Below are 57,671 nucleotides of genomic sequence, written 5' to 3'. Positions count from 1 at the left end.
GACCCAGATCAGGACCAGGATCAGCAGGAACGTGTTGAGGGGCTGTTCGAGGAGCCAGAGCCGGGGTTCGCCGCCGAACCACACGACGATCTGGTTGAGCAGGCCGTACTGCTCCTGGTCGGCGGGCCGGTAGGCGTACACGAACCGCCAGATGATGCTGGCGCCGACGAAGGAGATCGCCATCGGCATGAACACCATCGACTTGGCCAGGGACTCGAACCGGGAGCGGTCGATGAGCACCGCGTAGAGCAGACCGACGGCGGTGGCCAGGGCTGGGGCGAACAGCACCCACAGCAGGGTGTTGGACAGGACCTGGAGGATCTCCGGCCGCTGGAACATCCACTGGTAGTTGGCCAGCCCCACGAACGCGTCCCCCGAGCGGTCGTGGAAGGACAGCACGGTGGTGCGGACGACGGGGTGGACCAGCCCGCCCAGGAGCAGGAGGACGGCCGGTCCGAGGAAGAAGGCCGCCTGCCAGCGGTCCCTCCTGCTCCGGGGGGCGTCGAGCAGGACGAGCATCAGGCCGATGACGCCGAGGAACGCGGCGATCCCGATGAGCATCCAGACGAGCTTGGGCAGCTCGTCCAGGAAGGAGAACTCCATGGAAGACCCCTGGTGGTGCCTGGATGTGTGGGGGGTGGACCGGCCGGGGCTCCCGGAGCCCCGGCCGGAGGGCCGACCGCGTACGTCAGACCCGAGGGGGTGTCAGGCGCGGGCGCCGAACCCCGGGCCGAAGCGGAGCGCGGGCCTCGAGGATCACGGCCAGGCCGACTCCACGCTCTCCAGGACCGTCGCCGTGTCGGTCCCGGTGACCCAGTCGATCATGCCGCTCCAGAAGACGTTGGTGCCCACGGAGGAGGGCATGGCGTCGCTGCCGTCGAAGTGGAAGACGGTGTCGGGGTCGTTGAGGACCTCGGCGGTGAACTGGTCGGTGGGGTCGGACAGCACGGACGGGTCCAGGTCCTGGTGGGCGGAGACCCAGGAGCCGAGGGAGGCGCGCTGGTTGGCGTACCCGCCGGAGGACAGGTACTCGTGGACGGCGACCACCTCGTCGCGGTCGTCGAAGGCGACGACGAACTCCCCGCCGCCCATGATCGGGACCTCGGAGTCGGCCTCCAGCGGAGGCAGCACGAAGCCGTAGACGTCGCCGTCCTCACCGATCTCCACGTCGTCCTCGAACTGGGCTCCGTAGAAGGAACCCATCAGGTACATGGCGCAGCCGCCGTCCAGCAGCGGGGCCCCGGCCTCCTGGAAGGAGGTGACGGCGATGCTGTCCACGCCGCCGAAGGTGCCGTTGACGTAGTCCTCGTTGCGGATGACGCCGTCCGCGAGGTCGAAGGCCTCCTCGACCTCGGGGGCGTCGAAGGGGATGTCGTGGGCGATCCAGTCGTGGTAGACGTCCGTGCCCGAGGTGCGCAGGAGGGCGTTCTCGATCCAGTCGGTACCGGGCCAGCCGGTCGCGTCCCCGGACTCGAAGCCCACGCACCAGGGCCTGGTGCCGTCGGCGGCGATGGTGTCGCTGAGCTCGATCATGTCGTCCCAGGTCTCGGGGATCTCGTGCCCGTTCTCGGCGAAGAAGGAGGGGGAGTACCAGACCATCGACTTCATGTTGGCGCCGAGCGGGGAGCCGTACAGCTCTCCGTCGACGGTGGCGTAGCCCCGCCAGTCCTCGCTCCAGCCGGACTCGACGTTGCTCCGCACCCCGTCCGCGACGGGGACGGCGTGGCCGTCCGAGGCGGCGCGCTCCAACAGGCCGGGCTGGGGGATGAAGGCCAGGTCGGGTGCGTTGCCGCCGTCGAGGCGCACGGGGAGCTGGGCCTCGAACTCGCCGCTGCCCTCGTACTGGATGGTGATGCCCGTGCAGGCCGCGAAGTCCGCCCAGGACTGTTCCAGGCGGTCGCCCTCCTCGTCGCGGATGGAGGCGTAGACGGAGACGGTGCCGCCGGTGCCCTCCCACTGTTCGTAGGGGGAGCAGTCGATGCCGGAGGTGTCGGCGGCGCCGCCGTCGCCTCCGCTGAGGTAGGAGCAACCGGAGACGAGGAGCAACACGCCTCCGGCGGCCAGGGCGTGTCGGGTGACCGAACTCGGCATGGGGGGTCTCACTCCTTCGGCACGCACACCCACCGGGGGCGGGGGTGTGATCCATGTCATGCGCTTTCCGATGTAAGTCCCCTCCGAGGCGAATGTCCATAGCTCACGCAATTTCTTGCGTAACGATCCGAAATATTGCAGGACAACCGTGTGCGCTGCGCCTTTGTCAAGCTGCCCGGAGTCCCGTCGCCCCCTCCGTTCCCGGGGGCGGGTGCGCCGACAGCCCGGCGGTTCCGACGTGGCCGTACATTGGGGGGATGGCTGACGCACCCAGCCCTGGTCAGGGCCCACACGAAGGACCCGAGCTGCACGTGGCCCTGGTCGGCTACGGCAAGGGCGGGGAGGTCTTCCACGCGCCCCTCATCGACGCCGTCCCGGGGCTGCGCCTGTCCGCCGTGGTCACCGCGTCCCCGGAACGCGCGCGGGCCGCACGTGAGCGCTACCCGTGGGTCACCGTGTACCCGACCGTCGCGGAACTGTGGGCCGACGCCGGGCGGTACGAGATCGCCGTGGTCAGCACGCCCAACGACACCCACGCGCCGCTCGCGCGGGCCGCGCTGGAGTCCGGTCTGGCCGTGGTCGTGGACAAGCCGTTCGCGCTCACCGCCCACCAGGCCCGGGAACTCACCGACCTGGCCGACGATCTCGGGCACGTGCTCACCGTCTACCAGAACCGTCGCTGGGACGCGGACTTCCTCACCCTGTGGCAGCTGATCGAGGAGGGCGCCCTGGGGCGGGTGCACCGCTTCGAGTCGCGGTTCGAGCGCTGGCGGCCCCAGCCCAAGGGGACCTGGCGGGAGACCGGAGGCGTCGACGCAGGAGCCGGGCTGCTGTACGACCTCGGCCCGCACCTGATCGACCAGGCGGTCAACCTGTTCGGCCCGGTGGCCACCGTCTACGCGGAGATCGACGCCCGCCGCGAGGGGGTGAACGCCGACGACGACGTGTTCCTGTCCCTCGGGCACGCGCGGGGCACCCGCTCCCACTTGTGGATGAGCGCCCTCAGCGCCCAGAACGGGCCCCGGTTCCGGGTCCTCGGTGACCGGGCCGCCTTCACCAGTTTCGGACTGGACGGCCAGGAGGCGCGCCTGACCGGGGGTGAGCGCCCCGACGCCGCTGACTGGGGCGTGGTCCCGGAAGGGGAGTGGGGGATGCTCGGCGCCGACGGGGTGTCCACGCCGGTGCCCAGCGTGCGCGGCGCCTACCCGGAGTTCTACGCGGGGGTCCGGGACGCCGTGGGGGAGGGCGAGCCCCTGCCGGTGGATCCGCACGAGGTGATCCACGGCCTGGAGGTCATCGAGGCGGCCCGCCGCTCCGCCCGCGCCGACGAGGTCGTCCGCCTGCGCTGACCGGCTCCCGAACCCCCGCCTTGGCCCTATGTTGGACACAGGTCAGTGCAGGGATTCCAACGCCGAAGGAGCAGCACCGTGGCCCAGGTCCTCGTGGTCGCCGACGACCTCACCGGAGCCAACGCCACGGGCGCGCGGTTCGCCCGCACCGGTATGCGTGTGGCCACGGTGACCCCCGAGCACGTGAGCCGGGTCGCCGGGGACTACGACGTGGTGGTCGCCAACCTGGACAGCAGACACGTCCCGGCCGAGCAGGCCGCCGACCTGGTCACCGACGTCGTCGAGGCCGTCTGGCCGGTCGGGCTGGTGGTCAAGCGCACCGACACCACGCTGCGCGGGAACGTCGGCGCCGAGATCGAGGCCACCTACGACGCCGTCCGTGAGCGCCTGCCCGCCGGAACCCGCGTCCGGGTGCTGTTCGCCCCGGCCTTCCCCGGTTCCGGTCGCATCACCGAGGACGGTGTGCAGCTGCTCGACGGGGTGCCGCTGGAACGCAGCGAGCTCGCCAACGACCCGCTGTGCCCGATGACCACCAGCCTGGTCTCGGAGATCCTCGCGGCCCAGAGCGACCTCGCCGTCAGACACGTGCCCCTGCGGCGGATCACCCAGGAGATGCTCACCGCCGAACTGCTCGCGGGTGACGAGCCCGTCGTGCTCTGCGACGCCAGCACCGAGCAGCACCTCACCGACATCGCCGAGGCCGCTGCCGCCGCCCACCACGCCGAGGGCATCGTCTGGGTGGCCGTGGACCCCGGCCCCACCGGGGCACTGCTCGCCTACGCGCTGCGCCTGCGCGGCCAGGCCGGTTCCCGCGGGCCCCTCCTCGCGGTGGCGGGAAGTACGACCGACCTCACCCGCCGCCAGCTCGCCACGGTCGCCCGCACCGGCGCGGTCCGGTTCGTGGACCTGGACGCGGTGGCCCTCAGCGACCCCGACAGCGACCACCCCGACCAGGTGGCGCGTGAACTCACCGACCACCTCTCGTCCTCGGGCTTCCCCGAGATCTGCGTGCTGCGGGTGGTGACCACGGCCGCGCGCGTCCGTGAGCTGCCCGCCCAGGCCCGGGCCGAGCTGCCCGGCCGCGTCGCCCGTCTGGTGGCCGACGTGGTCAACGACCTGGCGGACTCGGTGGGCCCCCAGGCGCTGCCCAGCGGCCTCTACCTGACCGGGGGAGACCTGACCGCGAGCCTGCTGGACGAACTCGACGTGCACGCCTTCGACGTGGGCGGTGAGATCGTCCCGCTGGCCGTGCACGGGCACCTCAGCGGCGGTCCGCTCGACGGCACGCCCGTCGTCGCCAAGGGCGGACTGGTGGGCGACGACATCACGCTGGTGGAGTGCCTGGCCAAACTGCGCCGGTCCGTCCAGGCCCGCCTCCACCAGGTCCACTCCGAGGTGTCCGAGCACGTGATCCCCACCGCGACCCGCGACGCCTAGCGGCTCGCTCGACCCGTCCGCCGTCGGTGTCCGTCCGCTCGCGGGACGGTGTCCGGTCCCCGGTCACACGGAGGGGCGCGGTGCCGGCTCCGCACCGCGCCCCTCGGTATGTCGGCGCTAGGCCGTCGTGTCCTCGGTGATGTGGTTGGCGGCCAGCTTCCCGACCAGTTCGGCCAGGGTCGCGGGGGCCTCCAGGGGGCCCATGTGGCCGATGCCTGGGATCACCCGGACCTCGACGGGGTCCTGGACCAGCCCGCCGATGTGGTGGGCGTGCCAGGGAGGAGTCAGCTTGTCCTCGTCACCGCCGACGACGACGGTGGGCACCGCGATCTCCCGCACCGCGTCGTCCAGGTGCAGCCTGGTCATGACCCGGCCCCACTCGCCACGGGCGACTCCGCCGCACTCGTGCACCAACCGGGCGCACAGGCGCTTCGCGGCCGGGCTGCTCCCCTTGCCCATGACCAGGTACCGGAGCACGCTGGCGCTTCCGGCGTTGGCCGGGCCCAGGGGCAGCGGCGCGGTCAGGAAGACCTTCGCCCCCACCTTGCCGAGCGGGCCGGGCAGGGGGATCGCGGTGGACCGGTCGGGCAGCTCCGTGCACCCGGTGTTGGTCAGGAGCACCGCCGCCACCTTCTCCTTGAAGGTCGCCCGCGGCCCCGAGGCCATGATGGTCATCCCGCCCATGCTGTGTCCGGCGACCACGGCCTTCCGCCCGGCGGGCAGGGTCGCCTCCAGGACGGCGCACAGGTCGTCCGCGAGCTTCTCCGTCCCGTAGCCCGCCCGGGTCAGGGGGGTCTGGCTGCGGCCGTGGCCGCGCTGGTCGTAGAGGACCACCCGGAGGTCCGGGTCGAGGTCGCGGACCACGGGGCCCCAGGAGGCCAGGGACGTGGACCAGCAGTGGGAGAACACCACGGTCGGTCCGTCCGAGGGCCCGCGCACCTCGACGTGCAGCTGGGTGCCGTCGGCGGAGCGGACCCGGAGTTCCCGTGCCGCTCCCACGTGTCGTGTCGCCATGGGGGTCTGCCTCTCAGTCGTCGAGGTCGATGCGGGGGACGGCGAAGGGCGGTGTGCCCGACCCGTTCACCGGGAGCCCTCCCCACAGGTTGGGGCCGTCGAGTTCACCGACCCCCTCGTGGCCGTCGGGGGTGCGCACGGTCACCGTACGCGCCCCCTGTTCGTAGGCCCTGGTGAGCCCGGGCTCCGGGGCCAGGCGCCCCTTCCAGCGGTAGTCGCCGGTGAGCGGCGAGAAGTGCCCGGCGAAGTGCGCCCGGACCTCGAAGCTCTCCGCCGGTTCCGAGCCCTCGGAGTGCGGCTGGACCGTCACGGGTCCCCGGTACTCCTCTTCCTCGTCGTCGAACCCGCTCACGCGCTCTCTCCTCCGATCGGGACGGGGCGCCGGCCGCTGGGGGCGCGGCGCAGGTCGTAGTTGTGCGGGTCGAACCACCGGGTGCGCAGTGCGTAGTTCCAGGTGAAGGTGGGCCACAGCGTGGTGTTGCGGCCCTGCGCGTTCAGGTACCAGCTGTCGCAGCCCCCGGTCACCCACACGGTGCCCTTCATGGACCTGTGGACCATCTCGGTGTAGGCGCGTTGGGCCTCGGGGCGGGGCTCCAGGCGGTCCACCCTGTTGCGGCAGGCGAACTTCAACGCCTGCATGGTGTAGCGGATCTGCGCCTCGATCATGAACACCTGCGAGGTGTGCCCCAGGCCGGTGTTGGGCCCGGCGAGCACGAACGCGTTGGGGAATCCGTTCACGGTGGTGCCCCGGAAGGCCTGGACGTCGTCCCCCCAGTGCTCCGCGAGGGAGCGCCCCGAGGCGTCGTACACGCGGTGCGCGATGGGCGGGTCGGAGACCTGGAAGCCCGTGCCGAGGATGATCGTGTCCACCTCGTGCTCGGTCCCCGCGCCGGAGGAGTCCCTCGTGACCACGGAGTTCGCCCGGACCTCCACGATGCCGTCGGTGACCACGTCCGCGTTGGGACGGGCCAGCGCCGGGTAGTAGTCGTTGGACATCAGGATGCGCTTGCACCCGGCGCGGAAGGTGGGGGTGAGCTTGCGCCGGAGTTCGGGGTCCCTGACGCTGCGGTTGATGTTGGCCCGGCCGAGCCGTTCCACGACGCCGAGCAGTCCGGGGTTCTTCGCGAACCCGAGGACGTAGGTCTCGCGACCCCAGTAGATGCTCTTGCGGGCGACCTGCTGGGCGCCCGGGACGTTCCGGTAGAGCCACCTCTCGGCCCGGGTGATGTCCCGGTCGTGGCGGAACATCACCCACGGCGCGGTGCGCTGGAACAGCGTCAGCTTCTCCACCAGGGGTTGGATCCGGGGCACGAACTGGATCGCGGAGGCGCCGGTGCCGATCACCGCCACCCTGCGGCCGGTGAGGTCGTGGTCGTGGTCCCACTCGGCGGAGTGGAAGAGCCTGCCCTCGAAGGAGTCGAGCCCCTTGATGTCCGGATAGGTCGGGTCGGCCAGCGGACCGGCGCCGCTGACCAGGAACTGTGCGGTGACGGTACCGCTGGTGGTCTCGATCCGCCACCGGTTCTGCTCCGGCTCCCAGTGAGCGGCCCGGACGTCGCTGTCGTACCGGACGTGCCGGTCCACGCCGTGCTCACCGGCGACCCGTTTCATGTACTCCCAGATCTCCGGCTGCGGGGAGAAGGTCCGACTCCAGCCGGGGTTGAGCGCGAAGGAGAACGAGTACAGGTGCGAGGGGACGTCGCAGGCTGCGCCCGGATACGAGTTGTCGCGCCAGGTCCCGCCGATCCCGTCGGCCCGTTCGAGGATGACGAAGTCCCGGAGCCCGGCCTGGGTGAGGCGCACAGCCATGCCGATCCCGGCGAACCCGGAGCCGATGATGGCGACCCGGTGGTGCGGCACTTCTTCGGTCACGATGCTGTTCCCTTCGTACGGGCCCGGTGCGGCGGGCGCTCGCGTACCGACCGGTAAGTATGGGCCCCCGGGAAACGTGGCGCGTGACGTTCCCCGGGGGAGGGGGTGTCGGGGGCCGAGCGCGTGGCGCGTTCGCTCTCGGCCCCCGACGTCTGGGCCGCCGTCGGAAGACGTGGCGCGTTGCGCCTTCCGACGGCGGGGTTCCGGGGAGAGGTGTTCCTATCGGTGGCCTAGCGGCCGAGCAGTCCGGCCTTCTTCCAGAAGTACCGGCCCAGGCCCGTGATCGCACCCGCGGTGTCCAGCGTGTTGACGACCTTGCGGGCGGCCCAGGTCTTGGTCTCCACCCAGTGCGGGTTGGCCCTGGCGACCCGCTGGGCCTCCTTCGGGTCCAGCCCGACCTGTGCGTAGACCTTCGGGTTGATGAGCCGGGTCGCGGAGTAGTAGGTGACCAGGCCCAGCACGATCCGGCTGTAGGCCTTGTTGAGGGCGCCGCGCTCGGGCCAGTCCCGTTGGAACTCCTCGCGGGCGTAGCGCATGTGGCGCGCCTCCTCGGTCACGTGGATGCGGGCCACGGCGCGCACCAGCGGGAGGATCTGCTCGTCCGGGACGGCCTCGCGCTGGAGCTGGTCCAGGACCTCCTCGACGAAGAGCGCGCCCGCGAAGATCAGCGGACCGTGCGCGATCGCCTTGAACACGCGGCCGAGGTGGAAGGTGACCGGGTCCAGCCGGTGCGCCTCCCAGCCCAGTTTCCGCACCATCTTCGCGAACATGACCGTGTGGCGGCACTCGTCGGCGATCTCGGTGTAGGCGTACTGGACATGGAGGGTCGTCGGGTCGTTGTGGTAGGCGTGCCGGACCAGCATCTGCATGAGGATCGTCTCGAACCAGATGCCGATGGTGGCGACACTGGCGACCTCCAGCCGGGACAGCTCCTTGCGCTTCTCGTCGCTGAGCTGGTCCCACAGGTGGGTGCCGTAGAGGGAGATCCGCTCGGGGCGGATCGCCCACATGTCGGGATCGACGGGGGCGTCCCAGTCGATCTCGACCAGGGGGTCGAAGGAGGCCTTCGCGGAGCCGCGCAGGAGGCGCTTGGCGATGTCCTCGCGGTCGGTGAGCTTCGGCTTGGCGACGACGTCGGCGGTCATCTCGTTCCTCCTCAGGAGGCGCTGGTCTGGGCGTGCGGGGAACCGTGGCGCGCGTGGAGCCCCCGGGCGATCTCGGCGTCCGCGAAGGCTCCGTCGGTGAGGAGCAGGCCGAGCTGGAGCGACACGATCTGTTCGGTGGTTCCGGGGAAGTGCTTGGTCAGGTGCAGGGCGGCCGTTCCGAACGCCGTGCAGGCGACGTCGCGGGGGGCGCGCCGGGCACCGGCGGCGCGGACGACCGTCATCACGGTGTCGCGCTCGCTCTCGGCGGGCACCAGGCCGTCGAGCGAGGCGCCGGTGGCACGGGAGCTCTCGTGGATGGGGGTGTCCACGTAGCCGGGGTAGACGGTGGTCACACCGACATGCGTGCCGTACTCGGCGCGCAGGCTGTCCGCGTAGGCGGTCACCGCGCGCTTCGAGACCGTGTAGGCCCCGGCGAGCGGGAGCTGGAGGTTGGCCAGGAGCGAGGCGGTGACGATCACGCGGCCGCGGCTCCGGAGCAGCGCGGGCATCGCGGCGGCGGTGACGCGCCAGGTGCCGAGGAGGTTGACCTCCAGCGCCTGGTGGGCGTGGGAGTCGGGCAGGTGACCGATGTCCACGGAGGGCCCGACCCCGGCGTAGTGGATGAGCAGGTCCAGGCGTCCGCCGAGCTGGTCGATCGCCTGGGCGACTCCCGTGCGCACCTGCTCGTCGTCGGTGACGTCGCAGGCGATGACGCCGGGGGCGGGTTTGCGGTCGATCCCGACGACGTTGACGCCGAGGTGACGCAGGACCGCCACCGTGGCACCGCCGAACGCACCGGAGGCGCCGGTCACGATGGCGTTCTGGCCGGGCAGGCGGCTCAGGTGGCGAGGCAGGGGGGCCGTCATGTGATCTCCTCCACAGTCATTGCGGGAACGTTACAACGAGCATTGTCACAATGCAATGGGTAGAACCCGGAAATTTACTCGCGAGTAAGGTTCGTGTGCCAGGGCTGTTACGGAGGTGTGGGCGCACGGACGGGGCCGCGCACGGGCGCGGCCCCGTCGGTGTGGGGGCGGGTCCTACCCCCGCCCGAGCAGCCCCGCCCTCCGCCAGAAGTACCGGCCCAGGCCGGAGATGGCCCCGGCGGTGTCCAGCGTCCTGACCACCTTGCGGGACAGTTCGGTCTTGCTGTCGATGAAGTGCGTGTTACGACGGGCCGCCCGCTGGGCCTCGCGGGGGTCGAGGCCGATCCGCTCGTAGACCTTCGCGTGGATCAGCCGGGTCGTCGCGTAGTAGGTGACCAGGCCCAGCACGAGCCGCGAGTAGGCCCGGTCCAGGGGGCCGCGCCGCACCCAGTCGCGGTGGAACTCCTCGCGGGCGTAGCGGATGTGGCGCGCCTCCTCGATGACGTGGATGCGAGAGGTGGCCCGCACGACCGGTTCGATGCTCTCGTCGCTGATCATCTCCCGCTGGAGCTGGTCGAGGATCTCCTCGACGAAGAGCGCTCCCGCGAAGATCAGCGGCCCGTGCGCGATCGCCTTGAAGAGGTTGCCCAGCACGTGCGCCACCGGGTCCAGGCGGTGGGCGGTGGAGCCCAGCTTCTCGATGGCCCTCGCGAACATGACCGTGTGGCGGCACTCGTCGGCGATCTCGGTGTAGGCGTACTGGACGTGGAGCGTGGTGGGGTCGTTGTGGTAGACGTGCCGGACCAGCATCTGCATGAGGATCGTCTCGAACCAGATGCCCGTGGCCATGGTGCTGGCCATCTCCAGTCGGGACAGCTCGCGGCGCTCGTCCTCGCTGAGGCGCTCCCACAGGTGGGTGCCGTAGAGGGAGACCCGCTCGGGGCGCATCCCCCACAGGTCCTCCAGGGGGGCCTCCCAGTCGATCTCGACCAGGGGGTCGAAGGAGGCCTTGGCGGAGCCCCGCAAGAGGCGCTTCGCGATGTCCTCGCGGTCGGTGAGCTTCGGTGTCGGCGCGTTTCCCACGGACATGTGGACCTCCAGGGGGTTCCGTGCCGGAGGCGCGCCGAACGGGAGGTTCGAGTGGTGTGACCCCGTTCACTCCGATCACCTAGAACGTTACAATCTCCGTTGTCATCGTTCAACGGCGTCAGGGGAGCGGATTTACTGATGAGTACGGCACGACGGGGTCTCTAGGCTGGGTTCCATGGCGGAATACCGTATTGACGAACTCGCCCGGCTCGCCGAAACCACGGTGCGCAACGTCCGGGTGTACCAGGACCGAGGACTCCTCGCCCCGCCCCGGCGCCAGGGCCGGGTGGGCATCTACTCCGAAGCGCATCTGGCGCGTCTGCGGCTGATCGGCCAGCTCCTCCGGCGCGGCTACACCTTCGCGAACATCGGTGAGATGTTCCAGGTGTGGGAGCGCGGCGGCGACCTGTCCGAGATCCTCGGCTTCGAGTCCGCGGTCGGGGACGCCTGGAGCGACGAGATCGCCGACTACCTCGGCATGGGCGACCTCAAGGACCTGTTCGGCAAGGGGGTGACCCCCAAGACCATAAAGCGCGCCCTGGACCTCGGTGTCCTGGAGCGCGACGGGCTGCGCTTCCGGGTCCCCAGCCCGCGCCTGCTGCACGCCGGGGTCGAGCTGGTCAAGCTGGGGATGAGCGTGGGCGCCGTACTGGACATCGCGGAGAACCTGCGGGACAGGATCGGTGACGTCGCCGAGCACATGGTCCGCCAGGTCTCCGACCACATCATCGCGGAGCACGCCCCCGGCACCGTGATCCAGAGCGAGGAGGTCGCGCAGATCGCGGAGCTCATCCGTCGGGTGCGCCCCCTCGCGCAGCAGGCGGTGGACGCTGTCCTGGCCCAGGAGATGGCCCACCACCTCACCAACGTCATGGGCGACCACTTCGCGGACGCCATGGAGCACCTGAGGAACGAGGACCAGGCGACCCAGGACACGGACGGTCCCCACGGACCCTGAGACGAACCGGACCGTCGCACTCGCCGGACCCGCTCTCCGGCCCCCGGACCCGACCCCATCCCCCACCCCCGGGACCCCCACCCGAACCCCGAACCCCCACCCCTCGACACGGACCACGGGCCCGGACCCCAGCGCGGGTGTCCGGGCCCGTCCGTCGCCGCGGCCGGTCAGTCGTCGACCCTCGCCCCCTCGGGCGCGGGAGCGGTCGTGCCGTCGACCACGGTCAGCGGCAGCGACGTCGTGAAGCGCAGCTCCGCGAAGGCGCCGCGCGGCACCGCCGGGGACTCGGGGAAGACCGGCCGGACGCTCCGGTAGGCCTCACCCGGTGCCGGGCGGGTGTCCTCCCCGCCCTTGTTCGGCCACAGGGACATCGCCCGTTCGGCCTGCGCGGTGATGGTCAGGGACGGGTTGACGCCCAGGTTCGCGGAGACCGCCGAGCCGTCCACCACGTGCAGGCCGGGGTAGCCGTACAGACGGTGGTAGGGGTCGATCACGCCGGTCTCGGCACTGTCACCGATCGGGCATCCGCCCAGGAAGTGGGCGGTCATCGGGATGTTGAAGATGTCACCGACCGTGCCGCCCGCGTAGCCGTCGATGCGCTTGGCCAGCCGCGTGGCCACCTCCTGGCCCGCGGGGATCCAGGTGGGGTTGGGTTCACCGTGCCCCTGTCGGGAGGTGAGCTTCTTCCTGCCGCCCAGCAGTCCCCGCTTCACCGAGGTGGTCAGCGAGTTGTCCAGGGACTGCATGACCAGCCCGATGATGATCCGCTCGGACCAGCGCCGGTTGGAGAAGCTGCGCAGGAACACGGTCGGGTGGCGTGCGGCCAGTCCCAGGAAGCGCAGCCAACGCGGGATCGAGCCGCCGCCCGGGACCTGGATCGCGGTGAGCAGGCCCATCGCGTTGGAGCCCTTGCCGTAGCGGACGGGTTCGATGTGGGTGTTCTCGTCCGGGTGGATGGACGACGTGATCGCCACACCGTGGGTCAGGTTCTCCGGCGGCGGGACCTGCTTGCTCATGGCGCCCACCAGCGCCTCGGAGTTGGTCCGGGTCAGGGTCCCCAGCTTCTCGGACAGGCGGGGCAGCAGCCCGTCGGAGCGCATCCGGTGCAGCAGGGTCTGGGTGTTGTAGGTCCCGGCGGCGACCACGACCTGCCGGGCGGTGAACGTGCGGGCGTTGGAGCGGCGGCGGGGGGCGTCGGTGCGCAGGGTGTCCACCGCGAAGCCGCCGCCCTGGGACTCGGGGCGTTCCCGCAGCCGCTCGACCGTGGTCAGCGGGTGCACGTCGGCGCCTCCGCGCTCGGCGAAGTGGAGGTAGTTCTCGGTGAGGGTGTTCTTGGCGCCGTGGCGGCAGCCCGTCATGCACTCGCCGCACTCCGTGCAGGCCCGGCGCTCCGGGCCCGCGCCGCCGAAGTAGGGATCCCCGACCGACGCCCCCGGGGCCGCCTTGGAACCGTCGCCGTCCTGACCGTCGCCGAAGCACACCCCGACCGGGGTGAGACGGAAGGTGTCACCGACCCCCATCTCGTCGGCCACGGCCCTGAGATGGACGTCCGAGGGGGTGACGGTGGGGTTGGTACGGACACCGAGCATGCGGCGGGCCTGGTCGTAGAAGGGCGCCAGTTCCGACTTCCAGTCGGTGATGTGGCTCCACTGCGGGTCCTCGAAGAAGGCGTCCATGGGGTGGTAGAGCGTGTTCGCGTAGTTGAGCGAACCGCCGCCGACGCCGGCTCCGGCCAGGATCATCACGTCCCGCAGGAGGTGGATGCGCTGGATGCCGTACAGCCCGGCACCCGGGGCCCAGAGGAAGTTCCGCACGTCCCAGGATGATGACGGCAGGGTCTCGGGTGTGAAACGCCGCCCCGCTTCCAGGACGCCGACGCGGTAACCCTTCTCCGTGAGGCGTAGGGCGCTGACCGAACCGCCGAAGCCGGAGCCGATCACTACCACGTCGTAGTCGAAGGGGTCGTTCGTGGGGTTCGGACCTTCGGCGGGGTCTTCCGTGCGCTGAGGGGACATGGTGTGGTCTCTCTCCAGGTCGGATGCGGTGCTCGTCGTGCGCCGGAAACGAGTCCGCAACGATGAATGCGCCATCTAGAAATGTGACATTCGATATTGTAATGTTCGTCACTACCGCCGAGTAAGGTGTGTTCCATATAACACACGAGGCGTGCTTCGGCGCAAGTTTCGCTCCCCCTCGCCGCTCCCCCCAGCGGCGGACCACTGGAGGTTCACATGCCCAAGGCCCCCGAAGAGGTGCCCGAGGCGCCGCAGGACGCGCCTGAGCAGCACGAAGGCGGTGGCGGAACGCGCTGGCGCAGGTTCGCACTCGTGGCGGTGCCCGGGTTCCTGGCGGCCGGAGTGCTCGGCGCCATGACCACGCAGGGTCTGCTCGCCGCGTCCTTCGCGGTCTCCGGGGACAGCTTCAAGATGTCCGCGGACTCGCTCTCCGGAACGGGATTCAGCCAGTACGGCGACGTCGCCAACTCGGTCGACGGCTCCGCCCGCGCGGTCGGCCTGTCCACCGTGAACAACGCCGAGCTGGAGAACCTGTGCATGTCCTCCCTGTGGGACCTCCCCATCGGTGAGGCCACCCTCGTCATCAACGCCGGGGCCAGCAGCCCTGTCGAGGGCACCAACCTCGTCATCGACATCGAGCAGCTCCAGGGCAACGCCGAGTTCGGCGCCATCGAGATCGGCCGTGACGCCAGCACCCTGGACAAGGCCGAGGGCGGCCAGGGCCCCGCCGGTGGTTTCGGTCTCCAGGCCGACACGATCACCGTCTCCGAAATGGAGATGACCACCTGGGCGGTGACCTCGGGCTCGCTGCGCCTGAGCGGGCTCAACCTGGCGATCAAGCCGGGCAACCACGAGTGCTTCTGAGCCCATGGCGCACGCACTGACACCGATCCGCTCGGGGTGGACGTGGTTCCGTGACTGGCGACGGAACCGGCCGTTCTGGGGCGGACTCCTCCTCGTCGCGGCCGGGATCGAGCTGCTGGTCGCACCCGCCGCGCAGAGCCTCATCCTGCCGATCGACCTGGTCATCTACGCGGGCATCGCGGGGGTCTACGGGCCCCTCATCGCGCTCCTGATGATCTCCCTCGGCGTGCTGAGCTGGCTCCAGCCCGCGCAGCACGTGTTCTTCGGCCTGGTCGGGCTCATGCTCGCGCTCGTGTCCTTCCCGACCTCCAACTTCGGCGGGTTCGTCATCGGCATGCTGCTCGGCATCGTCGGCGGATCCCTCGTGTTCGCGTGGTCACCTCGGGTACGGCGTCGGCCCCGTCGTGCTCGCGGTGCCCGGACGCCCGGTGGGGAGTCCGACGCGGGTGACGACGAGGAGCCCGGGCCCGTCCAGGGGGACGCCGAGCCGGAGGAGACCGGGAGCCCGTCCGAGACGTCCGGCCGGGAGGACGCCCCGACCGTGGCCGTCGAGCCGCCCGTGCCGCGCGACCCGCCCCGCCACCTGGCGGCCCTCGCCCTGCCGCTCGCGGCCGCGGTCGCCCTCGCCTCGGCGCCCGCTCCCACCCTGGGCTGGCCCTGGGACTGGCTGATCCCCGGCGACGACAGGGAACAGAACGAGGAACAGCCCTCCGAGGAGCCCTCGGACGAGCCCACCGAACGGCCCGGCGGCACCGACCCCGGAGACGACCCCACGGAGGACCCGGTCGACGAGGACCCGGAGGAAGAGGAGGAACCGGAGGAGGAAGAGGAAGAAGAGGAGACCGAGCCGGACGAGGGCGACGCCGAGGACTGCGACCCTCGTGTCGGCGAGGACGCCCTGGTCGAGGACGAGGAGGAACTCCTCGCGGCGGTCCTGGCCTGCCAGGCCGCCCAGGACGAGGGACAGTACCCGGAGGTCGTGGTCGACTCCGACTACGACTGCTTCCGGGGCTCGGTCCGCGAGTCCGGCCTCACCGCCGACAGCCTCGCCATGTACGGCGCCCGCTACCGGGGCGTCGTGGAGTGCCCCACCGAGGACGGCCCCCAGCGCTACATCCGCCTCACCATGAGCAGCGGCGACGTCCGGGGCGGCGAACTGTGGTTCGACGACCTCGGCACCCGGCGGAGCCTCGGACTGCCCACCATGAACATGACCGGTGACGTGGAGATGCACGTGACCCGCATGCACGTCCGGCTGCTCGGGATTCCGCTGACCTTCACACCGGACTTCCCGCCGCCGCTCCTGCTCCCGATCATGTACCTCACCGACGTGGACGTCGACAGCCCGATGGCGTACACGGACTCGATGACCATCCCGGACCTCAACGGCCGGTACGGCGGCTAGGCCGTGGGCGGGCACCCACTCGGGGTGCCCGCCCGGTCAGCCGCCTCGCAGTCGCCCGCGTCAGCGGGCCCGGATCACCGGCTCTCCGCGATCAGACGGCTGGGCTGTCCCACGTGCGACACGTACAGGGCGTCGCGGGCACGGGTGCAGGCCACGAACAGCAGCGTCCGCTCCTGCTGACGCGCGTGCTCCAGGGCCACCTGGTCCCCGTCGGCCGCCTCCAGCGCGGCCTTGGGCGGCAGCAGGTGGTCACTCACACCGACCAGCGCCACGCAGCGGAACTCCTGGCCCTTCATGCTGTGCATGGTGCCGACCCGGACCGCGTCGGGGTCCGTGGCGCCCTCCAGGGGGGTGGTCCGCACACCCCGGGCCTCCAGTTCCTTGGCCACGCCGCGCACCACCCAGTGGTTGCGCCCGGCCACCGCGATCTCGGCCGGATTCACCCCGGCCTCCAGCCACACCCGGACCCACTCGCCCAGAGCGTGGAACTCCTCGGCGCGGCTGTCGCAGCCACGTACCACCGGGGCGGGGCCGCGCAGCAGCGAACGGTAGCCGGCCAGGGTGTCGGCGTCGTCGTCCATCCCGAGGGCCGACCCGCGCCCCAGGATCGGCATGCTCCAGTCCAGGATCTCCTGGGTCACCCGGTAGCTGACCCGCAGCCGGTGGCCCCGGCCGCGCACGTTGATGCCCAGTGAGGCCAGCGACACCCGGTTGTCGGACACCCGCTGGTTCGGGTCGCCCACGACGAACAGGTCGTCGGGGCCCTCCGCGACGGCGGCGCGCAGCATCCGCCACTGCGCCGGGTGCAGGTCCTGGGCCTCGTCGACCACCACGTGCCGGAACGGCGGGCCGGTGCGGCCCAGCAGTCGCGCGGCCTCACCAGCCAGCTGCGGGTGGGACCACAGCCCCTCCACCCGCATCGCGCCCACGTAGCGCCGGACCGTCTCCCACACCTGTCGCCGGTGCTCGGGTGCCAGGTGCTGGACGCGGCCGCTGCGCTCGCAGCGGATGTAGTCGGGCAGCAGCTCCAGGCCCTTGGCCAGGATCACCTGTTCCCACTCGTCCACGAGGAAGCGGCCGGAGAAGGGCAGGCCGTCCGCGAGCGCGACCGCGCGCCAGCGCTGGGCCAGCTCGTCCCTGCTCACCATGCGCGGGGCGACGCTGGTGTGGGACTGCACGACCGACCGGGCGATGCCGTCGACGGTGGCCACCCGGACCCGGGAGCGGGTGTCCGGGTCGGGGAGCAGCTGGTCGAGGCGCTCGGACAGGGACTGGGCCAGGGCGCGGTTGTAGGAGGTCAGGAGGATGGACTCGCGGTGCCCGCCCGGGTCCTCGGCGGCGTCCAGCTCGGCCAGGTGGGCGGCGCGGTACAGGGCCATCACGGTCTTGCCGGTCCCGGGGCCACCGGTGACCTGCGCCGATCCCCTGAAGGACGTGCTGACGACCCGGTGCTGGTCCGGGTGCAGGGTGATCCGCCACTGGGAGAAGGGCGCGCTGAGCGCGCCGGAGAGCTCGGGCGGACCGACGGGGGTGGGGTCGACGCTCTCGGACCCGGCGTCGGTGAGGGTGGCGGAGGTGCGCGGGCGCAGGCTCCGTGCGTAGCGGAGCGCCTCGTCGCGCGGGCGCACGGTGAGCAGCCGGTAGTGCGTGTCGTCGGAGTCGGCGGCCGGTTCGGCGTCGGGGTCGGGGACGATGACGCCGGACCAGTCGGGGGCGATGCTGACGACCCGGACCCGGGGGTCGGCGGCGCCCTCGACGGACTCCGCTCCCGGGTGGTCACCGGCCTGGTAGGCCCGCATCACGGCCAGGGTGTCGAGCTGGACCTCCGGCGTGAGGCGGCTGAAGTCGCTGAGGAAAGTCGGGGCGATCGCAAGGGCTGACACGTGGTGTGTTCCTCCGGTCTTCGACCTGGTGCTGGCTCTGGTGGACGGTCGGATCGGATGTGTCGTGGGAGGGAGTCGGTGGGCTCCGCTCTCACCTGAGACATGCTCGCGGCGGAATTTGGGCAAACGCCGCCAACGGGTGGATTCGGGGCGGCTTTCGGGAGTGGTGCCTCGTCCCTGTTGGTGCAGGTCAGGATGGTCCTTACGTAAGGGAGTTCGACCGCGTTCCGGAACTTCCTCGGGGTCCTCCAGCCGGTCTCGTCCGACCTGCGGTTTCCTGGCGGGGGGCGATAGCCACAAATGGGGTTCTGTAGTGGCCCGAAACCCGTGGTCCACGTGCGCGCTTCACTGTTCTCGCTGGGGAGTGCGGGGGGGGAGAGGGGGAAGGCCCGTGGGAAAGGGGTGACCGAAATCCGAGGTGGGTGCGGAGCGTGGGAGGAGCCTGAACATGAGAGGTCACCCGGGCCGGGCTCACACTCTGGCCAGTTTCGGACACGCTCTGTGCGGAGGGCCGTGCGGTGCGAGATCGTGTACGAACCCGGGGCGCATGACGCGTGGTTCAGGACTCTGCCGGGGTCCGTCCTACCCCGGCAGAGTCCTCAACCACCCGGAGGACACGGTCGTCGGCACGCGCACCGAGTGCGGCCGTCGACCGCTCCGGTGTGAGGGGACCCGACCACCCTAGAGAAGCGGTACCCCGTCCCCGCCCTCCCCAAAGCCCGGAGGCCGCCGAAAGCCCCGCTCCGTCGAGGGGTTCGCCCGACGTGGCGACGAACCCGGTCGCCGCCCGTGCTCCCTTCGCCGTGGCGTCGTGTTCCCCCTTCCATGCCGATCCGTCTCCTCATCCGCCGTGGCTCCCGTGCCGCGGAGGTCCGTCGCGGCCCCACCCTCCCCTCAGCACCGCACGGCAACCCCTCCCCGTCTTCGGACGGACCGGGCACGACCCCGGGCCGTCGGTCTCTGACACGTACTCTGCCGCGCGGGTGTGACAATCCGGCCCCGGCGCGTGACCACCGTGGTCGCGGGCCCGAACGCCCGTCCCACGGGGCGGCGCGGAGCGGGGGTCATGCTCTAACGTTGGTCACGACAAACCGGGCGGAAGGAGCGGGACGAGCACGTGGCCCCCAACGACAAGAACCAACTGCGTATCTCGGACACCGAACGCGACCAGGTCGCGGAGATCCTGCGCGAGGCCGCGGGAGAGGGCCGACTGGACCTCGACGAGCTGGACGAACGCCTCGGCGCCGTCTACGCCGCCAAGACCTACGCCGACATCCAGCCCATCGTGGCCGACCTCCCCGCGGGTGCGGGGGGCTTCGGCGGCTCCGCACCCGCCGGAACGCACCGCCCCGGCGGGCTCACACCCCAGGTCCCCAGCCCGGTCCCCTCCGGAGGGCAGACGCTGTACCTGACCGGCCAGGGCGACTCCGTCGTGCGCAAGAAGGAGTGGACCGTCCCGCAGCGCGTCGAGGTGAACGCGCGGTTCGGGGAGGTCAAACTCGACTTCCGCGAGGCCCGCCTGACCGCCCCGGTCACGGAGGTCTGGCTGGACGTCTCCTGGGGCTCGGGCGACCTGATCATCCCCGAGGGAGCCACCGCCGAGGTCAACCTCGAGACCTCCTGGTTCGGCAGTCAGCGTTCGGACGTGGACTCCATCGCCCGTCACGACGCCCCGCACTTCGTCATCACCGGCAAGAACCAGGGTGGCAGCCTCAAGGTGCGTCACAAGAGGTCAGGCGGCTGGTCCGACCTCTTCGGGTGATCCGGCGGCCCGAGGCCCGGTTCGCCCGCCCCCGCCGTGCGCCATGATGGTGTGGCCGCGCGGCAGGGGCCGCACGGGGAGTGGGAGGACTCGGGCTGTGGGTATCTGGATCGCGACGACCCTCGCGGGTGTGTGCGCCCTCGCGCTGGCCCCCTTCGCCTGGACCTACCTCGCCAGCGCGCGCCGTCGCGGCACCGTCGCGTCCGTGCCCCACCGGCCCGTCGCCGTGGTGCTCGGCGCCGCCGCCTGGCACGACGGCCCCTCCCCGCTGCTCGCCCGCCGCCTCGACCTCGCGGTCCAGCTGGTCGAGACCGGCAGGGTCGACCGCGTCATCGTCTCCGGGGACAACCGTGAGGTCTCCCGTCGGGAGACCGACACGATGACCGACTACCTGGTGGCTCGCGGCGTCCCCGCCGACCTGGTGACGGCGGACCCGTTCGGCTACCGCACCTGGGACACCTGCGTCCGTGTGCGCGGACTCTACGGAGTGGACGCCGCGACCATGGTCACGCAGTCCTTCCACCTGCCGCGCACCGTCTCCCTGGCACGCGCCGCGGGGATCGACGCGGTGGGCGTGGGCGACCCCAGCCTGGGGGCGCGCCGCCGTTCCACCCTCATCGGCTACGCGCGTGAGGTCGGCGCCGCGGCCAAGGCCCTCAAGGACGCAGTCCTGCGCCCCGAGCCCCTCCGAGGGGAACTCACCGACTCGGAGTCCTAGGGCGTGTTCCGTCGCCGGTGAGAAGCCCGACGCCCGGCGCCGATTCGCGCGCGGCCGCCGAGCCGGGATAATCGGCACATGAACGCGACCACGGGAAACGAACCACACGACAACGCGGCGGACACGGACTGGGCGGCCCTGGTCCCCGAGGGCGGTGAGCGCGTCCCCGAGCTGCTCGAACAGGTCGCGGCCAGCGACAGCGCCCTGTCCGACCTCCACGAGCTCATCCACTTCCCCGCCCCCGGCCACCGGGCCGCTCCCAGGGCCGTGGACCACCTGGTCGACGTCGCCATCGCCGAGGAGACCCTGCCCACCGACCGCTGGCGCCCCCTGAGCCTTCTCCTCGAACTGGTCAGCGCCCACGCCGAGGACCGCTTCCCCCAGCACCGCGACCTCGACCAGTGGCGCGACGAGGTGGCCTGGGCCGTCTCCACCGACGCGGAGAAGGTCCGCGAGCAGTACCGCGCCTGGATGGAGGAGGCCCCCGACGAACAGCACTTCCACCGAATGCGCAACCGCCTGGCCGTGATGGAGGCCGACGACGGCGCCGAGCTGCTCCAGGCCGAGCTGGACACCTACGAGGCGGTCCTGGCCCGCGTCCCCGACCTGGTCACCCTCCTCCAGGGCGGCGCCAACCGCGGCGGCCTCGACCGCGCCGGTGAATGGGTCAGCTACCTGCTCGGGTTCCTGCCCGCCGACGCCGAGCGGATCGCCTCCGAGATCACCGGGGCCTCCCAGGTGCTCCTCGCCAAGGACCTGCGCTCCGCCCCCAAGGCCCCCACCTCCATGCGCGAGATCATGACCCAGGGCCTGGACAGCGGCGAACCGCTGCCCGCCGAGCTGTTCGCCCTCGGCCAGGTCGCGGACCCCCGGGACGTCGACACCACCATCGGCCTCACCCACCAGATGGCAGGGGGAAACCTCTACAACTCCTTCGCCGCCTCGGTGGCGCTGGTGCTGATCCACGGGGAGAACACCCCGCGCGAGGGGCTGCGCCGGATCGGTCGCGGCGGCGGCACCACCGTGGGCTACGAGGGTCTGTTCAACGAGTCCTGGCCGCACTGCGGACAGCGTTCCCCGCAGGTCCTCGGCTTCCTGGCGCTGGGCCGCGCCGGTGACCGCGCCCGCCGCCTGCGTCTGGACATCCTGCCCGGGCTGATCAAGGGCGAGGACGACTCACGCGCCCTGGTCACCGGCGCCGGTCTGGAGATGGTCCTGGGCCCCCGGTCCAAGGGGCACACCGCCGAGGAGCACGCCCAGGCCGACTACGACGAGGAGACGCTGAAGGTCCTGTGGGCCATCGCCGAACTGCCTGCCTCCGCGTGGGAGGACGAGGAGTTCAGGGAGACCCTGCGGGCCTGGGCGCTGCCGGACGACGCCGAGGAGTACTGCGCCCTGGTCGGTGTGGAGCCCGAGCCGGAGGCGGAGGAGCCGCAGGAGACCGCGCCGCAGCAGCCCCAGGAGGCGCCCGCCGGTCTGTTCGGCCGTCTCTTCGGAGGAGGCCGCTGACCCGACCCCGCCGCCGAACCCGCTCCCGGGCGCCGAGGCCCGGAGCGGGTTCGCGTCAGGGGGTGCGGGCGGCGGCGAGGGCGTCGTCCACGCCGGTCTCGTAGTCGCCCAGGAAGCGCGGATCGGGCCGGAACACCACGGTGCCCAGCGCCGCCACCGCCGCCGGGACCTCTCGGACCCAGCCGTAGACCGTGGCGACGGCGCGCTGGTCCATGCTCGCCCCGCCCACCCCGACCGTGTCGATCCCCGCCGCCCGACACAGACGCACCGCGCGCGGCAGGTGGAACTCCTGGGTGACGACGGTGGCCTCCGCCACGCCGAACACCTCGTTGGCCCGCGCACAGGAGTCCCAGGTGGAGAATCCGGCGTGGTCTCCCACCACCCTCTCCTCCGGCACCCCGGCCGCCACCACGTAGTCGCGCATCGTGTCGGTCTCGTTGTAGTGCTCGGCCCCGTTGTCACCGGTGACCAGGACCGCCTGGACGCTTCCGGCCTCGTAGAGCTCCACCGCCAGGTCCAGCCTCTGGGCCAGCAGGTAGCTGGGCAGACCGTCGGGGCGGACCCCGGCCCCCAGGACGATGGCCACCGGCCGGTCGGGAACGGAGTCCACGGTGTGCCGCTGGCCGCCGGTGGAGGTCAGCACCCACACGAACGGCAGGCACCCCAGGAGCACCACGGCCACGGTCAGCAGGGCCAGACGCCGCCGTGTCCAGCGTCGCCGGGGCGCGTCGTCATCGGGGCCGTCGGTGGCGTCGGACCCGGGATCGGGTTCCTCACCGGGGAGCGGAGTCGCTGAGGTCGTCACACCAGGGGAGACGCACGGGGAACGACCGGAGTTCCGCGCCGGTCGGGCGTCCGACCCCGGGAAACCCACCTGTGTGACCCGGGTCCCACGGGCCAGGCCGTGTTTTTGTGGATGCTTTCGCCGGTGGCTGGCGGAGCCGCCATCGATGCGAGCGGCCGCCAGGCCATCTCTCGCAAGACGAGGAGCGAAGGCCAGCCCGGGGTTGGCTGTCCGAGCTTCATCGGCGCAGTGAGAGGCAGCCTGGCAACGCGAGCGCGGAATGATCCACAAAACACGGGCTAGGGTCGGCTCATGTCTGCACAGCCCCACGATCCCGCACCGTCCTCCCACGACGAACTCCCCCCGAGGCTGAGGGCCATCGCCGACCTCATGCCGGGCTCCCTGCGCGAGGGCGCGGGAATGCACGAGTACGACGGCAGGGCCGCCGACCTCTCCCCGGAGGGGGTGCGCGCCGCCCTGGCCGGCCTGGGCGGCGATCCCCTGGACGACCCTCACGACGAGGCCCACCTGACCGCCTTCGAGAACGGGCTCCGCTACGAGCTGGGTGAGCTGGAGACGCATCGGACCAACCCGCTCCACCACGTGGGCGAGATGGACGTGTCCAGCTACGAACGCGCCTACGCCCCCGAGGCCGAGCGCGCCGCCGCACGGATCGAGCACCTGCGGCTCTGGCCGACCCTCGCGGACCACGCGGTCGCCGCGCTGGACCGGCTCAGCGCACCCGTCGCCCGGTCGCTTCTGGGCGCTGTACGCGGCCTCGGGGAAGGGCTCCCCGACGACCTCCCCGACGCCGTGCGCCGCGACGCCCTGGCCGCGCACGCGCGCCTGCTCGCCCACGTCGAGCACGCCGCCGAACACGGCCCGGAGAGCGCCGCGCTGGGTGCCGAGGCGCTGAGCCGCCTGATGGGCACCGGAGAGGCCATGGAGGTGGACCTCGACGCCCTGGCGGCACGCGCCGACGCCGAGCGCGACCGCCTGCGCGCCGGGCTCGCCTCGGCCACTGGGCGGCTGGCCCCCGGTCGCGACCCGATGGAGTTCAGCCGGGAACTCACCCGTCGGCACCCCGACTCCGAGGGCGTCCTCGACGCGGCACGCACGTGGACCCGGATCGCGCTCGACTTCACCGAGGAGCGCGGCCTGGCCCCCTTCAACGACGGGGAGTGCCGGGTGGACGTCCCGCCGCCCGCGCTGCGCTGGGCCACCGCGATGATGGCCTGGTCCGGCCCCTGGGAGGCGGACAACCCGTCCTTCTACTACGTCACCCCGCCCGACCCAGCGCTGTCGGACCGGGAGGCCGCCGAGTGGTTGGAGCAGTTCAGCCACACCACCCTCCCGGCGGTGAGCGTCCACGAGGTGGCCCCCGGCCACTTCTCCCACGGCCGCGCCCTGCGCCGGGCACCGAGCGCGGTGCGCCGGGCCCTGCACTCCATGACCTTCGCCGAGGGGTGGGCCCACTACGCCGAGGAGATGTGCCTGGAGGAGGGGTTCGGCGCCTACGCCGCCGAGCGCCTGGGCGATCCCGACTGGACCGCCGACCACTACGAGATCGGCGTGTGGCTGGAGGCGCTCATCCGGGTGACCCGGCTGTCCGTGGCCATCGGCGTGCACACCGGCACGATGACCGTGGAGCAGGCGGCGGCGCGCTTCGCCGAGGACACCCCGTTGCAGGGGCCGGCGGCGCTCTCCGAGGCCAGGCGCGCCACCTTCGACCCCACGTACGGTCGCTACACCTGGGGCAAGCTGGAGATCCTGGAGCTCCGCGAGCGCGCCAGGGAACAGTGGGGGAGTGCCTTCTCACTGCCGCGCTTCCACCGTGCGCTGCTCCACCTGGGATCGCCGCCCCTGGGCCTGATCGGCGCGGCCCTGGACGGCTGACCTGCCGGGGTCCCGGACCGGCGGGGCCCGTGGACACCGGCGCGGTGACCACGGGCCCTCACCCGTCGGGGTGCCCTAGGAACCGGGGGTCTCCTGACCGGGCAGGCCCAGGTCGGCCAGCGCGGTCCGCACGCGGCCACGGGCCTTCTCCAGGGACCTCGCGGCCGTGACGGCGTCCACCTCGGCCAGCAGCGACACCAGGGCCACCCGGGTGTCGCCCTCGGCCTCGGAGAGCGCCTCGGCGCAGACCTCCTCGGTGAGGCCCGTGGCCTCCACCAGGATGGTCACCACGCGCCCGCGCAGTTTGCCGTTGGTGGCGTCCACGCCCACCATCAGGTTCGAGTAGGTCCGTCCGATCCGCACCATCACGGCGGTCGAGAAGGCGTTCAGCAGCAGCTTCTGTGCCGTGCCCGCCTTCATCCGGGTGGAACCGGCGATGACCTCCGCCCCCGTGGACACACCCACGTGCACGTCGGCGCCGGAGGCCAGCGGGGCGTCGGGGTTCGCGCTGATCAGCACCGTGGCGGCCGACCTCTCACGGGCGGCCTCCAGGGCACCGCCCACGTACGGGGTGCGGCCGCTGGCGGCCAGACCGACCACCAGGGCCCCCGGACGCACGGCGGCGGCGTCGATCCGGCCGGACTCCCAGTCGTCCTCGATCCCCTCGACCGCGCGGACCAGGGCCTCACCGCCGCCCGCGTGGTGGGCCACCACCCACTCCGGGGGGACGCCGTAGGTCGGCGGCAGTTCGGCCGCGTCCAGAGCCGCGATCCGTCCGGAGGTGCCCGCCCCGAAGTAGTGGATGCCCGCGCCGCTCTCCAGCGCCGCCACACCCAGCTCCACCGCCCGTGCCAGCTCCGGAAGCACCGCGGCCACCGCCGCCGCGACCGTGGTGTCCTCGGCGTTGATCTGCCGCAGCACGTCCAGCGCGGGGAGGAGGTCGATGTCGTAGGTGCCCGAGTTGCGGGCCTCCGTGGGCGCCCGCACGATCACGGCCCCACCGTCGGCCGCTCGCCCGTCTGATCCGTTTCCGTCCTGCTCCGTGCCACCGTGCACTGCGATCTCCTGTTCGGTCCGCACCCTCGTCCTTCCGCTCGGCCGCGCCCGGCGGGCGGGTCAGTCGTCGTTTCCGGCGGGGGTGTTCCTCGCGGCGGACGCCTCGTTCCGCCGTCGTCTGCGGTCGTCGCTCAGACGGAGACCACGGACCGCCTCGTAGGTGGTCTCCAGAGCGGTCCTGCTGTCCGTGTAGCGGATCTGCGCCAACCCGACGAACAGGCAGTCGACCACGGTCAGCTGGGCCAACCGGGAGGCCGTGGCACCTGAGCGGAACATGGTCTCCCGCGCCGCCGTGGTCAGCACGTGGTCGGCGAAACCTATCGGGGACCGGGGGAAGTTGGTGATCGCCACCGTGCGCGCGCCGCGTCGGCCCGCCTCGGTCAGCGCCTGCACGGTGTCGATGGTGGTGCCGCTGTGCGAGATGCCGATGGCGACGTCGCTCTCGTCGAGGAGGGCGGCGCTGGTCAGCATCACGTGCGCGTCCGACCACGCGAACGAGGTCAGCCCGATCCGGTGCAGCTTCTGCTGGAGGTCGGCGCCGACGAAGGCGCTCGCCCCCACCCCGTAGACGTCGACGCGTCGCGCGTTCGACATGGCGTCGATGACCGCGCGCAGCACCTCCACGTCCATGGCGGCGCCAGTCTCCTCGACGGCGCGGGCGTCGGTGTAGGCGATCTTCTGCACGACGGTGACGAGGGTGTCGTCGGGGTTGATGTCGCTGGCCAGCTCGGTCGTGTCACCGCGCGCGCCCCGGGCCTGACCGGCCTCGGTGGCCAGCGCCAGGCGCAGTTCGCGGTAGCCGCTGAAGTCGATCGTGCGGCAGAACCGGATGACCGTGGCCTCGGAGGTCGCGCAGTCCTTGGCGAGCTGGGTGATCGAGGAGGCGGCGGCGCGTTCGGGGTCGTCGACGACCCGCTGGGCCACGCGCTGTTCCGCCGGGGCCAGCGAGGGGAGTAACGACCTGATCCGCAGGACCGTCGTGGGGACCGGCGGTGGAGGGACGTCGCCACGGCCGCCAGACGGCTTCGGGATTTGCGCCATGGAGGAAAGTTTCTTTCGGTCGTGGTGCAGAGTCAACGCACTGAAGGGAAAAACCGGGAGATTCAAGGATTTCAAGGGACGGCCCGTGCGGCAAGTGCCCCTGTTCTGATTGCGATATCCCAGCTCAGGCGGCACCCTTGGAGCCGAGGCGGCACGTTCCCACCCAACACACCCGTGTCCGCCTCACAGGGGGGATGGAGCCTTGCCGCTGTACGACCCGCCAGAGGTTCGGGGCGCGGCGCCCGTCGACGCTGCCGTGACGGCCTCCCAGGGACTCCACGTCGGCCTCCTCGGCCGCTTCGGGGTCCAGGTCGACGGCGTCCCGCTGAGCCTGCGCGGCGACCGCCGCCGCGCGCTCCTGGCCACCCTGACGCTCAACGCGGGTCGGACGGTCTCCACCGACGAACTCATCGAACGCGTCTGGGACACACCGGGCCAGGCCGCCAGGGGCGCCCTCCAGGTCCACGTGGCCCGTGCGCGGGCCCTCCTCGAACGGCACCTGGGGGAGCCGCTCATCCAGGGCGCGGACGGCGGCTACCGGATCGACCTCGACGCTCACCGCTCCGACCTCCTGCTCTTCCGTTCCCTGGCCGAACGGGCCGAGCGCGCGGCGGCCCGGGGGGAGACCGACGACCACGCCGACCTGCTGTACCGGGCCCTGAGCCTGTGGCGAGGCCCCGTACTGGCCGACGTCACCGCTCCCGTACTGCACGCCCGGGACGTGGCGCGGCTGAACGAGGAGCTCCTCCGCGTGGCCGAGCGGGGGTTCGACGCGGCCCTGGCCCGGGGCGAGCACCAGCGCGTCGCCGCCCGTATCGGCCCCCTCGTCGCCGACCACCCCGAACACGAACCCCTCATCCGGGCCCAGATGATCGCCCTCTACCGTTCGGGCCGCCAGAGCGAGGCACTGCGCGTCTACGCCAGGACCCGGACGGTGCTCGCGGAGCGTCTGGGGGCCGATCCCGGACGCGAACTCCAGGAGACCTTCCACGGCGTCCTGCGCGGCGACCTCGACTCCCGGATCGGGGCCGGTCCGGCCAAGGCGACTCCACCCACGAGCACCCTCGTGCCGCGCCCGCGTACCCACAACGAGACCCGTCCCTGCGCCGCGCGCCGCGCGACGACCCGGCCGGGCAGGGGCCTCGTGCCCGCCGAGCTCCCGTCCGCGCCCCGCGCGCTGGTCGGTCGCGCCGAGGCCCTGGCCGAGCTCGACCGCCTCGTGGACCCCTGCTCTCCGGTGCCGGGCAGCGTCCTGGTCCGGGGGCCGGCCGGTGCGGGGAGCAGCGCCCTGGCCGTGCGATGGGCGCACTCGGTGGCCGCGCACTTCCCGGACGGTCAGCTGTACGTGAACCTGCGCGGCCCCGACGGCGGCCCGCGTCATCCGGGGGAGGTGCTGCGGCGCCTGGTCCGCTCGCTCTCCGCCGGGGTCGTGGACGCGGGGGACCCGGACGGTCCGCCGACCGAACCCGACGAGGTGGCGGCCCGGGTCCGATCCCTGTTGGCGGGACGCCGGGTGCTGATCGTGCTGGACAACGCCGCCACGGCGCACCAGGTGCGGCCCCTGCTGCCGGGCGGCCAGGGAAGTTGCGCCGTGGTGGCCAGCCGCACCTGGCTGACCGACCTGTTGGTCAGGGACGGGCTGCGGGCCGTGCCGGTGGGCGCTCTGTCGGAGGAGCACGCGGTCACCCTGCTGCGCACACTGCTGGGCCCGGACCGCTGTCCGCCCGAGGCGCTGCGGCGCGTGGCCGAGCTGGCGGGCTGCCTGCCGCTGTCCCTGCGGATGGCGGTGGCCTGGCTGGACGCCCACCCGGAGCGGCCCGCCTCGGAGCTGGTGGGTCTGGTGGAGCGTGAGGACCCGGCGCACGGCGTCTCGCCCACGGCCAGGATGGCCGCGGTCCTGCGCGCCGGGCCCCTGGGGGCGGGCACGGTCGCAGGGAAGTACCGACCGGGTCCGGAACCCCGGGCCTGAGTCTCCGGGATCCGTCTTACGGTCGGCTTTCATCCAGGCGAAGTCCTCGTGTGCGGCGTGGCCGGGCCGGTGGGAGCCGGAGCCGTGAGGTGACCTGGGACTTCCGGAAAGTCCGGGTATTGGTCAGACCAACAGAGGGTTGTGAGATCGACCGAATCCTTCCCCAGGGGTGCTCAGCGGTCGGATGAGTCGCTAGTGTCAAGGCCATGACGCAGAACAACGATCCCAGCATGGACCCGGCGGGAACCACGCAGCACTTCCGCCGTTTCGTCGACGAGAACCCCGAGCCCGAGGAGGCTCCGCGCCGCCCGATCCTGCCGCTGGTGCTCGCCGGCGTCGGTGTCGCCCTGACCGTCGGCATCATCGTCGCCCTGTTCGTGGCCTTCTTCTAGTCGGAGCGGTACGAGCCGTGCCCGGCGGGTTCACCCCTTCCGGGCCAGGGCGGCGATGTGACGGGGCCGACGCGTGGTCGGATCCGAACCGGTTCGCGGCCACCCCGTGGTCCTGCTAGAGTTAACTCGTTGCCGCAGAGAGCCGGAAGGCGCGAAGCGGAGACCGGCGTCATTAGCTCAGTTGGTTAGAGCAGCTGACTCTTAATCAGCGGGTCCGGGGTTCGAGTCCCTGATGACGCACAGCGAAGGGCCCTGGTGGGTGGAGTTCGTCTCCGTCGGCCAGGGCCCTTTTCCGTGTGCCCGGGGCCTCCGGGTGGGGGTCTCCTTCGTGTTCTGGGGCACATCGGCCCGTTTCCGGCCTCGGGCGCTCCGGAGTTCGGGTAGAGTTAACTCGTTGCCGCAGAGAGCCGGAAGGCGCGAAGCGGAGACCGGCGTCATTAGCTCAGTTGGTTAGAGCAGCTGACTCTTAATCAGCGGGTCCGGGGTTCGAGTCCCTGATGACGCACAGCGAAGGGCCCTGGTGGGTGGAGTTCGTCTCCGTCCGCCGGGGCCCTTTTCCGTGTGCCCGGGGCCCGGTTCGCCCTGGTCAGGACTGACCCGCAGGAGCGAGCTCACGAATCGGTCGAAACCTTCTCGCTCCGGGGCGCGTCTGGATAGGTACGCCGATACCCCTCCCGAGTCGGTGAGCAACCAGATACCCCGTGGAGTCGTCATGTTGTCCGAAGCGCACCGCCCCCTGCTTGGTCGAATGGCCCTCGTGGCCGTGGCCACCGGTGCCGCCCTGTCCCTGTCCGGGTGCGGTCTGCCGCTGCTGCCGCCCGCCCTCACCGGGGGCAGCGACGAGCCGGTCGAGGAGTACGACCCGGAGGCGGCCGAGGAGACCGAGTACGCGGAGGAGACCGAGACCGATCTGGACGTGCCGGTCGGGGCTGAGGACCAGGACGTCAACGAGCTCGCCGTGGGCGACTGCCTGAACGAGATGTCGGCCGAGATCGACGACTCCGTCAGTACGGCGCCCGTCATCGACTGCTCCGAGCCCCACGACATGGAGGTCTACCACGGTGGCTTCCTGGACAGCGCTCTCGACTACCCGGGCCGCGAGGAGCTCATCGAGATGGTCGACGAGCAGTGCCTCGACACCTTCCAGACCTTCGTCGGCACCGCCTACGAGGATTCGGCCCTGGTCTTCCAGACCCTCTTCCCGATGGAGGAGGGCTGGGAGATGGGTGACCGCGAGTACCTCTGCCTGATCAGTCAGATGGACGGATCCCAGACCACCGGCACCCTCGCCCAATCCCACCTGTAGGCGGCACTCGGACGCCCGGCCCTGACCGCGTCGGCCCCGGAACCTGAACGAGGCCCGTGCCGCGCGAAGGCGCGGGCCTTGTCCGCCGGGCGGTACCGGAGGTCGCCCCGCGCGAGCGCTCCGCCACGCCCTCCCCGAATGTCACCACCCCGCGAGATGATCAGTTCGGGTCCTGTTCCTTTCCATCGCGGGAAATCCGGGAATCGTCGTCACCCGACGGTTCCTTTCGTTTCCGCTGCCTCCCTCGGTCCCGTCTCACCCGGTGGGAAAAGGGCCCTCAGTGGCGTGCTGATGGCCGTGACATGCCAGGTCAGGAGTGTCGCGTTGCCCATGGTCGGTTACCTGGAGTATGCGAGTGCCACGCTTTCGTGTTCGCCGGAAAACCAGATTGACATCGTGCGCCACCTGGTGAATTCTTTCATCCTCGCCACCACCGTGCCGACGAGAATCCACAAGCAAGAATCCCCGGAGTTCCCTCATGTCTTCTCTCTCCCCCGCCGTCCGTGGAGCCGCCCTCGCGGTCGTCTCCGCCGGTGCCGTCGTCAGCCTGTCCGCCTGTGGCGTGCTCAACTCCGTCATGGGAGGGGGCAACGTGATGGAGATCGGGGTCGGCGACTGCTTCACCGAGAGCGAGATGCAGACGGCCATGGGCAGCGGAGAGGTCGAGGACATCCCCCTCGTCGACTGCTCCGAGTCGCACGACGCCGAGGTCTTCCACGTCGAGGAGCTGCCGGACGGTGACTTCCCGGGCGACGGGTCCGTGCAGTCCTCCATGGACGACATCTGCACCGGTACCGCCTTCGCGGACTTCATCGGTGTCGACTACGCGGATTCGGAGATCTACGTCGGCGGTCTCAGCCCGACCTCCGACACCTGGGAACTGATCGACGACCGCGAGATCGTCTGCTACGTCATCTCCGACGAGGCCGTCACCGAGAGCCTCGCGGGCGCCAGCCGCTGACCCGTCACCGGCCCCTCCGTACGGAAAGGCCCGCGCCGTGCGAACGGCGCGGGCCTTCGTGCCGCGGTGGGTCGGGTCGGCGGGGCCTCCTACCCCAGGGCGATCGGCAGCAGCCACTCCTTCGGGCGCTCGACGTCGGTCAGGACGACCGGCGGGTCCTCGTCGAGGGCCGACACCTCCGGTTCGGCCGGGCGGGGGATGCCACCGCACTCGGTGTCCTCCGGAACCGCGCCGTCGAGCAGGTAGGCGTCCACGACGTCGTTCACGCAGGGATAGCCCAGCTCGCCGGTGTACGGATCGGGCAGGAGATAGAACCCGTGGCCGCCCTCGTCCGTGACGGTGAGCAGGGGGCTCTCCAGTCGCTCGGCCATGGCCGGCCCGCCCGCGTAGTGCGTGTTGGCGTCGTGGTCCGCGGCGATCACCAGCGCCTCGGGGTAGCCGTCCCGCTCCAGCTCGACCGCCTTCTCGGTCGGCGCGTTCCGGGTGAAGGTGCACGCCTGCGGGGCGGTCCACAGGGCTCCCGTGCTGTACGGGTGCGCGTCCCGGTACTCACGCGACTGCTGGTGGTACAGGCCGAGCCGGTCGGGCCACTCGGCCTCGCAGACCACGGCGGAGAACAGGTCCATGTTCGTGTCGAAGACGGGGTCGAGCTCGGGCTGCTCCACCTCCTCGCCCGGGACCGGTTCACCCTCGACCAGCAGCTGGAGGAACCAGGCGTTGGCGTCCCAGTAGCCCTGGGCGCGTGAGGCGCCGAAGACCAGGCTGTCGAAGGCGGCCCCGTCGAGCAGCTCGACGTTGGGGACGTCGTCACGCGGTTCCTCGTCGAGCCGGGCCGAGGTCTCGTCGAAGAGGGCGACGATCTCCTCGGGGTCGGTCCCGAACCCGTACACGTCGTCGCGCTCCGCGAGCCAGGCGGTGTAGCGCTCCAGGTTGGCCGTTCCGGCCGGGGCCTGGCCCAGGAACACGTCCCGCCAGATCTCGTCCGGGTGCACGGACGAGTCCAGGACACTGCGGTCGAGCCGCTCCGGGAACAGGGAGCCGTACACCGGGCCCAGGTAGCTGCCGTAGGAGTAGCCGAGGTAGTTGACGGTGTCTTCGCCCGTCGCCGCGCGGAACACGTCCATGTCGCGCGCGGTGTTGGCTGAGGTCATGTGCGGGAACCGGTCGCCCTCGGCGGCGTCGCAGGCCCGGGAGTAGCGGATCTTCTCGCGCGTGTCCGCCGCGATCTGCGCGTCGCTGGCGCGGAAGCGGATCATCGGGAACTCGACACCGCAGTCGAGCGGTGAGGAGGCCCCGGTGCCGCGCGGGTCCATGCCGATGAGGTCGTAGGCACCGTGCGCGGGCGTTCCGGCCAGCACCAGCGGCATGAGGCGGGCAGCGCCGCCGGGGCCTCCGGGGTTGATCATGAGGATGCCGCGGCGCTCCTCGGGGTCGGTGGCGGCGGCGCGGCTGGCGGCGACGGTCAGCCTGGCACCGTCGGGGTCCGCGTAGTCGAGCGGGACCTCGAACTCGGTGCACTCCAGACCGGCGAGTTCGGCCTCGGGGCACTCGGCCCAGAGGATCTCCTGGTCATGGAAGGCGGCCAGGGCGGAGTCCGGCGGAGAGCCGGGGGAGAGGGGAGCGGTGACGGGGTCGGCCGCGGCCGGGAGCGTCGCCGCCAGGGACAGGGCCAGTCCGGTGGCGGTGGCCACCGCGACGGCGCGGATGGTGTTGCGTGCTCGGGGCACGGGGGGTTCCCTCCGATGTCCTGCCGCCGGGTGGGGGAGCGGGCCCGTTCCGGCAGGCGTGAGTGGTGTCCCGTGACAGTACGAAGCGCCCATGGGGCGGCAAAACCATCAAAAGTAGCGTCTTCTGGCGTCTTCGGAAGAGTGGCCGGATGCGGCCATGGGTGAGTTGGCTATTTGTAGCCCTATGTCATCTTTTGTTCTTTTTGTGATGCCGATCCTGTCGCACAAAAGACGCCGTTTGGTCACGAGGGTGGCGTGAGCCACACCGGTGGCGTTACCGTGCTGTTCTATTAGGAAAGTTTCCTAATTAATACGTGCCTGCCCCCACCCCCCTTCCCCCCACCGCCGTGCCCCCTGCTCGAAGGAGCCTCGTGGCCACCGAAATCGCGGCCTCCCCACCACCTCCGGACACGGGTGACCCCGGGCCCGCCGCCCCCCGGACGACCCAACGCCTCCTGAACCGGATCTGGCGCAACTACGTCTTCGTGAAGCTACGCAAGGCCTTCGTCGTGGTCTTCGTGGTGGCCAACGTGACGTTCTTCCTCGGCCGCGCCATGCCGGGCGACCCCATCGACGTCATGGCGGGCCGCCTCACCCAGGGCGGCATGTCGATGAACGAGGCGCGGGCCATCGCGATCCACTCGCTGGCCTACGACCCGGACGCGCCCCTCTTCCGGCAGTGGTGGGAGTTCATCTCCGGGCTGTTCACGCTCGACCTCGGCGGCACCATCAACCGCCCCGGCTTCAGCGTCACCGACGCCATCGGCGCCTACCTCCCCTGGACGCTCTTCAGCATCGGGGTCGGCACCCTCGTGGCGATCGCCCTCGGCCTCGCCCTGGGCATGATCATGGCCTACCGCCGCAACCAGGTCCTCGACCACGTGCTCAGCGTCGTGGCCTCGGTCCTCGGCGCCATCCCGAACTACCTCATCGCGATGGTGCTGGTCGTCGGCGGCGGCATGTACCTGGGCTGGTTCAACCCCATCGAACTGCGCGGCACGCTCAGCCCCGGTGTCCAACCCGAGTTCACGCTCAGGTTCGTCGGTGACGCGTTCTTCCACGCCGCCCTGCCGATCGGCACCTACGTCCTGGCCATCATCGGCACCTGGATGCTCGTCATGAAGGCCTCCACCACCGAGGTGCTCGGCGAGGACTACGTGACCGTGGCCCGGGCCCGGGGACTGCGCGACGGCCGCATCGCCACCGCCTACGTCGGCCGCAACGCCGTCCTGCCGCTGGTCGCCCAGATCGCGATCTCCTTCGGCACCCTCGTCGGCGGCGCGATCTTCGTCGAACAGGTTCTCGTCTACAAGGGCGTGGGCGGTCTGCTCCTCGACGCGGTCAACTACCGCGACTACCCGCTCCTCCAGGGGCTGCTCATCATCATCACCTCGTGCGTGGTGATCGCCAACCTCGTCGCGGACCTGCTGTACAGCAGGCTCGACCCGCGCATCCGGAAGTAGGGGGACGCACGCATGGCCGTCACCACCGCACCAGCGTCCGCGGGCGTCTGGGGCACCATCTGGCAGGGCCTCACCCGGAGCACCAGCGGCTTCATCGGACTCTGCCTGGTCCTCAGCGTCCTGCTGTTCTCCTTCGTGGGCCCGCTCCTGATCGACCACCACAACCCCACGGACGTCAGCAGGATCTGGGGTCCGATGAGCTCCGAGCACTGGCTCGGCACCAACCACGAGGGCAAGGACACCCTCACGCAGCTGATCCTCGGCGGGCGCGAACCGATCCTGGTCGGCCTCATGGCCGCCGTCATCACCGTCGCCATCGCCGTCGCCCTCGGCGCGGTCGCCGGGTACGTCCGGGGCCGGGTCGACCACTTCCTGCTCCAGCTGACCGACATCACGATGACCATCCCGTTCATCGTGCTGATGCTGGTCATCGCCTCCTTCTACCGCACCTCCTCCCCGCTGGTCGTCTCCCTCATCATCGGTCTGGTCACCTGGCCCTACCTGATGAGGTCCATCCGCGCGCAGGTACTCACCCTGAAGGAGCGCGAGTTCATCGAGGCCGCGCGCCTCCAGGACCTCGGCACTGCCCGCATCCTCTGCGTCGAGGTGCTGCCCAACATGGCGGGCTACATCTTCATCAACTTCATCATCGCCATCACCAACGCGATCTACGCGGTCGTCGGCATGTACCTGCTCGGCCTGCTCCCCAGCACCGCCGAGAACTGGGGCCTGATGATCCAGCAGGCCTGGGACAACAACGCCTTCCTCCTCCCGCAGGCGGCGCCCTTCCTGGTCGCCCCGATGGTGATGATCATGCTCTTCCAGATCGGTCTGGTCACCATGACCCGATCCCTGGAACAGGCCCTCAACCCACGACTCCGGGACAGGTGAGCCCCGTGAACGACCTTCCCACCACCCCGGACGACCCCGGCCCCCTGCTGTCCGTCCGCGGCGTCGACGTCGGCTACCGGACCGGTCGCAGGACCCAGGTCACCGCCGTCCACGACGTCTCCTTCGACCTCCACCCCGGCCAGTCCATGGCCCTGGTCGGTGAGTCCGGCTGTGGCAAGACCACCCTCGGCCTCGGCCTGTTGCGGCTGCTCCCGCGCAGCGGCGTCGTCCCCAAGGGCGAGATCCTCTTCCGCCGCAAGGACGGCACCCGCGTGGACGTGCGCACCCTGGAGAAGGAGAAGCTGCGCCGCTTCCGCTGGAACGAGGCGGCCATGGTCTTCCAGGGCGCCATGAACGCCTTCAACCCGGTGCTGCGGATCGAGGAGCACTTCCTCGACACCTTCCGGGCCCACGAACGCGCCGGGCGGCGCCGCCCCCGCAAGGAGATCCTCGAACGCTCCGCCGAACTGCTGGAGATGGTGCGGCTCGACCCGGCCCGCGTCCTCGGCAGCTACCCGCACGAGCTCTCCGGCGGCATGCGCCAGCGCAGCCTCATCGCCCTGGCCCTCGCGCTCAGGCCCCAGCTGATCATCCTCGACGAGCCCACCACGGCGCTGGACATCCTCACCCAGCGGTCCATCGTGGAACGCCTCGCGGAGCTGCGCGAGGAACTGCGGTTCTCGATGGTCTTCATCACCCACGACCTCGGTCTGGCCGCCGAACTCGCGGACCGGGTGGGCACCATGTACGCCGGACGGCTCATCGAGACCGGGACCACCCGCGACATCTTCTACCGCTCCCGGCACCCCTACACCTCGGCGCTGATCAACGCCGTCCCGCCGGTGGTGGGCGACCTGCACGTCCCCGAGTCCCTGCCCGGCGGGCCGCCCAGCCTCAACGCCCTGCCCCCGGGCTGCTCCTTCGCGCCCCGCTGCGCCCACGCCCTGGACGTCTGCACCACCACGCGTCCCACGCTCGACGTCCTCCAGCACCGCGACGCGGGCCTGAGCCACACCGCGGCCTGCCTGCGCTCCACCGACGCCGAACTCCACGCCGAGGGGGTCTCCCGTGATTGACCGGACCGTCAACCCCGCCCACGCAGAACCGCGCCCCGACGACACCGCGCCGCGTGCCGCCAGCACCGTCGGCCACGCCGGAGCCCCCGCGTCCACCGGCCCGGCACCCGGCAGCGTGCTCGACGCCGCCAGCGCGGCGGAGGCCGTCGAGGCCGACGAGCGGCGCGCCCAGCCCCCCGTGCTGACCCTCAGGGGAGCCCAACAGGTCTTCCGGACGGCCCGGGGCGACGTCCCGGCCGTCGCGGGGGTCGACCTCGACGTCCGGCCCGGCCAGGTGCTCTGCCTGGTGGGGGAGTCCGGCTGCGGCAAGACCACCACGGCGCGCATGGCCGCCGCCCTGTCCAGCCCCACCGCCGGGGAGGTCCTGTTCCGGGGCAGGGACGTGGCCACGATGGACCGCGGGGAGCGGGCGGCCTTCCGGCGCTCCGTCCAGTACATCCACCAGGACCCCTACGCCTCCCTGAACCCCGTGCGCACCGTCTTCTCCACGGTGTCCGCCGGATTGCGCCGCCACAAGCTGGTGAAGGACCGCCACGAGGCCCGCCGGGTCACCATCGAGCTGCTGGAGCGGGTCGAGCTCACCCCGGCCGAGGACTACCTGGACAAGTACCCCCACCAGATGTCCGGCGGCCAGCGCCAGCGCGTCGCCGTGGCCCGGGCCCTGGCGATGGAACCCGAGGTGATCATCGCGGACGAGTCCACGTCGATGCTGGACGTGTCGATCCGCGTCAGTCTCCTCAACACCCTCGGAAGGCTCCGCGACGACCTCGGCGTGAGCTTCCTGTTCATCACCCACGACCTCGCCGTGGCCAAGTACTTCGCCTGGCGGGGCGAGATCGCGGTCATGTACCTGGGCAAGGTCGTGGAGCACGGTCCCACCCCGCAGGTGGTGAACGACCCCCGGCACCCCTACACGCAGGCGCTCATCTCCGCGGTCTGCGAACCGGACCCGGACCTGGCGCGGACCAAGGAGCGGGTCCGGCTGCGCAGCTCGGACATCCCCGACCTCACCGACCTGCCCCCGGGGTGCGACTTCCACCCGCGCTGCCCCCTCTACGCGGAGGGCAGCTGCGACACCGAACGGCCGCCGCTGGTCCGCAGCCACGACCGGTTGCTGGCCTGCCACGTCGTGACCCGGGGGTGAGCTGAGCTGCTGTTGCTCATCGGACGCTTCGGCCTGTTCGTCGGAGCGTTCCTCACCCTCGCCTGCACCCTCATGGTCGTCATCACATCCCCCGGCACAGCCGAGTTCGTCATCAGCGTCGTCACCGTCGGTGTCGGCCTGGCCGTTCTCTCCCTCGGTCTGCTCGCCGTCCTTCTGGAAAGGAAGCGTCAAGAATGACCTCCACCCCCTCGCGCAACGCGATCCTGAACGATCTGAGCAGAAGGCGGCTCCTCAAGGCCGTCGGTTTCAGCACGGTCGGGGTGGCCGGCGCGGGTCTGCTGTCCGCCTGTTCCGCCGACGGCGGCGGGAACTCCGACGCCACTCAGTTCACCGGGGTCTTCGACTACGACCTCGACTCCATGACGCGCAACGTCCACCGCGAGGACGGCGCGCTGCTGCTCAACTCGGTCTACAAGGACCTGTTCCTCTGTCCGGGCGGCGTCTACAACTGGGCCGACCACGAGTGGGACTACCTCCTGCTGGAGGGCCACGAGTGGGACGGCGAGGACCTCGTCATGACCCTGCGCTCCGGGCTGAAGTGGAGTGACGGCACCGACCTGAACGCGGACGACATGATCCGCAGCTACGCCATGCGCGTCCTGGAGGCCCCGCCGTGGGGCTTCGGCTTCCCCCAGGTCCAGGACCTGGAGAAGCTGGACGACCTTAGCGTGCGCCTCGGGTTCGAGAACCCCTTCCCCAACATCGAGCGCAGCATCGTCAAGCACCGGATCGTCTCGAAGGTGACCTACGCGGACTTCGGTGAGCGGGCGGTCGAGATGGTCAACGACGGCGTCCGGCAGGGCGACGACGAGCACGCCGAGTGGAACTCCGGGTTCATCGAGTTCAACCCGGACGAGATCGTGTGCAGCGGCCCGTACATGTTCGACGAGGCGCAGATGTCGGACGCGCGCATCACGCTGGTGCGCAACGAGAACGGCTACCAGGGCACCGAGGTGAGGTTCGACGAGGTCGTCGTCCACAAGGGTGACAACCGGCAGTCGGCGCTGCTGGTCCAGCAGGGCGAGGTGGACTACTCCAGCCTGGCCCCCTCCGCCGCCGACCAGCAGGCCTTCCAGAGCGTCGAGGGCTTCCGCTGGGTCGAGCACGCGGGCTACGACGGCTGCGGCATCATGTTCAACCACAAGGCCAAGCCCGAGGTCCAGGACGTGCGCGTGCGCAAGGCGCTGGCCTACGTCCTCGACGGCGACCAGATCGGCCAGGTGGCCCGGGGCGAGGGCTACAGCCGCGTCACCCACTACGCGGGTCTGGCCGACATCCAGGCCGAGGAGATCCTCACGTCGGAGGAGCTGGCGGACTTCGAGACCTTCGACCAGGACCTGGACAAGGCCACGGAGCTGCTGGAGGACGCGGGCTGGACCAAGGAGGGCGGCAGGTGGCTCCTCCCGGACGGCGAGGAGGCCAGCTTCGAGGTCATCGGTGTCGCGGGCTGGGGTGACTTCGAGCTGACCGCCTCACAGGTCGAGGAGGCCTGGAACGCCTTCGGCATCAAGACCGAGGCGCGCAACGTCCCCGAGGACAACCCGTGGGGCATCTGGGGAGCCGGTGACTTCGAGGTGGCCGTGCGCCACTGGGGCAACCCGGAGCAGCCCGACTACTGGGGTGCCTTCCAGATGAACTTCCTGACCGAGAACGCCCGGACCGAGGACTCCCCGGGCCAGGGGTTCGAACTCCAGGTCGAGAGCCCCTCGCAGGGTGACGTGGACATCGAGGAGCTGGTGGACACCGCCCAGCGGGCCGAGACCGAGGAGGAGCAGAAGGAGGCCCTGAAGACACTCGCGATCGTCTTCAACGAGCTCCTGCCGCGCATCCCGATCTGGACCTACAAGTACCTCGCCCCGGCGGTCGAGGGCATCCGCGTGAAGGAGTTCCCGACGGACACCCCCACCTCGCAGAACGAGCAGTACCAGGACAACCACGTCATCCTGGCGCTGATCAAGGGCGAGCTGGAGCCGGTCGAGGGCTGAGCGACGGACGACCCCCGGTGGTGAGCCGGGGGTGACCGGGCCGGTCCCGGGCGGGGGCGGGTGCCTGTGGGCCCCGCCCCCGCCGGTGTGCCCGGACCGCACCGTGTGGTGACCGACGCGGTGGCCGGAGCGAGCCCGTCCCTGGTGTGACCAAGACCGTACCGCTCGACGAGGCATTACGGCACATCAGTTCTGTCGGCGATCAACCCTTCTGGAAAGGTGTGTCGTCGCTGTTCACGGTAGGTGTGGCGGGGGTCGGGATCGATATCCGGACGTCCCTCCCGGGGTCGACACGGAGTATCCTCCCAAGGAGGTGACACCCGGCAAGAATCAGACATTTCATGACAAAAGCACGTCTTCTGCTCTGGTCCGAGTGGCGTATTTTCGAGTGTTCTCGCACGTCACCAGGGTCGGGCTCGGTGCCCCTTCGTCGGATCTTCGATTCTTCTGTCAAGCTGGGCGTCCTTTGTTAGTCTGACGAACCGAACGACGGTTCCCGGTGGAAGTACGGGAATTGTGCGGAGCGGGGACACTTGTCCCCCGGATCGGCGCCCTCCGCCGACCCCGGCCGCACACCACGATCCCTCTCCCGCGAGAACCGTCGAGGCGTCCCCCCGGCGTTCGGGACGTCTGGTCGTCTCACGGGCCGAAAGGACCGAGAAGCGATTTCCTCCCTGGTCAGGGCGGTGGTGCGGGGCCACCGCCATCCGCCCACCTGATGCGAGGAGACGAGATTGTGGCACAGGCGTCACCGCAGGAACGCGATGACCACTCCCTGGCCAAGATGATGTCGACGGAGGAGGGGCGTGGAGCCAGGCGCGAAGGAAGGTTCCGCCGAGCCATCTCCCGGATGGTCAAGTCCCAGGAACCCCCGTCACCGGAGACCGAGCAAGGAAATCCCGTGCATCAGCCCGTGCATCCGCACTCGCAGAACCCCGACCGAACGTCGGACGGCGAGGAGACAGCCGCGACGGAGCCCCCCACCGGACCCTTCTCCGCGTCCGCCGAGAACGGTTACCGTCCCACCTCGCGGGTGAGCGTCCCCAACCCCTACACGACCCGGAGCCTGGAGATCGACGACGTCGACACCGGTGCCAACCAGGTCGGCCAGTGGCGCGGAGTCGGGCTCAACGAGCCGGAACCGCGCAGCCCACACATCCCCGCCACCACGGACACCATGACCGACAGCCCCACACCTTCAGAGCACACAGAGCGGCCCGAGGCCCCTGTGTCACCCACGGCACCGGCCACGCCGGACGCCACGGCCGCGCCACGGCACACGCCGGGTCCGCGCGCCGCCCATGAGACCGCGAGGACGGAACCTCCCCGAAGCACGTCAGGGGCGCCCGAGTCCGCCAGCGCCCAGCGCTTCACGGCACCCGCCGAGGCGCGCCGGCCCGCGGACGACCCCGCTGAGCCCCGTGCTCAGTGGACGGCCCCTCTGGGCGACCCCGCGCCCGCGCCTTACGAGCAGCGTCGCCCCGCCCCCGCCCACCCCCAGGGGTCGGAGCAGGGACAGGAGTACCGTCCGAGCGCGCAGGACCCCCAGGCCCCGTACGGTTACCAGGGCCACCCGGAGCACGGCGGCCACCCCCAGCACCCGGGGGCACGGAACCACCAGCCCTCCCAGGGGTACCCGGAGCCCTACGGTTACCAGGAGCCCCGTTACCGTCGCGACCACGGCGGCTACCAGGAGCGCCCCGGTCACCCCGAGCAGAGCCCCCAGGGCCAGGGATACCCGGGATACGGCTACGGCCGTCCGGAGGCCGTGCCGCCCGGCTACCAGCCGCCGCACGAGGCCCAGAGCCACCCGCCCGCCCCGTACGCCGGATACGCCGCGCAGCCGCCCGCGCCGCACTACGCGCCCTACCCGCCGCCGATGCCGTACCAGAGCGCCTACCCGCTGCCCTACCAGCCTCCCGGCTACGTCCTTCCGGGCCAGCCGGTGGTCTACCCGGGCCAGTTCCCGCCCTACGGGCAGATGAACCCCTACGGCCAGCCGGTCCAGCACGTGATCGTGCTCGCCGCTGGTCAGCAGCCGCAGGTGATCACCGCCGAGTCGGCCGCCACGCTCTTCTCCGAGCGCGCCGAGCCGTCCGTCTCCCCGGAGATCGGCCAGGACCGGGCGCTCACCCGCTCCGAGACCGGGACGGACGCGGACACCGCCACCGAACCGGCCAAGGAGTCGGCCGAGCCCGAGGCCCCCGCGCGGGAGCAGGGCGGCACGGCCGTCGCCGACGCACCCGCCACGGAGAGCGTCGAGGACACGCCCGCCGAGGCGGTCGGGGCCGTCGCCCCGACCGAGGACGGGCTCCGGGGAGACCTCCTCAACGAGGCGCTGGCAGGTCTGGCCATGCGCGACCTCTCCCTGGTCGACGCCCTGCTGGAGATGGTCGAGGCCCTGGAGACCGGCGCCCAGGACCCGGACCTGCTCGACAAGCTCTTCCAGATCGACAACTTCGCGACCCGTATGCGACGCAACGGCGAGAACTTCCTGGTGCTGACCGGGCACGACGGGGGCGAGTCCGACGCCCACGACGAGATCGTGCCGCTGCTCGACGTCGCCCGCGCCGCGACCTCGGAGATCAAGGACTACCCCAGGGTCAGCCTGGGCAAGATCCCGCAGGCCTCCATCACCGGTCTGGCCGCCGACGACATCAGCCACCTCCTGGCCGAGCTGCTGGACAACGCCACCGCGAACTCGCCCGAGCACTCGCAGGTGGTGATCAGCGCCCGCGAACTGGACGACGGCCGCCTCATGATCGTCGTCGAGGACGAGGGCGTGGGCATCCCCGAGGCCCAGCTGCGGGAACTCAACAGCCGTCTGGACGGCGAGCCCGTCCTGGACGACGAGGTGCCCAAGCACATGGGCCTCTACGTGGCCAGCCGGATCGCGCGGAAGCACAACCTGGAGACCAGGCTGGAGTCCCGCTCCTTCCGAGGGGTCAGCGCCTACACCATCGTTCCCCAGGAACTCCTGCGCGTGGCCACCCCCCGGACGCCCGGGCAGCCCCGCACCGCCACGATTCCCAGCACGAGCGCGCCCGTGACCTCGACCGGCCCGATCCCTCAGCAGCCTTCCGAGAACCGTGCGGTCAAGGGCACCAGCGGCCCCACGACCCCGCCGAAGCCCGCTCCCGGAGGGAACTCCGCGGTCACCTCGGCGGGTCTGCCCCGGCGCAGCGCCACCCCGCACGGTTCGCCGCTGCGGATGCTGCCGCACCCGGACGCACTGTCCGAGAACCCGCCGCCCCCGCCGAAGGGCCGGGGCGACACACCGCCCCGACTCACCGGCGAGGCCCGTGCGGAGCAGATCCGTGACGAGCTCGGTGACTTCCTCGACGGGGAACGCGCCGCGCTCGACGGCGAGGAGCTTGAGGACGACAAGGAATGACCCTCCCATCGGGGGCCCGGGAGTCCCGTCCGGGTTCCCACACCCCAGACCCCCAGCGAACACGACCTTCGGCCGAGGCAGGTAGAGCACAACCATGACTGAATCCACGAACGACAGCGTTGAGAACTTCTCGTGGCTCATCGACCGGTTCGTCCGGGACGTGCGCGGTGTCGAGCACGCCGTCGTGGTGTCCTCGGACGGCCTGGTCCTGACCCACTCCAGTGACTTCCCCGAGGTGCACGCCGAGCAGCTGGCCGCCATCGCGAGCGGGTTGCACAGCCTCGCGGTCGGCGGTGCCAGCCTGTTCCAGCGGGGGGAGTGCGAACAGCTCCTGGTGCGCTTCAACCACGGCCACCTGTTCATCATGGCCATCAGCGACGGTTCCTGCATGGCGGTGCTCACCGCACCCGGTACCGAGCTGAAGATCGTCGGTTTCCAGATGGCGAAGCTCGTGGACAACGTCGCCCACGTGCTCACTCCGCAGTTGCGCTCGCAGCTGCGCGAGGTCATCCAGAACTGACGACGGTGACCCGTAACGGTTCGGCAGGAATGAGGTTGCCGCGGCTATGAGCTTCCGCAGGCGAAGGAGTAACCGTGTTCGCCCGTTCACCTTCACGGGTGGGCGGACGCGGTCACGGCATCCGCTGATGGTGCAGACCCTGGTCTCGACGTCCGAGCCCGGGCAGGAACCTCCTGGCACCCTCATGCCGGAGTCGATCAGTATCTACAAACTGTGCCGGGAGACGCGGTCTCTCGCTGAGGTGTCGGCCGAGTTGAACATCCCCCTGGGTGTGACACAGGTTCTGGTCAGTGACCTGGCCGAGCAGGACCTGGTCTACATCCACCCGACCATCACCGGCAGCAGTCCGTCCGAAAACCAGGTTCTGGAGAGGGCTCTTCGTGGTCTCGAACGACTTTTCCAGTGACAACAGGTCGAATCGCAAGAAGATGTCGAGCAAGATCGTCATCGCCGGTGGCTTCGGTGCCGGCAAGACGACCTTGGTGCGCTCGGTGTCGGAGATTCCGCCGGTCACGACTGAAGCGATCATGACCGAGGCCAGCGTCGGACACGACGACACCTCGGTCACACCCGACAAGACGACGACCACCGTCGCGATGGACTTCGGCCGCATCACCATCGACGACGAACTGGTCATGTACATGTTCGGCACACCGGGACAGGCCCGGTTCTGGTTCATGTGGGACGATCTGGTCCGCGGCGCCGTGGGCGCCGTCGTCGTGGTCGACTGCCGGAGGCTCGCGGACTCCTTCGACGCGGTCGACTACTTCGAGACCAACAAGCGGATCCCCTACATCGTCGCGCTGAACAAGTTCGAGGGCCACCTGGACTACACCGCCGAGCAGGTCCGTGAGGCTCTGGAGGTCAGCCCGGAGGTGCCCATCATCGACTTCGACGCCCGACACAGGATGTCCGGCGGCGACGTGCTCAAGACCCTGTTGCGGTACGCGCTGGAGCACAACCGAGCGAGTGAGCCCGTCGCCTGACAGGCGGGGGGCGTTCGGTCTCCCCCTGACCGATCCTCCCCGCGGCCCCGTAGATTCCCAGGAAAGTTAGCGACACAATGCGCAAGATCCTTATCGTCGGCGCTGGCCACGCCGGCCTGCACCTGGCCCACGGTCTCCTGACCCATGGCTACGACGTCACGGTGATCACGGGGCAGTCCTCCACGGAGATCCGGACGGGGCGGCCGTCAGTCACTCAGTTCACCTTCCCGACCGCCCTGGACTACGAGCGCGAGTACGAACTGGATCTCTGGAGCGCCCTCAGCCCCCAGATCCGGCAACAGCGCATCCACCTGTATCCCGGGGCGGACCGATCGACGCTCTCCCTCAAGGGGCGGACCGGCAAGGCCAACGACTACATGGTGGCCGTGGACCGCAGGGTCAAGATGGCCGACTGGCTGGAGTTCTTCGAGGACCGTGGCGGCAAGGTGGTCATCCACGGTGTCACCGTGACGGATCTCGACTACTTCTCCCGCATGTTCGACCTCATCGTCGTCGCGGTCGGCCACGGGGAACTCGGCCAGCTCTTCGACTACGACGAGAGCCGGTTCACCGGAGCCCGCCCCCGCTCCATCGCGCAGGCCCAGATCTACGACGTCTGGCCGAGTTCCGAGGACGACGACAACGTCGGTTGGGCCTGCTCCGCCCGCGAGGCCGGGAACACCATCTTCATCCCCATGCTGAGCCAGGACGGCCCGTGCCACAACCTGCTCATGGTGGACAAGCGCGGTGGCCCCATGGACGCCTGGCCGGACCGGCCGGGCCCCGAGGAGCAGCTGCGCCGCATGAAGGACCTGCTTCGCCAGTACTCCCCGGAGTACTACGAGCGGGTCAAGGACGCCCAGCTGGTGGAGGGTGGCCGCAGCACCCTGATCGAGGACCTGACCCCGCAGGTGCGCAACCCCGTGGGCACGCTGCCGTCCGGTGGGAAGGTCCTCGGGATGGCGGACGTCGTCGTCACCATGGACCCCTACGTGGGTCAGAGCTGGAACAATTCCACTCGGTGCGCGAAGGCCTACCTGGAGGCCATCATCGAACACGGTGAGCGCCAGTTCGACGAGGACTTCCTGGTGAGGACCTTCGACAGGTTCTGGGAATTCGGTCTGCACAACCAGATGTGGTCCGAGATGAATTCCACGTTGTGGGACCAGGGTGACCTGCCCGCCCACTTCTATGAGCTGGTCGAGACGGCCTCGACGCACGCGGAGGTCGCCGACCGCTGGATCCAGGGCTGGGACTATCCTCCTGACTTCGCGTCTTGGCTCCTCGACCCGGAGGAGTCCAAGAAGTACATGGCCGAGGTCCGGGCGCGCAACGGGGGTTGACCCGTTACGAGCCCGCCTCGCAGTGCCCGATGTCCGCGGACATCGGGCATTTCCTTTTGGTAACAAGATCACGAAGTCCCCATTTTCGTCATGTTCTTAATTCGGTCAAATAAATGACCGAAAATAAGTGTTCCGTTGTCATCTGTCCTGAATCGTCGATACGATCCCCTCTGCGTATGGCTCAAAAGCGCATGTGGGGCGTCTGCTCCAGGCGTTCACGAAGCCGTGTGCGGCCTGCCCGTCCCTTCGGTCGGCCATCCGGGTTCCCGAACGCGGAGCCCGATCGGGGAACTCGTGCTGGTGGCCCACCGATCCGACCTTCGCGGACACGGCGGTGCGACTCCACCCACGCGAGACCGCGGGTCGACCCCGTAACATGCCCCGGGCCAGGACCCGTTCGGGGTGAGGACGTCGAGTTCGACCGGAGGAACGCGATGACCAGGGATGCTGACGGCGGCGACGTCTCCCGCGCGCCCATAGCCGTGGTGGGGCTGGCCTGTCGCCTCCCCGGAGCCTCGACCCCCGACTCCTTCTGGCGGTTGCTGTGCGAGGGGCGGGAGGCCATCTCCCCGCCGCCCGAGCGCCTCGGCTGGACCTCCTCCCAGCGGGACCACCACTGGGGCGGCTACCTGGACCGCGCGGAGGACTTCGACGCCGCGTTCTTCGGGGTCTCCCCACGCGAGGCCGTGGCCATGGACCCCCAGCAGCGGCTCATGCTCGAACTGAGCTGGGAGGCGATCGAGAACTCGCGCACCGCCCCCGACAGCCTGCACGGCTCCCGGACCGGCGTGTTCACCGGAGCGATCTCCTCGGACTACGCGCACCTCCTGCGCGACGTGCCCGCCTCGCACCACAGCCTCACCGGCGGCCAGCGCGGCATGATCGCCAACCGTGTCTCCTACACTCTCGGCCTGCGCGGGCCGAGCATGACCGTGGACAGCGGGCAGTCCTCGTCCCTGGTGAGCGTGCACGCGGCGATGGAGAGCCTCCGCAGCGGTGAGTGCGACCTCGCGCTGGCCGGGGGTGTCAACCTCATCCTCCTGCCCCAGAGCACCGAGTACGTGGAGCAGTTCGGCGGGCTCTCGCCCGACGGACACTGCTACACCTTCGACTCCCGCGCCAATGGTTACGTCCGGGGCGAGGGCGGCGTCGTCATCGCACTCAAGCCGTTCGACCGGGCGCTGGCGGACGGAGACCACGTGCACGCGGTGCTCTCCGGTGGGGCCGTCAACAACTCCGGCTCCACCGCCTTCCTCGCACGACCGGAGGCAGAGGGACAGGCGGAGGTCGTGCGCGCGGCGCACCGCCGGGCCGGGATCGACCCCGCCCATGTGGGCTACGTGGAGCTGCATGGCACGGGCACACCGGCCGGTGACCCGGTCGAGGCCGCCGCTCTCGGCTCGGTCTTCGCCGGGCGCCCCGCACCCGTGCGGGTGGGCTCGGCCAAGACGAACGTCGGGCACCTGGAGGGGGCGGCCGGAATCGTGGGCCTGCTCAAGGTGGTGCTCAGCCTCTCCCACGGACTCCTGCCCCCCACCCGGAACTTCTCCGCACCCAACCCCGCGATCGACCTGGAGGGCCTGGGGCTGCTGCCGCAGACCGCGCGGGAGCCCTGGCCGACCGACACCCCGTTGGCCGGGGTGTCCTCCTTCGGCATGGGCGGCACCAACTGCCACCTCGTCCTGGCGCCGCCTCCGCCTCGGCGCTCCCCCGACACCCCGCGGCAGTCGCCGGGGGAGGGGGCTCTGGACCCCGTGCCGTGGGTCCTGTCCGCGAGCTCGGAGAGTGCCCTGCGCGCCCAGGCGTCGGTCCTGCACTCCTTCGTGTCGAAGCGTCCCGGTCTACGCCCGGAGGACGTCGGCTACTCCCTCGTCAGCACCCGCACCGTGATGGACCACAGGGCGGTCATCCTGGCCGCTGGCGGCAGCGGCACCCGTGAACTGGAGTCGATCCGTCCTTCCGGCGCTCCGACGGCGGTACGGGACGGACGTGGACCGGTCATGGTCTTCCCGGGGCAGGGCGGACAGTGGGAGGGGATGGCGCGCTCGCTCCTGGACGGCGACGGCCGTCTGGCGAGGATTTTCGGTCGGCGGCTGCGTGAGTGCGAGCGCGCGCTGGACCCCCATGTGGAGTGGTCACTCAGCCGTGTGTTGCGCGGCGAGCCGGGGGCGCCGCGCTACGTCGGCCCCGGGGCGCGCGTGGACGTGGTGCAGCCGGTCCTGTGGGCGGTCATGGTCGCCCTGGCCCGGGTGTGGGAGGCCATGGGGGTGCGCCCCGCCGCCGTGATCGGCCACTCCCAGGGGGAGATCGCGGCGGCCCATGTGGCCGGGGTCCTGACCCTGGACGACGCCGCCAAGGTCGTGGCCCTGCGCAGCCAGGCGCTCGTCACCCTCGGCGGCAGCGGCGCCATGGCCTCGCTCGGCGTCTCGCCGGAGCGGGCCGGGGAACTCCTGGAGGACCTGCCCGACCTCCACCTGGCCGCTGTGAACGGGCCCGAGTCCGTGGTGGTCTCGGGATCCCCGACGTCCGTCCGTGCCGCCGTGGACCACTGTGTGGACGCGGGTGTGCACGCGGCCCTGGTGGACGTCGACTACGCCTCGCACTCGGTGCACGTCGAGAGAGTTCGCGAGACCCTCCTGGAACAGTTGGAGGGGATCTCACCACGCGAGGCCCGGACACCGGTGCTGTCGACCCTCACCGGCGGGGAGCTCGGCACTGACGGCCCGATCATGGACGGACAGTACTGGTACGAGGGTCTGCGTCACCCGGTCCGCTTCGCCGAGACCGTCTCGGCGGCCGTCGCCGACGGCCACACGACGTTCATCGAAGTCGGTCCGCACCCCGTGCTGGCTCACGGGATCGAGGGTGTGCTCGCCGCGCACGAGTCGCCGGGCTCGGTCCTGGCGACCCTGCGCCGTGCCCACGGGGACACGGCCCAACTGCTCACCGCCGCCGCTCAGGCCTTCACCTCGGGCCTGGACGTGGACTGGCGAAGCCTGTTCCGGGGGGCGGGAGCCCACCGGATCGACCTGCCCACCTATCCCTTCCAACGGACCAGGTACTGGCCGGAGTCGGTCCCCGCCGTCGAGCCCCGGGAGGCCGTGGTGACCGCCGAGGGCCGGGGAGAGGCCCCGGAGAGCGGTGGGACCGTCGGTCTGGTGACCTCGCTGTGCGCCAGGGTCCTGGAGCTGGACACGCTCACGCCCGCTGACGAACGACGGGCCTTCCGCGACCTCGGCTTCGACTCGATCATGCTGCTGGAACTGGCTGATCTGGTGGAGGACGAGACCGGTGTCCGGTTGGAGGACTCCGTCCTCTTCGAGCTCCCCACCGCGGTGGCCCTGGCCGAGCACGTCGCGAAGGAACTGGGCGAGAGTCCCACGGTCGCCGCGCGCCCCGAAGCCACGACGCGTCCGGCCGCGACCGTCTCCGCGTTCGTGCCCGGGACGGTCGACGACGATCCGATCGCCATCACCGCGATGGCCTGCCGCCTGCCCGGCGGCGTTCGCTCCCCGGAACAGCTGTGGCGACTGGTGGAGGAGGGCACCGACGCCATCGGTCCCTTCCCGGACAACCGGGGCTGGGACCTGGACGCCCTCTACGACCCCGAACCCGGAACCCCGGGACGCACCTACACGCGCAACGGCGGGTTCCTCCACGACGCCGACCTCTTCGACCCCGGCTTCTTCGGGATCAGCCCCCGTGAGGCCGACGCCATGGACCCGCAGCAGCGGTTGCTGCTGGAGACCTCGTGGGAGGCCATCCAACGGGCCGGAATGGATCCCGCCAGCCTGCGCGGAGAACAGGTGGGCGTGTTCGTGGGCGCGATGCCCACCGAGTACGGCGCCCGTCTGGCCGATCCCGCCAACAACGCGGACGGTGGGTACCGACTGACAGGGAGCACCCTGAGTGTGGCGTCCGGCCGCATCGCCTACGTGCTCGGTCTCCACGGACCCGCCCTGACCATCGACACCGCCTGCTCGGGCTCGCTGGTGGCCCTCCACCAGGCGGCCTCCGCCCTGAGGCGGGGGGAGTGCTCCATGGCCCTGGCCGGGGGCGCCACCGTCATGGCCACCCCCGGCATGTTCCTGGAGTTCTCCGCCCAGCGCGGGCTCTCCGCGGACGGTCGCTGCCGTGCGTTCGGCGCCGGGGCCGAGGGGACCGCCTGGGCCGAGGGGGCCGGTGTCCTCCTGCTGGAACGGGCCTCCCAGGCGCGTCGCAACGGTCGGCCGGTGCTGGCGCTGCTGCGCGGCAGTGCGGTCAACTCCGACGGCGCCTCCAACGGACTGACCGCACCCAACCCCGAGGCCCAGGAACGGGTGATCCGCCAGGCCCTCGCAGCCGCGGAACTCGACCCCGGTGAGGTGGACGCGGTCGAGGCACACGGCACGGGAACACGCCTCGGAGACCCCATCGAGGCCACCGCGCTGATGTCGGTGTACGGCGGCGAACGCGAACACGACCTCCTGCTGGGTTCCCTCAAGTCCAACATCGGCCACGCCCAGGCGGCGGCGGGCGTGGCCGGGGTGATCAAGACCGTGGAGGCGCTCCGCCACGGCCGCCTGCCCCGGACCCTGCACGCCGAGGAGCCCACGGACCGCGTGGTGTGGCGTGACAGCGGCGTACGCCTGCTGTCCGAGGAGGTCGCGTGGCCGGACACCGGGCGGCCCCGCCGGGCCGCGGTGTCCTCCTTCGGGATCAGCGGGACCAACGCGCACGTCGTGCTTGAGGGGGTGGCCGACGAGGGTGCCCCGGTCACGGTGCCGGACGACCCCTTCCGACGCTCCCGCCACTGGCTGCTGCCGAGCGGGCCCGAGGCCCCTCCGGTGGAATCGGTGGAGTCCCTGCTCGACGACGGCCTCAGCCTCGCCGACGGGGGAACGGTGTTCCGGGGCAGGGTCTCCGTCTCCCTTCACCCCTGGGCGGCGGACCACCGCGTGCTCGGAAGGGTGATGCTCCCCGGTACGGCGGTGGTGGACCTGGTCTCCGGGGCGGGGGCGGCCGTCGGCGCGGACACCGTCACCGACCTGGTGCTGGAGGCCCCCCTGACCCTGGCGTGGGCCGGAGCCGCCGAGATCCAGATCATCGTCGGTGCTCGCGACCCCCAGGGACACAGCGAGGTCAACGTGTACGCGCGCCGCGAGACGGACGACGCCTCGTGGGTGCGGTACGCCTCCGGCCTCGTCGCAGGACCGAACCCCGGTGGAGTGGCCGAGGTGAACGGTGCCCCGGGCATCGGTACCCTTCCCCCGAAGGGAGCCGAGCGGATTCCGGTCGACTACGCCCACCTGCGGGCTCTGGGCTACGACTACGGTCCGGCCTTCCGCGGATTGAGGTCGGTGCACCGGCACGGGGACGAACTCTTCCTGGAGGTCGAGCTTCCGGACTCCGTGCGCGGGAGCGAAGCCTTTCACGGCCCCCACCCCGCCCTGACCGACGCCGTCCTGCACGCCGCACTGCGGAACCAGGGGACCGAGCGCCACCGGGGGCCCCAGGTGCCGTTCGCCTGGAGCGGGGTCCGGCTGCTTCGGGCCGAGGACGAGCGGACGCCCCGGCGACTGAGGGCCCGGATCACCCCGTTGGGCGACGACCGCTACCGGTTGCTGGCCACCGGTCCTGACGGTGAGGGAACGCTCTGGTCCGTCGACGAGGTGGCCCTGAGGCCCCTGTCCGCGGAAACCCTCCCCGAAGCGGAGCCGGGCGAGGTCGCCGAACTGTACGAGCTTCAGTGGGATCGGGTGGAGCCCACGTCGAGCTCGGCCGCGGAGGTTCCGAGTCCCCACGCCCTGCCCTCACTGGAGGATCTGGAACCGGGGGCCCCGGTTCCCGCGCTCGTCTGTACCGAACTGCCCGCGCACGTCGTCTACGCCGGAAGCGACGCCCTTTCGGACACGGTCCGCCAGGGGCTGGAGTCCGGCCTGGAATCCGTCCGCGCGTGGTTGGCGGACGAGCGCACCGCCGACTCCCGCCTGGCTCTGGTCACCTGGAGGGCCGTGGCCACGTTCCCCGGTGAACAGCTCCCCGGTGCTGCCGCCGCTCCGGTCTGGGGCCTGCTCCGAGCCGCTCAGCGCGAGTTCCCCGACCGTCTGGTGCTCGTGGACTCCGACGGCTCCGAGGAGTCCCATCGGATGCTGCCAGCGGCCCTCGGTCTCGACGAACCACAGATCGCCCTGCGTTCGGGCGCCGTCCTCGTTCCCAGGCTGAGGCGGTCCTCGGACACGGGGACGGAGTCGGTGGTCCCCTCCACACGGTCGTGGCGGCTGGACACGAGGAGCCCCGGTTCCCTGGACTCCCTGGAGGCGGTGTCCGCTCCGGAGGCGGAGGACGCGTTGGCTCCTCGGGAGGTGCGCGTGTCCGTACGGGCCGCAGGTGTCAACTTCCGGGACGTGGTGGTCGCCCTGGGGCTGGTCGACGGGGAGACCGGGATCGGTATCGAGGGGGCGGGAGTCGTTCTCGACGTCGGCTCGTCAGTGTCGGACCTGGCGCCCGGCGACCGGGTGGTCGGCATGTTCGACGGTGCCTTCGGCCCCTTCGCCGTGGCCGACCGGGCCCGGTTGGCCCGCATGCCGGAGGGCTGGAGTTTCGAGCAGGCGGCAGCCGTCCCGGTGGCCTTCCTGAGCGCTTACCACGGGCTGGTCGACCTGGCCGCCGTGCGGCCCGGCGAGAGCGTCCTGGTGCACGCGGCCGCAGGGGGGGTCGGGACCGCCGCCGTCCAGCTTGCCCGCCACATGGGCGCGAAGGTGTTCGGCACCGCGAGCCCGCACAAGTGGTCGGCGCTGACGGACCATGGCCTGTCCCCGGATCGGATGGCGTCCTCCCGCTCACTGGAGTTCGAGGGCAGGTTGCGCGAGGCGAACGGTGGCGAGGGAGTCGACGTGGTCCTCAACTCGCTGACCGGCGAGTTCGTGGACGCGTCCCTGCGCCTGCTGCGCTCTCCCAGTGACGGCCGAGGTCCGGGCGGTCGGTTCGTGGAGATGGGCAAGACCGACGTGCGCGACGCCGAAACCGTGGCCGCCGACCACCCCGGTTGCTCCTACACCGCGTTCAGCCTGCCGGACGTGGATCCGGAACGCATCGGTCACATGCTCGCTCGGGTGATGGAGCTGTTCGAGGAGGGTGCCCTGCGTCCACTGCCCACGACCGTCTACGACGCGAGTGAGGCCCAGACGGCCCTGCGCGCCCTTCAACGCGGTGAGACCGTCGGCAAGCTGGTCCTTCGTGTCCCCGCTCCCTTCCCCCGGGAAGGAACCGTCCTGGTCACGGGAGGCACCGGAGGGCTGGGCCATCGCCTGGCCCGCCACCTGGTCTCGGGCTACGGAGTCCGGAACCTGCTGTTGCTCGGGCGCCGAGGCCCCGACACGCCCGGGCAGGCCGAGCGCACCGCCCAACTGGAGGCGCTCGGAGCTCGGGTGGAGGTGGTCTCCTGCGACGCGGCCGACCGCGAGGATCTGGCCCGTGTCCTGGACGCGGTCCCCGCTGACCGGCCGTTGCGTGCCGTGGTGCACGCCGCCGGGGCCCTCGACGACGCCACCGTCACGGCCCTGACCTCCGAACAACTGCGCGCGGTGCTGCGGCCCAAGGTGGACGCAGCCTGGAACCTGCACGAACTCACCGAGGACCTGTCGTCCTTCGTCCTGTTCTCCTCGGCCGTGGGCGTCCTGGGCAACCCCGGTCAGGCCAACTACGCCGCGGCCAACGTCTTCTGTGACGCCCTGGCGCACGTGAGGCGCGACGCCGGTCTGCCCGCCACGTCGCTGTCCTGGGGTCTGTGGGAGGGCGGCGGCATGACCGGCCACCTGGACGAGAACGACCTCGCCACCCTCAGCCGGAGCGGGCTCCTGCCGATGCGGCCGGAGGCGGCCCTCGACCTGTTCGACACCGCCATGGCCCGGGACCTGGTGCACGCGGTGCCCGCGTGGCTCTCCCCGGTCCCCGGCCTCAGCGTGCTCCGGGATCTCCTGCCCGACCCCGACTCGGAACGCTCCCCGATCCCGGTCACGGGGAAGGGCGCACCCGGTGAGGCGGGGAGCGGCGGGGAGGAACACGACCCGGCCGCGCGTTTCGCGGCGATGGACCCGGAGGAGCGTTCCCGGTCCCTGCTGCGCGAGGTCCGCGAGCACACCGCCGTGGTGCTCGGCCACCGGGCCGAAGCGGGCTCCGAGGTCGACCCGGACCGGCCCTTCACCGAACAGGGCACGGACTCGCTCACCAGTGTCGAACTGCGGAACAGGCTCAGCGCCGCGGTGGGTGTGCGCGTCCCGGCCACGGCCGTCTTCGACCATCCCAACCCCAGGGCGCTGGCGCGGTTCCTCACCGGACTCCTCACACCGGAGCTCCCGGCGCCGGAGGGGCGGACCGGCCAGGATCGGACCACCACGCCTCCCGGCACGGACGGCGACGGAGACGCCATCGACTCCATGGGCGTCGACGAACTGGTGAACCTCGCTCTGCGAGGCCCGAGTGTATGACGAGGAGGCTTGAGTTGAGCAGTGAAGACGAACGTCTGGTGACGGCTCTCCGGAGCGCGATGAAGGAGAACTCGCGTCTTCGCGCCGAGCTGGACCAGCGGTCCGAACCCGAGCCGATCGCGATCGTGGCGACCGGCTGCCGCCTCCCGGGCGGGGTCGACACCCCCGAACAGCTGTGGGACATGGTCTCCCAGGGGCGTGAGGCCCGGGGGCCCCTGCCGGACGACCGGGGATGGGACCTTCCAGGGCTGCTGGACGGTCTGGACGACGAACGGCGCCTCGCCATGGACCGGGGCTCGTTCCTGCGCGACGTCTTCGACTTCGACCCGGCCTTCTTCGGCATCTCGCCGCGTGAGGCCGAGGCGATGGACCCCCAGCAGCGGATCCTGCTCGAACTGGCCTGGGAGACGCTCGAACGCGCGGGCATCGCCCCGACCTCCCTGGCGGGTACCGACACCGGGGTCTACGTCGGACTCGCCTACCAGGAGTACGGGCCCCCGGTGCACGGGGTGACCTCGGACGGCGTCACCCTGACCGGTATCTCCGCGAGTGTCGCCTCCGGTCGCATCTCCTACTGCCTGGGGCTCGTCGGTCCCGCGCTGACCGTGGACACCGCGTGCTCCTCCTCCCTGGTCGCCCTCCACCTGGCCGTGCGCGCCCTGCGCGACGGCGACTGCTCGCTCGCGCTGGCCGGTGGCGCCACGGTCATGTCCGGGCCCGGCACCCTCACCGAGTTCACCCGCCTGCGAGGGGTGGCGGCCGACGGCCGCTGCAAGGCGTTCTCCGGGGGCGCCGACGGAGCCTCCTTCTCCGAGGGCGCAGGAATGGTCGTCCTGGAACGCCTCTCCGACGCACGCCGCCACGGGCACCCGGTCCTGGCCGTGGTCCGGGGCGGAGCGGTGAACCAGGACGGCGCCTCCAACGGGCTCACCGCGCCGAACGGTCCGTCACAGGCCCGCGTGATCGGCCGGGCGCTGGCCGACGCGGGACTGACCACCTCCGACGTCGACCTGGTCGAGGCGCACGGCACCGGTACGCCGCTGGGTGACCCGATCGAGGCGCAGGCGCTCATCGACACCTACGGTCGTGGTCGTCCCGAGGGGCGGCCCCTCTGGTTGGGATCGCTCAAGTCCAACATCGGGCACCCCCAGGCCGCCGCCGGGGTGGCCGCGGTGGTCAAGACGGTCGAGGCGCTGCGCCACGGCGTCATGCCGCCCACCCTGCACGCGGAGACGCCCAGCACGCACGTGGACTGGGACGGCGGGGTCCGGCTGCTCCACGAGTCCCGCCCGTGGGAGGACACCGGCGGGCCGCGCCGTGCCGGTGTCTCCTCGTTCGGCATGAGCGGTACCAACGCCCACCTGATCCTGGAACAGGCCCCCGAGCCTCAGGCCGTCGAGACGGCGACGGGGGAGCCCGCCCCCGTGGTCGGTGCGTCGGTGACCGGCGCCACCGCCTGGCCCCTCTCCGCCCGGAGCCCCGAGGCGCTCACCGCCCAGGCGGCCCGGCTCCGCGTTCACGTCAGCGAGCGTCCCGAGCTCGCGCCGAGCGACGTCGGCCGGTCACTGGCCACCACGCGATCGGCGTTGGAACACCGGGCCGTGGTCGTGGGTCGCGACCGAGCGGAGCTCCTGGCCGCGCTGGCCTCCCTGGAGTCCGGGACTCCGGGCGCGAGCACGGCGACCGGCCGGGCGCGACCCGATCGCCGCCCCGTGCTGGTCTTCCCGGGGCAGGGCGGGCAGTGGGAGGGCATGGCCGTCGACCTGCTCGACTCCTCCGACGAGTTCGCCCACCACGTCGCAGCCTGCGAGAAGGCCCTGGAACCCCACGTCGGGTGGAGTCTCACCGATGTGCTGCGCCGCCGGGAGGGGGCTCCCTCCCTCGACCGGGTCGACGTCGTCCAGCCCGTTCTGTGGGCGGTCATGGTCTCCCTGGCCCGCCTGTGGATGGCGCACGGACTCACCCCGGCCGCGGTGGTCGGTCATTCACAGGGGGAGGTCGCCGCCGCGCACATCGCCGGGGCCCTGTCCCTGGAGGACGCCGCGAAGGTGGTGGCGGTGCGCAGCTCCGCCGTGCTCGACCTGGCCGGTACCGGCGCGATGGCTTCGATCGCCAGTCCTGAGCGGGCCGTGCGCGACCGCCTGGCGTCCTCGCGGGGTCCGGTCTCCGTGGCGGCGGTCAACAGCCCGACGAACACGGTCGTGGCGGGTGCGCCCGACGCCGTGGCACGGGTGGTCGAGGAGTGCGAGGCCGACGGTCTCCGAGCCCGGACGATCGCCGTCGACTACGCCTCCCACACCGCCGCGGTGGACGTCCTGGCGGACCGTGTCACGGCGGGACTCGCGGGCGTCACCCCCGGACGTCCGATGATCCCCTTCTACTCCACCGTGACCGGTGCGGCCGTGGACGACCGTCCCCTGGACGCGGAGTACTGGTTCCGGGGTCTGCGCGAACCCGTGCGCTTCGCCGAGGCCACCCGTGCCCTGGTCGACGCCGGGCACGACGTGTTCGTCGAGGTGGGGCCGCATCCGGTGCTGACTCCGGCGGTCCAGGAGACCTTGGAGGAGGCCGGGGCACGCGACGCCGTGGCGCTGGCGACCCTGCGCCGGGACGAGGGCGGACCGGTCCGGTTCCTGACATCCCTCGGGCAGGCGCACTCCCACGGGGTCGAGCTCGACTGGGCGCCGCTGTTCGACCAGGGTGCCGCGCGGGTCGCCCTGCCCACGTACGCCTTCCAACGCCAGCGCTACTGGCGGCCGGGCCCCGGCTCGGTCCCGGAGCGGGGCACCGGTGCGGCCGACGCGTCGCTCGCTCCGCCCGACGGCTGGACCTACCGCGAGGAGTGGGTGGCCGTCCCGGAGGCGGCCGCGTCCCCCTCTCCCACGGCCGGGGGCACCTGGCTGCTGGTCGGGACCCGGCTCGGGCCCGCCCTCAAGGAGTGCGTGCGGAGCCTGGAGTCGCGCGGCCACCACGTCCGTGTTCTCGACCTGCCGGACGACGCGGATCGGCATGCCGTGAGCACGATGGTCGGTGCCGCGTGCGAGGGTGTCGGGGACGTCGCCGGAGTCCTGTTGGCCACCTCCGTGGGCGCTGGCCCCGGAGCGGTCCGCCCTCCGTCCGCCGCACCCGCCCACCGGGACGCCGTTCTCCTCCTCCAGGCCCTCCTCGACACGGGTGTCGCGGCGCCGCTGTGGTGCCTGACCAGCGGTGCCGTCGAGAGCGGCCGGGGTGTGAGCGACCCCGCCGCCGCGCTGCTGTGGGGCTTCGGCCG

At 71.2% G+C, this 57,671-nt stretch carries 40 protein-coding genes and 2 tRNA genes (2 of these 42 cut by a window edge); 28 read left to right on the top strand and 14 right to left on the bottom strand.

Annotated features, from left to right (window positions below; translation table 11 throughout):
* Together ACRWK8_RS05565 and ACRWK8_RS05560 are read right to left on the bottom strand one after the other, a co-directional pair.
* Positions 1–603, bottom strand: partial view of a carbohydrate ABC transporter permease gene (locus tag ACRWK8_RS05565; RefSeq protein ID WP_431868735.1) — the 5' portion only. The gene continues 375 nt to the left of window position 1, outside the view; only the first 603 of its 978 coding nucleotides appear in the window; it begins with the start codon at positions 601–603; its stop codon lies beyond the left edge, outside the window.
* Between the two features lie 153 nt (positions 604–756).
* Positions 757–2,091, bottom strand: a complete 1,335-nt coding sequence (locus ACRWK8_RS05560) for an ABC transporter substrate-binding protein (protein WP_378737489.1) — start codon at positions 2,089–2,091, stop codon at positions 757–759.
* A gap of 257 nt (positions 2,092–2,348) precedes the next feature.
* On the opposite strand from ACRWK8_RS05560, the gene ACRWK8_RS05555 reads away from it, so the two are divergent.
* Both ACRWK8_RS05555 and ACRWK8_RS05550 read left to right on the top strand, forming a co-directional pair.
* Positions 2,349–3,440: a Gfo/Idh/MocA family protein gene (locus ACRWK8_RS05555; protein ID WP_431868732.1), complete on the top strand. Its 1,092-nt coding sequence runs from the start codon at positions 2,349–2,351 to the stop codon at positions 3,438–3,440.
* A 78-nt stretch (positions 3,441–3,518) separates the two neighbouring features.
* Positions 3,519–4,877 (top strand): four-carbon acid sugar kinase family protein, encoded by a 1,359-nt coding sequence (locus tag ACRWK8_RS05550; protein WP_431868730.1) that lies wholly within the window; start codon positions 3,519–3,521, stop codon positions 4,875–4,877.
* Between the two features lie 117 nt (positions 4,878–4,994).
* On the opposite strand, the gene ACRWK8_RS05545 is transcribed toward ACRWK8_RS05550, so the two are convergent.
* From ACRWK8_RS05545 to ACRWK8_RS05520, 6 genes are all read right to left on the bottom strand, one after another.
* Positions 4,995–5,891 carry an alpha/beta fold hydrolase gene (locus tag ACRWK8_RS05545; RefSeq protein WP_431868728.1) on the bottom strand — a complete coding sequence of 299 codons (897 nt, stop codon included), beginning with the start codon at positions 5,889–5,891 and terminating at the stop codon, positions 4,995–4,997.
* Between the two features lie 13 nt (positions 5,892–5,904).
* Positions 5,905–6,243 (bottom strand): DUF4873 domain-containing protein, encoded by a 339-nt coding sequence (locus ACRWK8_RS05540; protein WP_378737481.1) that lies wholly within the window; start codon positions 6,241–6,243, stop codon positions 5,905–5,907.
* Positions 6,240–7,763 (bottom strand): flavin-containing monooxygenase, encoded by a 1,524-nt coding sequence (locus ACRWK8_RS05535; RefSeq protein ID WP_431868726.1) that lies wholly within the window; start codon positions 7,761–7,763, stop codon positions 6,240–6,242. Before ACRWK8_RS05535 ends, ACRWK8_RS05540 begins: the two co-directional genes overlap by 4 nt.
* A gap of 230 nt (positions 7,764–7,993) precedes the next feature.
* The gene (locus ACRWK8_RS05530) at positions 7,994–8,908 is read right to left on the bottom strand and encodes an AurF N-oxygenase family protein (RefSeq protein ID WP_378737477.1); all 915 of its coding nucleotides are present in this window, start codon (positions 8,906–8,908) and stop codon (positions 7,994–7,996) included.
* Positions 8,909–8,919: 11 nt separating this feature from the next.
* Positions 8,920–9,774 carry an SDR family NAD(P)-dependent oxidoreductase gene (locus ACRWK8_RS05525; RefSeq protein WP_378737475.1) on the bottom strand — a complete coding sequence of 285 codons (855 nt, stop codon included), beginning with the start codon at positions 9,772–9,774 and terminating at the stop codon, positions 8,920–8,922.
* Between the two features lie 174 nt (positions 9,775–9,948).
* On the bottom strand, positions 9,949–10,863 hold the full coding sequence (locus tag ACRWK8_RS05520; RefSeq protein ID WP_378737473.1) for an AurF N-oxygenase family protein: 915 nt from the start codon (positions 10,861–10,863) through the stop codon (positions 9,949–9,951).
* Positions 10,864–11,038: 175 nt separating this feature from the next.
* Between ACRWK8_RS05520 and ACRWK8_RS05515 the strand changes: the two genes are divergently transcribed.
* Positions 11,039–11,821, top strand: a complete 783-nt coding sequence (locus ACRWK8_RS05515; protein WP_378737471.1) for a MerR family transcriptional regulator — start codon at positions 11,039–11,041, stop codon at positions 11,819–11,821.
* A 167-nt stretch (positions 11,822–11,988) separates the two neighbouring features.
* Here the strand turns inward: ACRWK8_RS05515 and ACRWK8_RS05510 are convergent, their stop codons facing one another.
* Positions 11,989–13,836, bottom strand: a complete 1,848-nt coding sequence (locus ACRWK8_RS05510) for a GMC oxidoreductase (protein ID WP_431868723.1) — start codon at positions 13,834–13,836, stop codon at positions 11,989–11,991.
* Between the two features lie 216 nt (positions 13,837–14,052).
* Here ACRWK8_RS05510 and ACRWK8_RS05505 point away from each other — a divergent pair, with 216 nt between their 5' ends.
* Both ACRWK8_RS05505 and ACRWK8_RS05500 read left to right on the top strand, forming a co-directional pair.
* The gene (locus tag ACRWK8_RS05505; protein ID WP_378737467.1) at positions 14,053–14,700 is read left to right on the top strand and encodes a DUF6230 family protein; all 648 of its coding nucleotides are present in this window, start codon (positions 14,053–14,055) and stop codon (positions 14,698–14,700) included.
* A gap of 4 nt (positions 14,701–14,704) precedes the next feature.
* Positions 14,705–16,105 (top strand): DUF6114 domain-containing protein, encoded by a 1,401-nt coding sequence (locus ACRWK8_RS05500; protein WP_378737465.1) that lies wholly within the window; start codon positions 14,705–14,707, stop codon positions 16,103–16,105.
* A gap of 74 nt (positions 16,106–16,179) precedes the next feature.
* Here ACRWK8_RS05500 and ACRWK8_RS05495 read toward each other — a convergent pair whose 3' ends face one another.
* Complete coding sequence (locus ACRWK8_RS05495) at positions 16,180–17,988, bottom strand: UvrD-helicase domain-containing protein (protein ID WP_431868720.1); 1,809 nt, start codon at positions 17,986–17,988, stop codon at positions 16,180–16,182.
* Positions 17,989–19,105: 1,117 nt separating this feature from the next.
* On the opposite strand from ACRWK8_RS05495, the gene ACRWK8_RS05490 reads away from it, so the two are divergent.
* The 3 genes from ACRWK8_RS05490 to ACRWK8_RS05480 all read left to right on the top strand — a co-directional run bounded on the left by ACRWK8_RS05490 (position 19,106) and on the right by ACRWK8_RS05480 (position 21,977).
* Entirely contained in the window at positions 19,106–19,750 is a 645-nt protein-coding gene (locus tag ACRWK8_RS05490) for a DUF1707 SHOCT-like domain-containing protein (protein ID WP_431868718.1), read from the top strand.
* Between the two features lie 97 nt (positions 19,751–19,847).
* A complete protein-coding gene (locus ACRWK8_RS05485) occupies positions 19,848–20,468 on the top strand; it encodes a SanA/YdcF family protein (protein WP_378737459.1) in 621 nt (206 codons plus the stop codon).
* A gap of 78 nt (positions 20,469–20,546) precedes the next feature.
* Positions 20,547–21,977, top strand: coding sequence for a hypothetical protein (locus ACRWK8_RS05480; RefSeq protein ID WP_431868715.1), 1,431 nt, complete (start codon positions 20,547–20,549; stop codon positions 21,975–21,977).
* Positions 21,978–22,032: 55 nt separating this feature from the next.
* Here the strand turns inward: ACRWK8_RS05480 and ACRWK8_RS05475 are convergent, their stop codons facing one another.
* Positions 22,033–22,782, bottom strand: coding sequence for a SanA/YdcF family protein (locus ACRWK8_RS05475; RefSeq protein WP_431868713.1), 750 nt, complete (start codon positions 22,780–22,782; stop codon positions 22,033–22,035).
* 291 nt (positions 22,783–23,073) lie between these two features.
* Here ACRWK8_RS05475 and ACRWK8_RS05470 point away from each other — a divergent pair, with 291 nt between their 5' ends.
* Positions 23,074–24,657 (top strand): DUF885 family protein, encoded by a 1,584-nt coding sequence (locus ACRWK8_RS05470; RefSeq protein ID WP_431868711.1) that lies wholly within the window; start codon positions 23,074–23,076, stop codon positions 24,655–24,657.
* A gap of 75 nt (positions 24,658–24,732) precedes the next feature.
* Here ACRWK8_RS05470 and ACRWK8_RS05465 read toward each other — a convergent pair whose 3' ends face one another.
* Both ACRWK8_RS05465 and ACRWK8_RS05460 read right to left on the bottom strand, forming a co-directional pair.
* Entirely contained in the window at positions 24,733–25,737 is a 1,005-nt protein-coding gene (locus ACRWK8_RS05465) for an N-acetylmuramic acid 6-phosphate etherase (protein WP_431868709.1), read from the bottom strand.
* A gap of 36 nt (positions 25,738–25,773) precedes the next feature.
* On the bottom strand, positions 25,774–26,754 hold the full coding sequence (locus ACRWK8_RS05460) for a MurR/RpiR family transcriptional regulator (protein ID WP_378737449.1): 981 nt from the start codon (positions 26,752–26,754) through the stop codon (positions 25,774–25,776).
* A gap of 202 nt (positions 26,755–26,956) precedes the next feature.
* Here ACRWK8_RS05460 and ACRWK8_RS05455 point away from each other — a divergent pair, with 202 nt between their 5' ends.
* The 6 genes from ACRWK8_RS05455 (at position 26,957) to ACRWK8_RS05430 (ending at position 31,382) form a co-directional block, all read left to right on the top strand.
* Positions 26,957–28,723 (top strand): AfsR/SARP family transcriptional regulator, encoded by a 1,767-nt coding sequence (locus tag ACRWK8_RS05455; RefSeq protein WP_431868707.1) that lies wholly within the window; start codon positions 26,957–26,959, stop codon positions 28,721–28,723.
* 206 nt (positions 28,724–28,929) lie between these two features.
* Complete coding sequence (locus ACRWK8_RS05450; protein ID WP_378737445.1) at positions 28,930–29,115, top strand: hypothetical protein; 186 nt, start codon at positions 28,930–28,932, stop codon at positions 29,113–29,115.
* Between the two features lie 166 nt (positions 29,116–29,281).
* A tRNA-Lys gene (locus ACRWK8_RS05445) sits at positions 29,282–29,355 on the top strand.
* A gap of 191 nt (positions 29,356–29,546) precedes the next feature.
* A tRNA-Lys gene (locus ACRWK8_RS05440) sits at positions 29,547–29,620 on the top strand.
* A gap of 207 nt (positions 29,621–29,827) precedes the next feature.
* The gene (locus tag ACRWK8_RS05435) at positions 29,828–30,421 is read left to right on the top strand and encodes a septum formation family protein (RefSeq protein WP_378737443.1); all 594 of its coding nucleotides are present in this window, start codon (positions 29,828–29,830) and stop codon (positions 30,419–30,421) included.
* A 478-nt stretch (positions 30,422–30,899) separates the two neighbouring features.
* Positions 30,900–31,382 (top strand): septum formation family protein, encoded by a 483-nt coding sequence (locus ACRWK8_RS05430; RefSeq protein ID WP_378737441.1) that lies wholly within the window; start codon positions 30,900–30,902, stop codon positions 31,380–31,382.
* Between the two features lie 89 nt (positions 31,383–31,471).
* On the opposite strand, the gene ACRWK8_RS05425 is transcribed toward ACRWK8_RS05430, so the two are convergent.
* The gene (locus tag ACRWK8_RS05425) at positions 31,472–33,109 is read right to left on the bottom strand and encodes an alpha/beta fold hydrolase (RefSeq protein ID WP_378737439.1); all 1,638 of its coding nucleotides are present in this window, start codon (positions 33,107–33,109) and stop codon (positions 31,472–31,474) included.
* Between the two features lie 371 nt (positions 33,110–33,480).
* Between ACRWK8_RS05425 and ACRWK8_RS05420 the strand changes: the two genes are divergently transcribed.
* The 13 genes from ACRWK8_RS05420 to ACRWK8_RS05360 form a co-directional block, all read left to right on the top strand.
* Positions 33,481–34,572, top strand: a complete 1,092-nt coding sequence (locus ACRWK8_RS05420; RefSeq protein ID WP_431868704.1) for an ABC transporter permease — start codon at positions 33,481–33,483, stop codon at positions 34,570–34,572.
* A 12-nt stretch (positions 34,573–34,584) separates the two neighbouring features.
* Positions 34,585–35,463, top strand: coding sequence for an ABC transporter permease (locus ACRWK8_RS05415; RefSeq protein WP_378737435.1), 879 nt, complete (start codon positions 34,585–34,587; stop codon positions 35,461–35,463).
* Between the two features lie 5 nt (positions 35,464–35,468).
* The gene (locus ACRWK8_RS05410; protein WP_431868702.1) at positions 35,469–36,539 is read left to right on the top strand and encodes an ABC transporter ATP-binding protein; all 1,071 of its coding nucleotides are present in this window, start codon (positions 35,469–35,471) and stop codon (positions 36,537–36,539) included.
* Positions 36,532–37,683: an ABC transporter ATP-binding protein gene (locus tag ACRWK8_RS05405; RefSeq protein ID WP_431868700.1), complete on the top strand. Its 1,152-nt coding sequence runs from the start codon at positions 36,532–36,534 to the stop codon at positions 37,681–37,683. Before ACRWK8_RS05410 ends, ACRWK8_RS05405 begins: the two co-directional genes overlap by 8 nt.
* 6 nt (positions 37,684–37,689) lie before the next feature.
* Entirely contained in the window at positions 37,690–37,881 is a 192-nt protein-coding gene (locus tag ACRWK8_RS05400) for a hypothetical protein (RefSeq protein WP_378737636.1), read from the top strand.
* On the top strand, positions 37,878–39,689 hold the full coding sequence (locus ACRWK8_RS05395; RefSeq protein WP_431868698.1) for an ABC transporter substrate-binding protein: 1,812 nt from the start codon (positions 37,878–37,880) through the stop codon (positions 39,687–39,689). Before ACRWK8_RS05400 ends, ACRWK8_RS05395 begins: the two co-directional genes overlap by 4 nt.
* 901 nt (positions 39,690–40,590) lie before the next feature.
* Positions 40,591–43,083 carry a sensor histidine kinase gene (locus ACRWK8_RS05390; RefSeq protein WP_431868696.1) on the top strand — a complete coding sequence of 831 codons (2,493 nt, stop codon included), beginning with the start codon at positions 40,591–40,593 and terminating at the stop codon, positions 43,081–43,083.
* Between the two features lie 94 nt (positions 43,084–43,177).
* On the top strand, positions 43,178–43,603 hold the full coding sequence (locus tag ACRWK8_RS05385) for a roadblock/LC7 domain-containing protein (protein WP_017543700.1): 426 nt from the start codon (positions 43,178–43,180) through the stop codon (positions 43,601–43,603).
* Positions 43,604–43,649: 46 nt separating this feature from the next.
* Complete coding sequence (locus ACRWK8_RS05380; RefSeq protein WP_013151545.1) at positions 43,650–44,009, top strand: DUF742 domain-containing protein; 360 nt, start codon at positions 43,650–43,652, stop codon at positions 44,007–44,009.
* A gap of 22 nt (positions 44,010–44,031) precedes the next feature.
* Entirely contained in the window at positions 44,032–44,589 is a 558-nt protein-coding gene (locus ACRWK8_RS05375; RefSeq protein WP_110048007.1) for a GTP-binding protein, read from the top strand.
* 77 nt (positions 44,590–44,666) lie between these two features.
* Positions 44,667–45,932 carry a styrene monooxygenase/indole monooxygenase family protein gene (locus ACRWK8_RS05370; protein WP_378737424.1) on the top strand — a complete coding sequence of 422 codons (1,266 nt, stop codon included), beginning with the start codon at positions 44,667–44,669 and terminating at the stop codon, positions 45,930–45,932.
* Positions 45,933–46,366: 434 nt separating this feature from the next.
* Positions 46,367–54,400: an SDR family NAD(P)-dependent oxidoreductase gene (locus ACRWK8_RS05365; protein ID WP_431868692.1), complete on the top strand. Its 8,034-nt coding sequence runs from the start codon at positions 46,367–46,369 to the stop codon at positions 54,398–54,400.
* 14 nt (positions 54,401–54,414) lie between these two features.
* Positions 54,415–57,671: the 5' portion of a type I polyketide synthase gene (locus ACRWK8_RS05360; RefSeq protein WP_431868690.1), read on the top strand. It continues 1,531 nt past the right edge of the window; the window shows 3,257 of its 4,788 coding nt (coding positions 1–3,257); the start codon lies at positions 54,415–54,417; the stop codon falls past the right edge of the window.

This window comes from Nocardiopsis eucommiae (assembly GCF_965344335.1).
Classification (GTDB): Bacteria; Actinomycetota; Actinomycetes; order Streptosporangiales; family Streptosporangiaceae; genus Nocardiopsis; species Nocardiopsis eucommiae.
Note: the sequence above shows the minus strand (reverse complement) of the source record. Positions and strands in the feature narration are given on the sequence as shown.

Coding starts and splice junctions, on each gene's coding strand:
- ACRWK8_RS05560 (WP_378737489.1), bottom strand. CDS start 2,091: ATGCCGAGTTCGGTCACCCGACACGCCCTGGCCGCCGGAGGCGTGTTG.
- ACRWK8_RS05555 (WP_431868732.1), top strand. CDS start 2,349: ATGGCTGACGCACCCAGCCCTGGTCAGGGCCCACACGAAGGACCCGAG.
- ACRWK8_RS05545 (WP_431868728.1), bottom strand. CDS start 5,891: ATGGCGACACGACACGTGGGAGCGGCACGGGAACTCCGGGTCCGCTCC.
- ACRWK8_RS05530 (WP_378737477.1), bottom strand. CDS start 8,908: ATGACCGCCGACGTCGTCGCCAAGCCGAAGCTCACCGACCGCGAGGAC.
- ACRWK8_RS05525 (WP_378737475.1), bottom strand. CDS start 9,774: ATGACGGCCCCCCTGCCTCGCCACCTGAGCCGCCTGCCCGGCCAGAAC.
- ACRWK8_RS05520 (WP_378737473.1), bottom strand. CDS start 10,863: ATGTCCGTGGGAAACGCGCCGACACCGAAGCTCACCGACCGCGAGGAC.
- ACRWK8_RS05515 (WP_378737471.1), top strand. CDS start 11,039: ATGGCGGAATACCGTATTGACGAACTCGCCCGGCTCGCCGAAACCACG.
- ACRWK8_RS05510 (WP_431868723.1), bottom strand. CDS start 13,836: ATGTCCCCTCAGCGCACGGAAGACCCCGCCGAAGGTCCGAACCCCACG.
- ACRWK8_RS05505 (WP_378737467.1), top strand. CDS start 14,053: ATGCCCAAGGCCCCCGAAGAGGTGCCCGAGGCGCCGCAGGACGCGCCT.
- ACRWK8_RS05500 (WP_378737465.1), top strand. CDS start 14,705: ATGGCGCACGCACTGACACCGATCCGCTCGGGGTGGACGTGGTTCCGT.
- ACRWK8_RS05480 (WP_431868715.1), top strand. CDS start 20,547: ATGAACGCGACCACGGGAAACGAACCACACGACAACGCGGCGGACACG.
- ACRWK8_RS05470 (WP_431868711.1), top strand. CDS start 23,074: ATGTCTGCACAGCCCCACGATCCCGCACCGTCCTCCCACGACGAACTC.
- ACRWK8_RS05460 (WP_378737449.1), bottom strand. CDS start 26,754: ATGGCGCAAATCCCGAAGCCGTCTGGCGGCCGTGGCGACGTCCCTCCA.
- ACRWK8_RS05450 (WP_378737445.1), top strand. CDS start 28,930: ATGACGCAGAACAACGATCCCAGCATGGACCCGGCGGGAACCACGCAG.
- ACRWK8_RS05435 (WP_378737443.1), top strand. CDS start 29,828: ATGTTGTCCGAAGCGCACCGCCCCCTGCTTGGTCGAATGGCCCTCGTG.
- ACRWK8_RS05430 (WP_378737441.1), top strand. CDS start 30,900: ATGTCTTCTCTCTCCCCCGCCGTCCGTGGAGCCGCCCTCGCGGTCGTC.
- ACRWK8_RS05415 (WP_378737435.1), top strand. CDS start 34,585: ATGGCCGTCACCACCGCACCAGCGTCCGCGGGCGTCTGGGGCACCATC.
- ACRWK8_RS05395 (WP_431868698.1), top strand. CDS start 37,878: ATGACCTCCACCCCCTCGCGCAACGCGATCCTGAACGATCTGAGCAGA.
- ACRWK8_RS05385 (WP_017543700.1), top strand. CDS start 43,178: ATGACTGAATCCACGAACGACAGCGTTGAGAACTTCTCGTGGCTCATC.
- ACRWK8_RS05380 (WP_013151545.1), top strand. CDS start 43,650: ATGAGCTTCCGCAGGCGAAGGAGTAACCGTGTTCGCCCGTTCACCTTC.
- ACRWK8_RS05375 (WP_110048007.1), top strand. CDS start 44,032: ATGTCGAGCAAGATCGTCATCGCCGGTGGCTTCGGTGCCGGCAAGACG.
- ACRWK8_RS05370 (WP_378737424.1), top strand. CDS start 44,667: ATGCGCAAGATCCTTATCGTCGGCGCTGGCCACGCCGGCCTGCACCTG.
- ACRWK8_RS05365 (WP_431868692.1), top strand. CDS start 46,367: ATGACCAGGGATGCTGACGGCGGCGACGTCTCCCGCGCGCCCATAGCC.